This window comes from Microbacterium sp. SA39 (assembly GCF_000967865.1).
Classification (GTDB): Bacteria; Actinomycetota; Actinomycetes; order Actinomycetales; family Microbacteriaceae; genus Microbacterium.
The window spans coordinates 54490-110893 of sequence record NZ_JXRU01000027.1 but is presented as its reverse complement, the minus strand read 5'-3'; the positions used below and the strand labels follow the sequence as shown (position 1 = coordinate 110893).

Here is a 56404-nt window from a genome sequence, read left to right as displayed (position 1 = left end):
ACGAATTCGGTCGCCTTCCCGGCATCGGTCCGAAGTCCGCACAGCGCATCACGTTCCACATCCTGCAGACGCCGACCTTCGACGTCGCCCGGCTCGCCGAGCTGCTGTCGGAGATCCGCCTCCGGGTGCGGTTCTGCGAGGTGTGCGGCAACGTCGCCGAGCAGGAGCGCTGCGCCATCTGCCGCGACCCGCGCCGCAGCCAGGCCCTGATCTGTGTGGTCGAAGATGCGAAGGACGTCGCGGCCATCGAGCGCACGCGCGAGTTCCGCGGCCTGTACCACGTGCTCGGCGGCGTGATCAGTCCGATCGCCGGCGTCGGGCCCGATGATCTGCGCATCGCCCAGTTGATGACCCGCCTTGCTGACGGTTCCGTGCAGGAGGTCATCCTCGCGACCAACCCCAACCTCGAGGGCGAGGCGACGGCCAGCTATCTCAGCAGGCTCCTGACAACGATGCAGATCACGGTGTCGAGGCTGGCGTCGGGTCTGCCGGTCGGCGGCGACCTCGAGTACGCCGACGAGGTCACGCTCGGTCGCGCCTTCGAGGGCCGGCGCGTCCTGTGAACCCCGACGGGGGCTTCTCCCGTCGCGGCTGGCTGCTCTTCGGGGCTATGGCGCTGCTCTGGGGTGTGCCCTATCTCTTCATCAGCATCGCCGTCGAGTCGCTCTCGCCGCCCGCCATCGTGGCGGGGCGCACCCTCATCGCGGCGCTGCTGCTGCTGCCGTTCGCCTTCCGTGGTGGAGCGCTGCGCACCGCATGGAGGCACTGGCCCTGGGTGCTCGCCTTCGGCCTGGTCGAGATGGCGGGTCCCTTCGTGCTCCTGGGGCACGCCGAGATCACGCTCCCCTCGGGGATGACGGGCCTGCTCGTCGCCACGGTGCCGCTGTTCGCAGCCCTGATCGCACTCGGCGGAGGCGACCGCGGAGTGCTGAAGCCCGCCCGCGGCATCGGCCTGCTCGTCGGATTCATCGGTGTCGCGGTCGTCGTCGCCGGCCCTGGTCTCTTCGGCGGCGAGATCAGTCTGCTCGCTGCGGGCGAGGTGCTGCTGGTCGCCGTCCTGTATGCGATCGCTCCGTTCATCGTGATGCGCAAGCTCGCCGATGTGCCCTCTCTCGGCACGATCACGCTGTCGCTGCTGATGATCGGCATCCTCTACCTGCCGATCGGCATCCTCACCCAGCGCGAGGTCCCGACGTTGCCGTCGATCGGTGCGCTTCTCGCTCTCGCGGTGATCTGCACGGCGGTCGCCTTCCTGGCCTTCTTCGCGCTCATCCGCGAGGTGGGTCCGGTGCGCGCACCGCTCTTCACCTACGTCAATCCGGTGGTGGCGATCCTCCTCGGAGCGATCGTGCTCGCCGAGCCGCTGACGCCTGGCCTGCTCATCGGCTTCCCGCTGATCATCGCCGGATGCTGGTTCGCGGCGACCGGCGGGCGTCTGCGGCCCGCACGCGTCACGCCCGGGTCAACTCCCGAAGCCGCCGATCCGCCTGCGGCCGCGTCGCTTCCTCCCGCCCCGTGACCGCCTCCTGCCGCGACGACACATGCGCGGCAGGGTATACGGACGAATCGTAGAATGAGCGGTGGGCGGATCCGCCCGTCATCCCAGGGAGTGAACGTGGCCCTCATCGTGCAGAAGTACGGCGGCTCGTCGGTCGCCGACGCAGAGAGCATCAAGCGCGTCGCCAAGCGCGTCGTCGACACACGTCGTGCGGGCCACGACGTGGTCGTCGCCGTCAGTGCGATGGGCGACACGACCGACGAACTCCTCGACCTCGCGAACGAGGTCGCTCCGATCCCGGCGCCGCGCGAACTCGACATGCTGCTCTCCAGCGGTGAGCGCATCTCGATGGCGCTGCTGGCGATGGCCATCCACTCGATGGGATTCGAGGCGCGATCCTTCACGGGCAGCCAGGCCGGCATGATCACCGACTCCCAGCACGGTGCCGCACGCATCGTCGATGTGACGCCCGTGCGGCTCCGCGAAGCCCTCGACGAGGGCGCGATCGTCATCGTCGCCGGGTTCCAGGGCTTCAACCGCGACACCCGCGACATCACGACGCTCGGCCGCGGCGGGTCCGACACCACCGCCGTCGCGCTGGCGGCCGCGCTCGGCGCCGACGTGTGCGAGATCTACAGCGATGTCGACGGCATCTACACGGCCGATCCCCGCGTGATCCCGAAGGCGCAGAAGCTCGATCACGTCTCGACCGAAGAGATGCTGGAGCTCGCGGCCAACGGGGCCAAGGTGCTCTACATCCGCGCCGTCGAATATGCACGCCGTCACGGCGTTCTCATCCACTCCCGGTCGACATTCTCGTCCGCCGAGGGTACGTACGTTCTGGGCGAGGGGATGAAGAACCCGCGCGAAGCAGAGGGAGCAGTCATGGAAGAACCGATCGTCGCCGGTGTGGCCACCGATTTCAGCCATGCCAAGATCACCGTCGCCGGTGTGCCCGACGTCCCGGGCAAGGCGGCCGAGATCTTCAAGATCGTGGCCCGCTCCGGCGCCAACGTCGACATGATCGTGCAGAACGTCTCCGCCACCGGACGCACCGACATCTCGTTCACCGTCCCGAAGGCGGATGCCGCAGCGGCGCTGAAGTCGCTCGCCGCCGACCAGACCGAGGTCGGCTTCCAGAACCTCATCCACGACGATCAGATCGGCAAGCTCTCGGTCGTCGGCGCCGGCATGCGCACGCACTCGGGAGTCTCCGCGACCCTGTTCGAGGCGTTGTCCGCGGGTGGCATCAACATCGAGATGATCTCCACCTCGGAGATCCGCATCTCCGTGGTGCTCCGCGGCAGCGACCTCGCCGAGGCCGCCCGCACCGTGCACACCGCCTACGGTCTGGACGGCGACTCCGAAGCCACCGTCCACGCCGGAACCGGCCGCTGACGCGCATCGCCCTCGCCTGAGTGAGGGCGCGGTAGACTCGCCGCAACCCTGACACCGGCGCCAGGCGCGGCATCCGCATCCCGACGCTGCGCCCGGCGCATCGTACGCATCATCCGCACGACGCCAAGGAACATCATGACCCGCATCTCCGATTCAGGACTCTCCGTCGCCATCGTCGGCGCCACCGGCCAGGTGGGCACCGTCATGCGCGAGATTCTCGCCGAGCGGGCGTTCCCGATCCGCGAGCTGCGGCTCTTCTCGTCTTCTCGCTCCGCAGGCACGGCGATCGAGTTCGGGGGAGCGACGGTCATCGTCGAAGACGTCGAGACGGCGGATGCCGCGGGCATCGACATCGCCCTCTTCTCGGCCGGCGCGACCGCCAGCCGGGCGTACGCTCCGCGCTTCGCGGAGGCCGGTGCCGTGGTGGTCGACAACTCCAGCGCCTGGCGGATGGACCCCGAGGTTCCGCTCGTGGTCAGCGAGGTCAACCCGCACGCCATCGACGATCGCCCCAAGGGCATCATCGCGAATCCGAACTGCACCACCATGGCGGCGATGCCCGCGCTGAAGGCGCTGCACGCCGAGGCAGGCCTCGAGCGTCTGATCGTCTCGACCTACCAGGCCGTCTCGGGCTCGGGACTCGCGGGAGCCCAGGAGCTGCTCGGTCAGGTCGAGGGCGTCCTCGCGCAGGGCGACACGCTGCGCCTCGTGCACGACGGCTCCGCCATCGATTTCCCGCAGCCCGAGAAGTACGTCGCCCCGATCGCCTTCGACGTCATCCCCTTCGCGGGCAACCTGGTCGACGATGGACTGAACGAGACCGACGAGGAGAAGAAGCTCCGCAACGAGAGCCGCAAGATCCTCGAGCTGCCCGACCTCCGCGTCGCCGGTACTTGCGTGCGCGTGCCGGTCTTCACCGGGCATTCGCTGTCCATCCACGCGGAGTTCGCGAAGGACATCACCCCCGAACGTGCCACCGAGGTGCTCGCAGCAGCCCCGGGCGTCGTGCTCGAAGAGGTTCCGACGCCGCTGCAGGCCGCGGGCAAGGATCCGAGCTTCGTCGGGCGTATCCGCGCCGACCAGTCCGCCCCCGAGGGCAAGGGGCTCGTGCTGTTCATCAGCAACGACAACCTGCGCAAGGGCGCCGCGCTCAACGCCGTGCAGATCGCCGAGGTGCTCGCCGAGCGCCTGGCGGTCATAGCCTGACGGCATCACCGCGATGCGGATCCGGTCTCACGGGTCCGCCCCGCATGGTCGGTCGTCGCGTGCCCGCGAACTAGACTGTTCTGGTGACTGAAAACGTCGATGTCGTCCTGATCGGCGGTGGCATCATGAGCGCCACCCTGGGTACTCTGCTGCACGAGCTGCAGCCGGAGTGGAAGATCGTCGCGTTCGAGCGACTCTCGGATGTGGCCCAGGAGAGCTCGAATCCGTGGAACAACGCCGGCACCGGCCACGCAGCTCTGTGCGAGCTGAACTACATGCCGCAGCAGGGTGACGCGCCGCTCGATCCCGCCAAGGCGGTGTCGATCAACGAGCAGTTCCAGCAGAGCCGCCAGTTCTGGTCGTCGCTGGTCGAGAAGGGCGTGCTCGACGAGCCGTCGACCTTCATCAATGCGACCCCGCACATGACGTTCGTGCGCGGCGAGAAGGATGTCGCGTACCTCAAGGCGCGCTACGAGGTGCTCAAGGAGCAGCCGCTGTTCGCGGGCATCGAGTACAGCGAGGACTCGCGCGTCATCAACAAGTGGGCGCCGCTCCTCATGCAGCAGCGCCGCAAGGGCGAGCCGTTCGCCGCGACCCGCGTTCCTGCCGGGACCGACGTCGACTTCGGTGCGCTCACGCACCAGCTCTTCGATCACCTCACGCACTCGGGTGTCGTGCTGCGCACGAATCACGAGGTGCGCAGACTGAAGAAGCAGAAGGACGGCGACTGGCTGGTCAAGTACCGCACAACCATCGGCCGCACTCCGAACGAGATCAAGGCACGCTTCGTCTTCGTCGGCGCCGGCGGATGGGCGCTGAAGCTGCTGCAGAACTCCGGCATCCCCGAGATCAAGGGCTACGGCGTCTTCCCGATCGGTGGGCAGTTCCTCAAGACCATGAACCCGAAGGTCGTGGAGCAGCACAAGGCGAAGGTCTACTCGCAGGCCTCGGTCGGCGCCCCGCCCATGTCGGTGCCGCACCTCGACACCCGCGTGGTCGGCGGCGAGGCCTCGCTGATGTTCGGGCCGTTCGCGACGTTCAGCCCCAAATTCCTCAAGCACGGATCGATGCTCGACATCGTGTCGCAGGTGCGCCCGCACAATCTGCTCCCGATGCTTCAGGTCGCCGTCAAGAACCCCGACCTCATCACCTATCTCGTCGGGGAGCTGCTCAAGAATCACGCGAAGAAGGTCGACAGCCTCCGCACCTTCATGCCGACCGCGAAGGACGAGGACTGGACTCTCATCGATGCCGGTCAGCGCGCGCAGGTCATGAAGAAAGACCCGAAGAAGGGTGGCATCCTTCAATTCGGCACCGAGGTCGTCTCGTCCGCCGACGGTTCGATCGCGGGTCTGCTCGGAGCGTCGCCCGGTGCGTCGACCGCCGTCCCCATCATGCTGCAGCTGCTCGAGACCTGCTTCCCGGATCAGTACGCAGGCTGGAAGCCGGCGCTGCGCGAGCTGATCCCGACCTTCGGCGAGAAGCTGAACAAGGATGCCGTGCTCGCGGAGAAGTCCACTGCGGAGACCGCCACCACTCTCGGCATCAGCGTCTGAGCGAGCACCGTGGCGAAGCTCTACTTCCGCTACGGCGCGATGAACTCGGGGAAGTCGACCTCCCTGCTGCAGGCCGCGTACAACTACGAGGAGCGCGGACAGCACGTGCTGCTCGCCAAGCCCGCGATCGACACCAAGGGCGCGACCGAGATCGCCAGCCGACTCGGCGTGACGCGCGAGGTCGACTTCCTGATCGGCCCCGACGAGGATGCGCGCACGCTGTTCGCTGAGCATCGCGAGCGGCTCCAGCGGTCGGCCGAGGAGGAGCTGATCCCGAGCGGGCCGGTCGACGTGGCGTGTCTCCTCATCGATGAGGCGCAGTTCCTCACTCCGCCGCAGGTCGACGATCTCTTCCGCATCGCGATCGAGGATCGCATCCCGGTGATGGCCTACGGCATCCGCAACGACTTCCTGACGCATGCCTTCCCCGGCTCCGCCCGCCTGCTCGCGATCGCGCATTCGCTGGAGGAACTCAAGACGATCTGCCGTTGCGGGCGGAAGGCCGTCTTCAACGGTCGCGTCATCGACGGACGGTTCGTCTTCGACGGTGATCAGGTCGTGATCGACGAGGGTGCCGACGGCTCCGCCGCGCCCGAACTGACGACGTACGAGTCCCTCTGCGGCACGTGCTACCTCGAGGAGTCCGGCGGACGCCTGGGCTGACCCCTCACGCTCGCTCGCGCCTGCAGCTCGATCTCGTACGCGGCCGACCGGCCCCTCTTCGCGCGACGGCCCCCTGCGCCCGTCCTCAACGGGCCGGCCGCGCAGAAGGGGGCGACTTGATGCCTAGCCTCACGATTGCGTGGTCTGACCACACGCGCTAGTGTGGTCGGACCACATCTCGAGCGCGCGACCGAGGAGGACGGATGCCGGAACAGCAGCCCGCGCGCGCCTGGCGCCTGGTTCTCGAGCACATCGAGCGCGACCTCCTCGAGGGCCGCCTCGGCCCGGGTGACCGGCTGGCCTCGGAACGGGATCTCGCGACGGAACTCGGCGTCGGGCGCTCCAGCGTCCGCGAGGCGTTCCGCGTTCTCGAGGTCATGGGGTTGATCCGCACGGCCACCGGCTCCGGGCCCCGATCCGGTGCGATCGTGATCGCGACGCCGACCGGAGGCATGGCGGCACTGCTGCGCCTACAGGTCGCCGCACAGGGCTTCCCGCTCGTCGACGTCGTGCAGACACGCCTCGTGCTCGAAGACGCGGTCGTCGGCGCGATGGCGGCGTCGGGCGACGGCGACACCTCGAGAGCTCACGAGCTCCTCGCCGCCATGGATGCGGCCGAACTCACGCCGTCGGAGTTCCTCGCTCTCGACGCACAGCTGCACCTCTCGCTCGCGGAGGCCAGCGGCAACACTGTGATCGCGGCGATGATGGGCGGCCTGCGCTCGTCGATCGAGTCGTACGTGCAGGGCGGCGTCGACGCGATCCCCGACTGGGGGGTGATGGCCGCACGGCTCCGGGCAGAGCACCGCGCCCTCGTGGCCGCGATCGACGCCGGAGATGCCGACACCGCCCGTTCACTCGTGCGCTCCCACATCACCGGCTACTACACGCAGATCCTGACCCCCGGTTCCTGATCGCCGGACCCTGACCCCTGAATCACACCGAGAGGCACACCATGGTGCAGCGCCAGCTCCCCAATCCCGCAGAACTGCTCGAGCTGATGAAGTTCAAGAAGCCCGAGCTCGACGGCAGGAAGCGCCGCCTCGACGCCGCGCTCACGATCGACGATCTCCGCACGATCGCGAAGCGCCGCACCCCGAAGGCCGCGTTCGACTACACCGACGGCGCAGCGGAGGGCGAGCTCTCGCTCACGCGTGCGCGGCAGGCGTTCCAGGACGTGGAGTTCCACCCCGGCATCCTGCGCCCGGCGCCGAGCGTCGACACGAGCGTCGAGATCCTCGGCGGCCCGTCCGCCCTGCCGTTCGGCATCGCCCCCACCGGGTTCACGAGGCTCATGCAGACCGAGGGGGAGGTCGCCGGTGCGGGTGCTGCGGCAGCAGCCGGCATCCCCTTCACGCTCTCGACCCTCGGTACGACGTCGATCGAAGGCGTGAAAGCCGCCAATCCGGGCGGGCGGAACTGGTTCCAGCTGTACGTGATGCGCGACCGCGAGATCTCTTACGAGCTCACCCGTCGCGCCGCAGCGGCGGGATTCGACACCCTGCAGTTCACGGTCGACACTCCCGTCGCAGGTGCGCGTCTGCGCGACAAGCGCAATGGTTTCAGCATCCCGCCGCAGCTCACTCTCGGCACGATCATCAACGCGATCCCGCGGCCGTGGTGGTGGTACGACTTCCTGACCACACCGAAGCTCGAGTTCGCCTCGCTGAGCACCACCGGCGGCACGGTCGGCGAACTGCTGGACGCCGCGATGGATCCGACGATCAGCTACGACGACCTGGCAGTGATCCGCGACATCTGGCCCGGCAAGATCGTGATCAAGGGCGTGCAGAACGTCGAGGATTCTCTTCGTCTGCGCGACGAAGGGGTTGACGGCATCGTGCTCTCGAACCATGGCGGCCGCCAGCTCGACCGCGCACCGATCCCCTTCCACCTGCTCCCGACGGTTCGCAGAGCGGTCGGCGACGACTTCACCGTCATGATCGACACCGGCATCATGAACGGCGCCGACATCGTGGCAGCTGTGGCGCTGGGCGCCGACTTCACCCTGATCGGCCGCGCCTACCTCTACGGTCTGATGGCGGGAGGGCGGCAGGGAGTCGACCGGACGATCGCGATCCTCCGCAGCGAGATCGAGCGGACCATGCGGCTGCTCGGAGTCTCCTCACTCGCGGAACTCGAGCCCGGCCACGTCACGCAACTCACCCGTCTGGTGCCCGTGTCGCGCGCGGCGACGGAGGCCGTGGTCGGCTGATCGAGCGCCCATGACGTGATGCCAGGGCCGGGCAACCCGACGGGAGTGATTCAGAGCGTCGACAGGAGCGCGTCGAGCTTGTCGGCGGTGTCTTCCCAGCCTTCGACGGCCACGGAGGGCACGCCGATCGCGAGAACGGGGTAGTCGTTCCCGCCCTCGTCCAGACGGTCGCCGTAGAACAACATGGAGGCGAGAGGGATGCCGGTGTGCTCGGCGAGCTTCCGCATGCCGAACGCCTTGTCGATCCCCGCTTGCGTGATGTCGATCGAGGTGGAACCGCCGGAGCGCACCTCGAGGCCGGGAAGCCGAGCGCTGACCGCCGTGCGGAGCAGTTCGCGCTTCGAGCCGGTCGGATCCCAGTCGTGCTTCGCCTCACGCGGCGCCTGCTGGCCCAGGGCCGAGAACGTGATCTGGGAACCACGGTCCTCGAGGATGTCGCCCCACGGCTCCGGCTCCCAGAACCCGAGTCGCTCGGCCTCCTCGCGCAGCGCGGTCATCGCGACGGACTTCTCCGCGTCGCTCAGATCATGCGCGTAGACGGGGGCGAACTCCGCACCGTCGTGACGCAGGTACCGCGTGCCGCAGGTCGGCAGCAGGTGCAGACGCGCGAGGTCCGCGGCATTCGCGTCGCCGAGACGGGCGATCACCTGCGTGCGGAACTGCGCCTCGTTGCCGCCCGAGATGATGGCGACGTCCACAGAACGCAGCAGGGCGCGCAGCAGATCGGCGATGCGCTGGTCGATCAGGCCCTTCGACGGGGCGAGCGTGTCGTCGAGGTCGAAGGCGACGAGTGCAGGTGACGTCATGGTGCTTCCAGCCTAGGAGATGCCTGCGGAGCAGGGTGCGTCGCGAAGACCAGCGTGCACAGCACGGCGAATGCGACGCCGGCGGTGGCTCCCGAGGAGTTGGCGATCACGTCGGTCACGGTCGCCGCCCGATGCGGCAGGGCGAGGCGCTGTGCCGCCTCGATCGAGACGGAGACCAGCGGGCCGACGAGCAGCGACAGCAGCCACACCGGCCGAGGAAGCAGGAGGAAGGCCAGGACGCCGACGGGGATGAAGACCAGGATGTTCGCGAGGACCTCGAGACGCGTGAAATCGAGGGCGGTCCAGCCGAGGCGGTGGATGCCGGAGAGCACGAGGTCGAGCAGATTCGGCATCGAATCCTCCACCCGCGAGGGTGTGAGCGTCAGCACAGCGAGGCCAGCCAGGAAGGGGATGCCGAGCGCCAGAGCCCAGGCGCGCGTGAACCGTCGCGGCGGGGGGAGCGGAGAGCCCATGAGTCCCTTTCGTGCGCGTTCCCGGTACAGAGAAGGCCGCCCCTGAGGGCGGCCTTCCGGTGTCACTGGTCGGGGTGACAGGATTTGAACCTGCGACCTCTTCGTCCCGAACGAAGCGCGCTACCAAGCTGCGCCACACCCCGTTTGCAACCCTCCGAGTCTACAGGGAAATGCCCCCGGCGCCGAATCGAAGCGAGTGATCAGGCTCGTGCGGTCAGCGTGAGCAGGGTCGCCTCCGGACGGCACGCGAATCGCACCGGCGCATAGATGGAGTGACCGCAGCCGGCGCTGACGTTCAACGGCACCGCGCGGCCGTCGCGTGTCCAGGTGCTGAGTCCCTTCGCCTGCTTCAGCGGGATGTCGCAGTTCGCTACGAGGGCGCCGTAGCCGGGGAGGCAGACCTGGCCGCCGTGGGTGTGACCACCGAAGATCGCGTCGGCGCCCAGGCCGACGAAGCCGTTGAGGACGCGCTGGTACGGAGCGTGGGTCACGCCGAGGCGTGTGGTTCCGGCATCCGGTTCGCCGAGGGCGTCCAGCGCGGCGGGCAACACGTCCAGGCGGTCCCAGTCGCGGTGCGCGTCGTTGACTCCGAACAGCTCGATCGAATTTCCGGCGATGCTCAGTCGTGCGGCCGTGTTGTCGAGGCCCGTCCAGCCGAGCTCCTCCGTGAAGTACCGGTCCATCGCGTCGGTGTCGAGCGACTCGGGCTCGTGCTGCCTCTTCGACGGGCCGAGGAAGTAGCGCAGCGGGTTGCGCGGAGACGGGCCGACGACGTCGTTGGAGCCGTGCACGAAGACGCCGGGGATGCCGGCGAACGGATCGAAGGCGCGCCGGATGCCGTCGAGCCCGTCCCGATGCCCGAGGTTGTCGCCCGTGTTCACGATGAGATCGGGCTCCACCTGCGCGAGCGACGCCAGCCAGTCCTGCTTGCGGTGCTGCCACGGCGCCATGTGCGCGTCAGAGAGGTGCAGGACCCGGATCGTGGCCGAACCGGGCGCGAGAGCGGATGCCTCGGCCTCGCGCACCGTGAACAGGTAGCGCTCGATCGCGATGCCCCACACCGCCGCCCCGACGCCCGCGGCCCCCACCGCGCCGAGCGCGATGAGGGCCGGGTGAGCCGATCGTGGGCCGACTACCCGCATGTCGCTACGACGGGTGTCGCCTTGCTGGCTGCGGTCCCCGGCGCCGGATCGGAACTCGTGACCGCCGCGGTGGGCGGGTTGCACGAGTTGTCGATGGTGAAGTTCGTGAAGCCGGCGGCAGCCAGGGCAGCCGAAGCCTGCGCCCTCGACATCCCCACCAGGTTGGCTGGCACGGTCGTGCCCTGCGCGTTGCTGGTCGAAACCGTGATGGTCGCCCCGTTCGGGGCCTGACCGCTCGGGTCCTGGGCGGCGACGAGTCCGGCCGCCAGGTTGCTGTCGACCTCGCCTCCCTGGGCGAAGGTGAACCCGGCCCCTTCGATGGCGGCCCTGGCGGCATCCACCGTCATTCCCACGACGCTCGGGACAGCCGTGAGGACCACCTTGGTGAGGTTCTGGTCGGGCGGCGGGAACGCATCGCCGCCGTAGGCCGCGTTGGCGGCTGCCTGGGCCGTCCGCGCCAGCGGGTAGCGGATCTCGTTGAGGAGTCTGCCGTTGTACCGCTCGCGGTAGATGTTCTCCTGGCCCTGCGAACGGCCGACCCAGACGGCCGTCGCCACCCTGGTGCTGGACTCGATCATCATGGTTCCGTACTCGTTGTGCGTACCGGTCTTGCCGATCATCGGAGTGCCGTCGTTGGGGTTGGCGACACGGCCGGTGCCGCCCGACGCCATGACGCCCTGGAGCGCGTAGGCGGCCGTCGCAGCGACCTCCGGAGTGATGACGCCCGGAGTGCAGGACGCAGCCGGGAGTTCCCGGTCCTTGCCGTCCGCACCGATGACGCGGTCGATCGCGCGCGGCGTGCAGTACGTGCCGCCGCTCGCGACGGTGGCGTAGGCGTTCGCCATCGCCAGCGGGGAGATGTTCTTGGAACCGAGCACGTTGAAGGGGACGTTCTCTTCGTACGTCTTCTCGCCGGTGGCGAGCGTGACGCCCAAGCGGTCAGCGACCTTGTTGATGTCGCAGAGGTCGAGCTTCGACGCCATCGCCAAGAACCCGCTGTTCAGCGACTGGGCGGTGAAGTTCATCACCGTTCCCGTGTACCCGTTCTGGCTGTCGAAGTTGCCGATCTCCTTGGTGTTCGCGGTCATGGGGCCGCCGCCGCACGCCGCCGCGGTGAACTTCATGTTCGTCGAGAGGGCGCCGTTCACCCTCTCGTTCACGGAATGGCCCTTCTCGAGCCAGTCGATCAGGGTGAAGAGCTTGTACGTCGACCCGACGGGGAACCCGACCGAGTTGCCGTATTTCTTGTCGCCGGCGAAGACGAGCGACGTGTACGCCGGATCGTCGGTGACCGTCTCGCTGAACAGCGTGTTCTGCGTCATCGACAGGATGCGGCCGGTGCCGACCTCGATCGAAGTGCCGGCCGCACCGAAGTACGCGCCGAACTTCGTCGGAGCGATGTCGGCCATCGCCTGCGCGGCGGGTTCCTGGATGTTGAAGTCCAACGTCGTGTAGATCTTCAGACCGCCGCGGCGAAGCAGGTCACGACGCTCCTGAAGGGTTTCGCCGAAGGCCTCGTCGTTCTCGACGATCGACTTCACGTACTGGCAGAAGTAGGCGTTGCGGCCCGCGGCGGCGCAACCCTGCGTCGGCGGGTTGATCAGCGGCTCGATGGCGGAGGCATTCGCCTCGTCGAACTGCGCCTGCGTGATCTTGCCGTCATCGAGCATGCGGACGAGCACGTAGTTACGCCGATCCTTCGTCAGGGCGTAGCCGTCTGCAGCCGTGTTGGTCGCGACGCCCTCGGCGTTCGTGGCCGTGCCCTCCACTGGCTGGTCGATGCGGAACGTGTTCGGGTTCTGCACGATGCCCGCCAGCGTCGCCGCCTGCGCGACGGTGAGGGCCGCTGCCGTGGTGGAGAAGTAGTAGTTGGCGGCGGACTCGATGCCGTAGACCGTGCCGCCGAAGTTGGCGATGTTCAGGTAGCCGAGCAGGATGTCGTTCTTCGAGAAGTCCTTCTCGATCTGGATGGCGTACCGCATCTCCTGCAACTTGCGCTCGATGCCCTTGCTTCCGACGGCGTTCGTCGCGTCGAGCCAGCACTGCTGAAGTTCCTCGGAGTAGGTTTCCGAGCTCGTGTCGACCTCCTGCTCGCACTCCTGGATCAGCACGTTCTTGACGAACTGCTGGCTGATCGTCGACGCGCCACGGCTGGACGTGCCCTGCACGTTGTCGACCAGGGCCTTCACCGTGGCGCCGACGTTCACGCCGCCATGAGTGTAGAAGTTCTTGTCCTCGCTGGAGAGGATCGCGTCGTACAGCGCGGGGGCGACCTGCTCATAGGTCACCGGGACGCGGTTCTGCTCGTAGAACGAGGCGAGCTCGACCGGGGTGCCGTCAGGTGCATTCGCGTAGATGGTCGACTGCTCCATCGGGGTGCCGGGGTCGAGATTCTCGGGCAGCTGGTCGAACAGGGTCAACGCCTGCGTGCCGGCGACGCCGGTCATTGCGAGGACCGGCGTGACGCTGGCGGTCACCAGGAGACCGGCGACGGCGCTGAGGCCGACGAGTCCGACGAGACCGCCGAGCACACCTCTCACCGTGCGATTGTTCTTTTGGGGCATACGCTTGATCGTAGGGGAGTTCCCTGAATACCGCCTTTGACGAGCCCGCACCTCGGCCGACCGGGTCCTGAGCCCTCTACGCGCAGTGCGGCGCCCGAATCGACAGGAGTGCCATGACCACGTGGGAGTACCTCACCACCCCGCTGCTGATCCACAACACGGCCGCGATCCTCAACAACTGGGGCAAGCAGGGCTGGGAACTGGTCCAGGTCGTGCCGGGACCCGAGGGCGGTCTCGTCGCCTATCTCAAGCGGCCGGTGACATCCGACGCCTCCGCTAACGCGGGCCTCGCGGCTGCTGCTGAAGCCTCGCGCCAGTTCGACGGAGGGGCCGCATGAGCGTCTCCGCGCGCCTCGCCGAACTCGGCATCGAACTTCCTCCTGTCGCCGCCCCCGTGGCGGCCTACGTTCCCGCGGTCGTTCACGACGGGCTCGTCTATACGTCGGGCCAGCTGCCTTTCGTCGACGGGGCGCTTCCCACGACGGGCAAGCTCGGCGCCGAGGTCACGGCCGAGGACGCCAAGACCTACGCCCGCACCTGCGCCCTCAACGCGCTCGCGGCTGCGGCGGATGCCGCCGGGGGCGTCGACCGTATCGCCGGGGTGCTGCGTCTCGGCGGGTTCGTGGCATCCGTCCCCGAGTTCTCCGGCCAGCCGGGCGTGATCAACGGCGCCAGCGAGGTGCTGGGCGAGATCTTCGGCGATGCCGGACGTCACGCCCGTGCGGCCGTCGGGGTGCCCGTGCTCCCGCTCGACAGCCCGGTCGAGGTCGAGGTCACCTTCATCCTCGCCTGACCCTGCGACGCAGCATCCGAACGCAGAACGCCCCCTTCCGAATCGGCCATCCGGAAGGGGGCGTTCTGCTGCGCCCTTACCTGACCTGGGCCGAGATGATGCTCATGACCGCGGTGTCGGCCAACGTGGTGGTGTCGCCGACCTCGCGGCCTTCTGCGACATCGCGCAGCAGGCGGCGCATGATCTTGCCGGAGCGCGTCTTCGGCAGCTCGCCGACGATGTAGACGTCTCGCGGCCGCGCGATCGCGCCGATCTGCTCACCGACCCACAGGCGCAGCTGTTGGGCGAGGCCTGCCGGATCGTGCCCTGCGAGGTAGCTCTCCTTGATGATCACGAACGCGACGACAGCCTGACCGGTGGTCTCGTCGGAGGCGCCGACGACGGCAGCCTCGGCCGTGGCCTCGTGAGCGACGAGGGCGGACTCGATCTCGGCGGTCGACAGGCGGTGGCCCGACACGTTCATCACATCGTCGACGCGGCCGAGCAGCCACAGGTCGCCGTCCTCGTCGAGGCGTGCACCGTCGCCGGCGAAGTAATAGCCCTGCTTCTCGAACTTCTCCCAGTAGGTCTCGTGGAAACGTTCCGGGTCGCCCCAGATCCCGCGCAGCATGCTCGGCCAGGGCTCGGTCACGACGAGGAGTCCGCCGCTGCCGTTGCCGACCTCGGCACCCGTCTCGTCGACGACGTCGATCGAGATGCCCGGAAGCGGCACCTGTGCGGAACCCGGCTTCGTCTCGGTGACCCCGGGGAGGGCCGACACCATGATCGCGCCGGTCTCGGTCTGCCACCACGTGTCGACGATCGGCGCCTTGCTCGCGCCGATCACCTCGCGGTACCACATCCACGCCTCGGGGTTGATGGGCTCGCCCACCGATCCCAGCAGGCGAAGCGACGAGAGATCGAACTTGGCCGGGATGCTGCGTCCGATCTTCATGAAAGACCGGATGGCCGTCGGAGCCGTATAGAAGATCGAGACCTTGTACTTCTCGATGATCTCCCACCAGCGCCCGGGGTGCGGCGCATCCGGAGTTCCCTCGTAGAGCACCTGCGTGGCGCCGTTCGCGAGCGGACCATAGGCGACGTAGGAGTGGCCGGTGACCCAGCCGATGTCGGCCGTGCACCAGTACACGTCGGTCTCGGGGTGCAGGTCGAAGACGTACTTGTGCGAGTACGCGGCCTGGGTCAGGTAGCCGCCGGAAGTGTGCAGGATGCCCTTGGGCTTCCCGGTGGTGCCGGAGGTGTAGAGGATGTAGAGCGGGTTCTCCGCGGGGAACGCCTCGGCGGTGTGGTCGGCGGATGCCGCGGGCACGGCGTCATGCCACCAGACGTCGCGGCCTTCCACCCAATCGACGTCGTTGCCGCCGCGCTTCACGACCAGCACGTGCTCGACGGTCTGCTGCTCGCCTTCGCCGCGGTCGCCGAGAGCCTGATCGACCGCGGGCTTCAATGCGGAGACCTTGCCCTTTCGGTAGCCGCCGTCAGCCGTGATCACGACCTTCGCCCCGGCATCGTCGATGCGGGCACGGAGGCTGTCGGCGCTGAATCCGCCGAACACGACCGAATGGATCGCTCCGAGGCGGGCCACCGCGAGCATGGCGGCGATGGCCTCCGGGATCATCGGCAGATAGATGGCGACGCGGTCGCCCTGGCCGATGCCCAGGTCGGCGAGGACGTTGGCGGTGCGCTTGACCTCATCGGTGAGTTCCGCGTACGTGATGCTGCGCGAGTCGCCGGGCTCACCCTCCCAGTGCAGGGCGATCCGCTCGCCGTTCCCGGCCTCGACGTGCCGGTCCAGGCAGTTGTACGCGACGTTCAACTCACCGTCGTCGAACCACTTCGCGAACGGCGGGTTGGTCCAGTCGAGCACACGGGTGAAGGGGGTGTGCCAGTGCAGCAGCTCGCGCGACTGCTCGCCCCAGAACGCCTCGCGGTCGGCGGAAGCACGCTCATAGAGCTCGGGCGACGACACGGTATGGGCGACGAATTCCTCCGACGGCGCGAACTTCCGGGTCTCATCGAGAAGGTGGTCGATCTGGCTGCTCATCGGCAGACGCTCCTTTGCGGCATCACGGCTCATGCGGGCGCGGTCATGGCTCCGCCGCGACCGTGTCAGGGCGAATCTATCCCCGCCGTCCGACGACGCCTACCTCCGAAAGTCGGTAGCGGACCGGGTTTTGTCAGGACGGTTGCCTTGCGTACACTCGACGACAGCCGAATTCTGATTCGTGCCTTGGCGCGCCGGATTCCCCCGATGCCGCGCGCCCTGGGCGGCATCTCATTCCCCCCGTGAGATGCCGCCCTCTCCTTTGGGAGCGCTCTCGTTCTCTCCGCATGACGCGCGTTGCCGCTCTGCACGGGCGACGGATGCCAGGGCTTGTGCACAGCCGGTGGCGATCAGCGCCATCCGACAGCTGGCGGGCCGGTTGCCGGACGTAGCGTCGCCACATGACCGATGCCTTCGTCATCCAACCGCGCGGAACCGCGCGGACAACGCTTGCCGGGCCCGCAGGGCCCGAGCCCCTGCGCATGGACCCGGCGTTCGGACCGCTCGCAGAGCACTGCGAGGACGAGGCTGTCACCGACGTCTTCGTCAACGGCGCCGACGGCCTCTTCGTCGACCGAGGGAGCGGTACGGAGGCGGTGCCCGGCTGGAGGGCGTCGGAGCGTGAGGTGCGCGACCTCGCCGTGGCGCTCGTCGGGCTCGGGGGCCGGCACCTCGATGATCAGTCGCCCTGCGTCGACGTGCGCCTCGATTCCGGCATCCGCGTGCACGCCGTCCTCGCTCCGGTATCGACGACGGGAACGGCGCTCTCCATCCGCATTCCTCGGGTGCGCGCCGCCGACCTCGACGCGCTCGCCGCGCTCGGGTCGTTCGATACCCGGCAGCAGAGCTGGCTCGCAGGGCTGGTCGCCGAGCGAGCGAACATCCTCATCACCGGCGGCACGGGTACCGGCAAGACGACACTGCTCTCCGCCCTGCTGTCGGAGGTCTCGACCAGCGAGCGCATCGTGACGATCGAAGACGTCGCGGAACTCTGCCCGCTGCACGCGCACCACGTCGCCCTGGAGGCGCGGCAGGCCAACCTCGAGGGAGCGGGCGGTATCAGCCTCGCGCGACTGGTGCGAGAGTCGTTGCGCATGCGGCCCGACCGGCTCGTGGTCGGCGAGTGCCGCGGCGAGGAGGTGCGCGAACTGCTCAGCGCTCTCAACACAGGACACGACGGCGGCGCAGGCACGCTGCATGCGAGCGGCCTGCGCGATGTTCCGGCCCGTCTCGAGGCCCTCGGCGCCCTCGCCGGCATGGACGCCACAGCACTCGCACGGCAGGCCGTCAGCGCGTTCTCTATCGTGCTGCACCTCGAGCGAGCGCCCGACGGAGCCCGGCGCATCGCGCAGGCGGGCAAGTTCGTTCTTCGAGGAGATCGACTCGACATCGAGGAGGTCAGGCCGTGGTGATCCGCTTCCGGCGCTCGACCGAGGAACGGGGCGGGGGAGCGGATGCCGCGACATCGGTCCAGACTCTGGCGGTCCTCCTCCAAGCGGGCGCAGTGCCGCTCGTCGCGTGGCGGCACCTTGCCGAGACAGGGGACCCGCACGCCGCGGCAATCGTCGAGCGGGTCGCTTCGGGGACGCCCCTGCTCTCTGCGATCGAAGCCGAGGGCGGAGCCTGGGCCGATCTGGCGGCTGCCTGGGAGGTCGCGACGACCGTCGGAGCGCCTCTCGCGGAGGTGCTCCGCATGATCGCCGAGACGCTGCGTGATGCGGCATCTGCGGCCGACGATGTGCGCATCGCGCTCGCGGAGCCTGCCGGGACAGCGCGGCTGCTGCTCTGGATGCCGTTCGCCGGTCTGCTGCTCGGCTTCGCCCTCGGTTTCGACACATTGGGTGTCATCGTCGGCAACCCCCTCGGAGGGTGCTGCGTGGGCGCGGGTCTCCTCCTCGTGCTCGCGGCGCGTTTCTGGACCGGGCGTCTGCTGCGGCGCGCACGCCCCGCCCCCGGCCCCCCGGGGATGCAGGCGGAGCTGGTTGCCGTCGCCCTCGCCGGCGGTGCCTCGATCGAACGCGCGCTGAAGCTCGTCGCAGACAGCTCGGCGTCAGGTGCGGACGAGCAGGACCGCATCCGCACGGTGCTGGATCTCTCCCGTGCGGCCGGCGTGCCTGCTGGCGAGCTGCTCCGAGCATCGGCGGCGCAGGAGCGGCACTTCGCCCGGGTGCAGGGGCGCCTGCGAGCGGCCAAGCTCTCCACACGCCTCCTCATACCGCTCGGCGTCTGCACGCTGCCGGCGTTCCTCCTGCTCGGCGTGGCGCCTCTGCTGCTCAGCGTGCTCGCGTCCACCCCGCTCCCGCTCTGACCTCCCGATGCCACCCACCCATGCCACCCCTAGAGAAAGAGGAACACCATGAACACCTTCCCCATCCTGGATCGTCGTCGTGCGGCGGCCCTGTTCGCCGACGACACCGGGGCTGCGACCGCGGAGTATGCGATCACGACCATGGCCGCCGTCGCCTTCGCCGGACTCCTCGTGGTCATCATGCGGTCCGATGAAGTCCGCGGCATCCTCACCGACCTGGTCCGCCGGGCGTTGAGCATCTCGTGAGGTTCTGGCGCTCCTGCCGTGCCTTCCTCGGCGGGGATCGCGGTTCTGTCGCTGCCGAACTGGCGCTCGCGCTCCCGGCGGTCGTGCTCGCGCTCCTGCTCGGAGCGGGAGCGCTCGGCGCGGCATCCCGACAGGTCGCCCTGCAGGATGCCGCGGCCGACGCCGCACGTCTCCTCGGGCGCGGCGAGGGCGCCGATGCTGCGGCGCGCGTGGTCGGCCGCGCCGTCCTCGGAGCCACGGTCTCGTCGTCCGGCTCCGACGACCTGGTGTGCGTCACGGCATCCGTCGATGTCTCCCTCGGTGCTCTGATCCGCGTGCCGCTGCGGGCGTCGAGCTGTGCGCTGAACGGGGGACTCTGATGGCCGGGTCGGCTGTCGCAGCCGGTCTTCTGAGCGTCGCCGCGGCCCTGTCGCTGGGGCTCGCCGCGGTCGGCGGGGCGGCGGTCACCGCACAGCGTGCGGCCGGTGCGGCAGACGCGGCGGCCCTCGCGGCGGCGGATGCGGCCAGCGGCGCCGTGCCCTCCGCGGATGACCCGTGCGCGCTCGCCGCACGCGTGGCCGGAGCATCCGGTGCGACCCTCAGCAGCTGCTCGCTGCAGGGCTTCGTGGCGACCGTGGAGGTGCAGGCGGCGTACGCTGGTCTCGCTGCCGTCTCCCGCGCCCGTGCCGGGCCACCCGAGGGTCAATGACGGCGGCGCGACCTCACTCACTGTGAATGACCCCACACAGTGGTGTGTATGGTGTGCTTCGAAGAAAGGACGCCCCCTTGGCTGAAGGCAAGAAGCTCGTCATCGTCGAGTCCCCGACGAAGATGCGGTCTATTCAGGGATACCTCGGTGACGGTTACGAGGTGCTCAGCTCCGTCGGCCATATCCGCGACCTCGCTGACAAGAAGGACATCCCGGCCGCCGACAAGGAGGCCTACGGGAAGTACTCGATCGACATCGACAACGGGTTCGATCCCTACTACGTTGTCTCCGATCGCAAGACGAAGACCGTCGCCGAGCTCAAGCGCGCGCTCAAGACCGCCGACGAGCTCCTGCTCGCGACTGATGAGGACCGTGAAGGAGAGGCCATCGCCTGGCACCTCCTGGAGACCCTCAAGCCCAAGGTCCCGGTCAAGCGCATGGTGTTCCACGAAATCACCAAGGACGCAATCCAGGCCGCGGTGGGCAACACCCGCGAACTCGACCACGACCTCGTCGACGCCCAGGAGACCCGCCGCATCCTCGACCGCCTCTACGGCTGGGACGTCTCGCCGGTGCTCTGGTACAAGGTCAAGACCGGCATCTCCGCCGGCCGTGTGCAGTCGGCGGCGACGCGTCTGATCGTCGACCGCGAGCGCGAGCGCATGGCGTTCACCTCGGCGGAGTACTGGGATGTCGACGCGTCGGCCGCCGCTACCGGGACCGCCTTCAAGATCCGTCTCGTGCGGGTCGACGGCGGCCAGCTCGCGCGTGGCAGCGACTTCGATGACACCGGAAAGCTGAAGAAGGCCGTCGTCATCCTCGACGAGGCCACGGCGGCGTCTCTCGCGCAGGCGGTCGACGCCGTAGGCTCCGGCACCGTCACCAAGGTCGAGGCGAAGCCGGGAACCCGCAGCCCCTACGCGCCCTTCACGACGTCGACCATGCAGCAGGAGGCAGGCCGCAAGCTCTCCATGGGAGCCAAGCAGGCGATGGGTGTCGCGCAGCGCCTGTACGAAAAGGGTTACATCACCTATATGCGTACCGACTCCACGTCGCTGAGCACCCAGGCGGTGCAGGCGGCGCGGAGCCAGGCTGTGGCACTCTACGGCGACGCCGCGGTGCCGCTGAAGCCCCGTGTCTACAAGTCGAAGAGCAAGAACGCGCAGGAAGCCCATGAGGCCATCCGCCCGTCGGGCGACAACTTCCGCACGCCGGCGTCGCTCTCCAGCGAGCTCGACCGCGACGAGCAGCGCCTGTACGACCTCATCTGGAAGCGCACGGTCGCCAGCCAGATGGCCGACGCCAAGTACGAGACGACGACGGTCACGATCGCCGTCGACACGTCCGCGGAGCTCAAGGGCGAGGGCGCAGCGAAGCTCGCCGAGTTCACCGCCTCCGGCACGGTGTACACGTTCAAGGGCTTCCTCGAGGCTTACGAAGAGGGCCGTGACGAGAAGCGCGGCGATGCCGATGCGGCCGAGAACCAGTCGCTGCCGGCGGTCGCCGTCGGCGACGAGCTCGGCGTGTCGGATGCCGAGGCCAAGGGCCACCGCACCACGCCGAAGCCGCGGTACACCGAGGCCTCGCTCGTGAAGGTGCTCGAAGAGAAGGGCATCGGCCGCCCGTCGACCTTCGCCTCGATCCCGGAGACGATCCTCGACCGTGGCTACGCCGTCAAGCGCGGCCAGGCGCTGGTCCCCACCTGGCTCGCCTTCAGCGTCGTGCGGTTGCTCGAGGAGCACTTCGCCGACCTCGTCGACTACGACTTCACCGCAGCGCTCGAGGACGATCTCGACACCATCGCCCGCGGCGAGCAGAACCGCGTCGAGTGGCTCAAGTCGTTCTACTTCGGCTCCGACTCGCGCACGGGCCTTCGCCAGGTGGTCGACAACCTCGGCGAGATCGACGCCCGCGCGCTGAACTCCACGCGGATCACCGATACGGCCACTCTCCGCTTCGGGAAGTACGGCCCCTATCTCGAGGTCGTCGACCCGGAGAACCCCGACGAGAAGCCGCGCATCGTCAATGTGCCGGAAGACCTCGCGCCGGACGAGCTCACTCAGGCCAAGGCGCAGGAACTGATCGACGCTCCCGTGGCAGGCGACCGCGTTCTGGGGGAGAACCCCGAGAACGGCAAGATCATCGTCGTCAAGGACGGTCGGTTCGGCCCCTACGTGCAGGAGAACGATCCGGTGTCGGAGGATGCCGCGGTCGATGAGACCACCGGCGAGGTCGTCGAGGCGCCCAAGCCGACCCGCGGCAAGAGCGCGAAGAAGGACACGGCTCCGAAGCCTCGCACCGGCTCTCTGTTCCGGTCGATGTCGGTCGACTCGATCGATCTCGAGACCGCGCTCCAGCTGCTCAGCCTTCCGCGCGTCGTCGGCACCGATCCGGAATCGGGCGAGGAGATCACGGCGCAGAACGGCCGGTTCGGCCCGTACCTGAAGAAGGGCACGGACTCCCGGTCGCTCGAGAGCGAGTCGCAGATCTTCGACGTCACCCTCGAGCAGGCGCTCGAGATCTACAAGCAGCCGAAGTACGGCGCTCGCCGTGCCTCCAGCGCGCTGGCGGAGTTCGACGCCGACCCGGTCAGCGGCAAGCCGATCCGCATTCGCGACGGACGCTTCGGCGCCTACGTGACCGACAGCGAGACGAACGTCACGATCCCGCGCGGCCAGAAGGTCGAGGACATCACGTTCGAGATCGCGGTCGAGATGCTCGCCGATAAGCGTGCCAAGGGACCGGCTCCCAAGCGCGGTGCCCGTTCGACGGCAGCCAAGAAGGCCCCGGCGAAGAAGGCACCGGCGAAGAAAGCTCCCGCCAAGAAGGCTCCCGCGAAGAAGACGACAGCCACGAAGACTGCCGCCACGAAGACTCCCGCGAAGAAGACGGATGCCGCGACGTCGGCCGCCCGCTCCGCTGCGGCCAAGAAGGCTGCGGCGACGCGTGCCGCGAACGCGGCGGCGAAGGCGGACTCGTGACCTCAGGTCGCGGTGTGTGGATCACGCTCGAAGGCGGAGACGGTTCCGGCAAGACCACGCAGTCCGACCTGCTCGCCTCGCGGCTGACGGATGCCGGTCGCACCGTCGTCCGCACGAGGGAGCCGGGCGGATCCGCGGTCGGGCAGCTGATCCGCGATATCGTGCTGCACCATCGGGGCGACATCGCGCCGCGCGCCGAGGCCCTGCTGTACGCGGCGGATCGGGCGCACCACGTCGCGACGGTCGTCCGCCCCGCACTCGCACGCGGCGAGGTCGTGCTGCAGGACCGGTACCTCGATTCGTCGGTCGCCTATCAGGGTGCCGGCCGTGTGCTGGATGCGACGGAGATCCGTGACCTCTCTCTTTGGGCGGCCGAGGGGGCGCTGCCGGATCTGACGATCCTGCTCGACCTCGATCCTGCCGCCGCACGGGTGCGCCTCGACTCGGCGGACAAGCCCTTCGACCGCCTCGAGGCCGAGCAGGCGGAGTTCCACGGTCGTGTGCGCGACGGGTATCTGGCGCTCGCCGCAGCAGAACCCGAGCGGTTCCTGGTTCTCGACGCCGCGGCATCCGCCGACGAGATCGCCGACCGCATCCGCACGCGGGTCGACAGCCTCCTCGCCGCTTGCTGAGCCGATCTCGCCGCTGGGCTGCGCCATCTCGGGAGGCTCACGCGCATCGCGCGTCGGTGCTCCCGATTAGGCTGAGTGCATGCCCCAGACCGTCGCCGCTCCGTTTCCGTGGGCGGATGTGTGGGGGCAGGATGCCGCCGTCGAGACCCTTCGCGCCGCAGCATCCGATCCGTCCGCGCTGTCCCACGCCTACCTGATCACGGGGCCGCCCGGATCCGGGCGCTCGACCCTCGCGTACGCGTTCGCCGCCGCGCTGATCGCCGACCGCCCCGATGATGAGGCGACGATGCGGCAGGTGCTCGCCGGTACCCACCCCGACGTCACGGCGCTCCGCACCGACAAGGTCATCATCACGATCGCCGAGGCCCGCGCTCTCGTCGAGCGCTCTTACTTCGCTCCGTCTGCCGGACGGTATCGGGTCATCGTGGTCGAAGATGCCGACCGCATGGTCGAGCGCACATCGAACGTGCTGCTCAAGGCTCTCGAAGAGCCGCCGGAGCAGACGGTGTGGATCCTGTGCGCGCCGAGCGAGGCCGACCTTTTGCCCACCATCCGTTCGCGCGTGCGGTCGCTGCGGCTCCGTGAGCCCGATGTGGCGGACGTGGCGCGCCTCATCAGCCTCCGCACCGGAGTCGACCTGGAGATCGCCGAGCAGGCGGCCAGGCACGCGCAGCGCCACATCGGCATGGCGCAGCGGCTCGCGACAGACGAATCGGCTCGCCGCCGGCGCGACGAGACTCTGCGCTCGGTCCTCGGTGTGCGCGGCGTCGGCGACGCCGTCGAGGTCGCCGGGCGGATCATCCAGGCCGCCACCGAGGATGCGAAGGCGCTCACGGCGGAACGCGACGCGACGGAGCGTGCCTCCATGCTCCGCACCGTGGGCATCGCCGACGGGCAGGCCGTGCCCCCTGCGCTGCGCAATCAGCTCGCAGCCCTGGAAGACGATCAGAAGAAGCGCGCGACCCGGAGTCTCCGCGACGGGATCGACCGCGTCCTCACCGATCTGCAATCCCTGTTCCGAGACATCGTGATGCTGCAGTTCGGCAGAGGCGACGACCTGATCAACAGCGAGCTGCGCACCGAGCTGAGCGCGCTCGCGTCCGCCTGGCCGGAGACACGTACTCTTGTCGTACTTGACCACCTTGCCGAGACGAGGCAGTCGCTGGAGCGTAACGTCGCCCCGCTGCTCGCCCTGGAGAGCTTGCTCGTGACGATCACGAGCGGGAGGAAACCGTGAACAACCGATCGACTTCCCGCTTCCGTCGCGCCGCGGCGATCCTCGCAGGGCTCGCCGCAGCTTCCGTGGCCCTCACGGGCTGCCTGTACGCGATGATTCCCGAGCAGGCCGCTCCTCGTCCCTCCACGACGAACGCCCCCGACACCGAGGGCGTGGCGGAGGATCTCCTGCCGTTCTATTCTCAGACGCTGACCTGGACCGAGTGCGGCACCGGCTTCGACTGCACCGATGTGCGGGCGCCACTCGACTGGGAGAACCCGGGTGACGGCGAGATCACGCTTTCCGTGGTTCGCTACCGGGCTGAGGGCACGGCGATCGGATCCCTGCTGACCAACCCCGGCGGCCCTGGCGCGAGTGGCGTCGACCTCATCCAGGACAGTCTCGACTTCGCGGTGGGGGCAGATCTCATCGAGAACTTCGACGTGATCGGGTTCGACCCTCGCGGCGTCGGGGAATCCACCGCGGTCACGTGCTTCGACGCGGCGCAGATGGACGACTACCTGTACGGCATCCCCGAGGCGCCGCGCGGGACTCCCGAGTGGGAAGCCGAGCTGCTCGACTCGCACACGTCATTCGCGGAGGCGTGCGACGCGAACAGCGCCGGCATCCTGCCGCACATCACCACCATCAATTCCGCCCGCGACATGGATCTCATCCGGGCCGTGCTCGGCGACAAGGAGCTGAACTACCTCGGCTTCTCGTACGGCACGTTCCTCGGCGCGACCTACGCGAAGCTGTATCCCGAGAAGTCCGGCCGTCTCGTGCTCGACGGTGCGATCGATCCCGCCGTTCCCGGCCTCGAGGTCGGCGCCACCCAGGCGCTGGGCTTCGAATCGGCGCTGCGCGCGTACATGCAGAACTGCCTCGATTCGGGCAGCTGCCCGTTCAACGGCACGGTCGACGAGGCGATGGCCGATCTCGGTGCGCTGCTCGCGAGCGTGGACCGCACGCCGCTGGAGAACGGTGACGGGCGCCTGATGGGTGCCGATTCGCTGATGACCGGCATCATCGCCGCGCTCTACTCGCAGGACAACTGGAGCTACCTCACCCAGGCGCTCGAAGAGGCGCTCCAGGGCGACCCGACGACCGCCTTCCTGCTCGCCGACTTCTACAACGGTCGGGAGGACGGCAGCTACATCGACAACTCGTCCGAGGCGTTCCGCGCCTACAACTGCATGGACTACCCGGTCGAAGATGATCCCGACGCCGAGGCCGCGATCGAGAAGAAGATCGCGGAAGGGGCGCCGACCATCGCGCCGTACTGGACCGGCCCCGACTCGTGCGAGGTCTGGCCATACCCGCCCACCGGCACTCGCGGCGAGATCGCAGCCGAAGGCGCAGGGCCGATCGTGGTCGTCGGCACGACCAACGACCCGGCTACCCCGTACGAGTGGTCCGAGTCGCTGGCCGACCAGCTGCAGGAGGGCGTGCTCATCACCCGCGTCGGAGAAGGTCACACCGGCTACAACAAGGGCAACGCCTGCGTGGATGAGGCCGTCGAGGCCTTCCTCATCGACGACGTCGTGCCCGAGGACGGCCTGCGCTGCGAGTGACGCGGGCTCGATTCGCGAGCGCGAGCGAGACAGGGTAATATCGGTGATCGCGCCGCTCACGCGTCGCACGCCGCCTTAGCTCAGTCGGCAGAGCATCTCACTCGTAATGAGAAGGTCGTCAGTTCGATTCTGACAGGCGGCTCCGAAGGCCCCGTGATGCGAAGAACATCACGGGGCCTTTCCCGTTCCCACGGCGTACGCTCGGATCATGAGCAGAGCGCTTCTCATCGTCGATGTCCAGAACGACTTCACCGAGGGCGGCACCCTCGCGGTCACCGGAGGGGATGCGGTGGCATCCGCGATCTCCGCGTTCCTGTCCGAGCATGCCACCGACTACGCGGTGATCATCGCGTCACGAGATTGGCACCACGCCGAGGGCGACAACGGAGGGCACTTCCACGAGGATCCCGACTTCGTCGACACGTGGCCCGTGCACTGCGTCGCCGGAACGGAGGGGGCCGAGTACGACCCCCTTCTGCAGACGGATGCCGTGACGCATCACGTGCAGAAGGGGCACGGCAAGCCCGCCTACTCGATGTTCGAGGGAGAGACGGAAGCGGGGGAGACGGTGGGCGCCGTGCTCAGCGCCTCGGGGGTGCTCAGCGCGGACGTGGTCGGTATCGCGACCGACCACTGCGTGCGGGCATCCGCGCTCGACGCGATCGCACACGGAGTGCAGGTGCGTATCCTCACGGATCTCGTGGCCGGCGTCGGCCCGGAGTCGAGCGAGGCGGCGCTGGCGGAGCTCGCCCACGCGGGTGCGGAGCTGGTCGAGAGCGCAGGCGCGTGACCCGCAGCGTGCTGCTGCTGCGCGCGGTGAATGTCAGCGGCCGGAACAGCGTGCCGATGGCGCGGCTGCGCGAGATGCTGGCGACCGAGACCGACCTGGCCGAGGTCTCGACGTACATCGCCAGCGGCAACATCCTGTGCGCGACGCCGACGAATCCTGCAGCCTCGTGCGCCGCGGTGCACGAGGCGATCGAGGCCGAGTTCGGGGTGAAGACTCCGGTGATCCACCGCGACCACGCGCAGCTCGTCGCGTCGGAGAAGGCGCAGCCGTTTCCCGACGGCGAGGAGAAGTACGTGCACGCCATGTTCCTCGAGGCGGCGTGCAGGGCGGATGCCGTCGAGGTGCTGGAGGATCGGCTCCAGCCCGGCGAGAGCCTCGCGCTCGTCGACGACGATCTCTGGATCGACTACGGCAGCGGTGGTGTGCACTCGACCAAGCTCACCAAGGCGGTGCTGGATCGTGCGCTCGGAGTCGCCGGGACCGCCCGGAACCTGCGCACGGTCCGTAAGCTCATCGACCTGACGGCGTGAGCGGATCGACCTCCGCGCTCGGGCTCAGGGCGATCATCAACCTCGGCGCGTCACTGCATCTGGTCACCCGCGGGATGAGCCGGCTGGGTCGCTGTCAGGCGCCTCCGTGCGTCAACGTCGTCACAGACGTGACACGCAACGGCAGCCAGCGCTTCTGCTCGGTGCGCTGTGCGAACCGCGCGGCCGTCCGTCGGCATCGCACACGAGGCGCCTGACAGCGTCGCTCACGCGGTCTGGCCGGCGTGCGTGCCCTCTCCGATCTCCTCGACGACTTTCGCGTTGAAGGCGGGGAGGTCGTCCGGGGTGCGACTGGAGACCAGGCCCTCATCCACCACGACCTCTTCATCGACCCAGGTCGCTCCGGCATTGCGGAGATCGGTCTGCAGGCTCGGGTAGCTCGTGAGGGTGCGTCCGTCGACGACGCCGGCCTCGATGAGGATCCAGGCGCCGTGGCAGATCACGCCCACCGGCTTGTGCTGGTCGAAGAACGCCCTGGCGAGGCCGATCGACGGCTTGTCGAGGCGCAGGTGATCGGCGTTGACGACGCCTCCGGGAAGCACCAGGGCGTCGAACTGCTCGGCCGTCGCATCGGCAGAGGTGAGATCCACGGACTGCTCGTGCCCGTTCTTGCCGGTGATCTTCCCGCCGTCCGGGGCGATCAGCGTGGCGCTCGCGCCCTCCGCGGTCACGGCGTCCCACGGGCTGGTCAGCTCGCTGTCCTCGAATCCGTCGGTCGCCAGGAATGCCACACGGCTGCCGCTGAGAGTCATCGTTCGTCCTTTCGGGGGAGTGTCATCCTCGGGTTCTCGAGGACATATCGACTCTCCCGCGCAGACCGGAACCGGTGAAGGGGGTGGCCGAAGGCCAGCGCCGGTGATACAGGCGCGAACCGTCAGACGTCCATCTCGCCGCTGCTCATGACGAGTGAGCGCCAGTTCGCGCCCATCCGTTCGTATGTAGCGATCGCCTGGCAATTGCGACACCGCACGTCGCACTTCGCCACCTCGTCGGTGACGTGCGCGATGCTGAAGCCGTTCCGCACGAGTCGCATGACGTCGTCGCGCTTGCCGGACCCTGGGCGGTGGTCGAAGTCGAGCACGCGTAGATCGCTTTCGCTGCAATCCACGCACGGATGACGCAGGAGGAAGTCGCGGATGAAGGCGATGCTCGCCTGCTTCTGAGCGTTCGGGCGCTCACGGATCACGGCGATGTGGTGCTCGCGATTGCGTGCGTAATAGTCGCGTGACGACAAGCGATTGCACTCCCGACAGACCTCCTGCCGGCCATCGGGACGGGAGGTCTTCCGGTTGAAGTCGGAGAGAGGCTTCACGCAACGACAGCTGCCGCATTGCTTGGATGCCGCGGGATGCGCGAGGGACGGATCTGCCTCGTCCATCGCCGCCTCCCGTCTCGCGCTGTAGCGCACGATACCGAGGGCTTCAGACACGCATGCTCGTCGAGCCGGTCGATCGAAAGGGTGGGCCCTGTGGGGATCGAACCCACAACCCGCGGATTAACTTGCCACTTCGGCTTTCGCCGCCGCCGTCTCCGGCGTTCGTGGTCTGGACTGTCCCTTCACCGTGGCTTTCGCCGTAGGTGCCACCCGTCCAGTCTCTACACCTTCCGAACCAGTGATCCGGCTTGGCTCGGGATTGCCAACTGGTCTCCCAGGAAGGGTTCCCCGACTTTGAGTGGTGTCATCCCCGAGGTTTCCCCCGAGGCGCTCCTATTTTGTTGAAGTCCGCTGCTCTGCCAATTGAGCTAAAGGCCCGTGCGACAAGTCTAGTGCGCACAGAACGGGCCGCCGGTGAACACCGGCGGCCCGTTCTCCTTCTCTCGTTCCTCCCCCGAGACGGGAGAAGGTCGCTCGCCGGGAAGATCCCCACCCGGCAGGCTTGATCCCTGATTACATCGGGGGCATCAGAACCGTGTCGATGAGGTACACGGTCGCGTTGGCGGTCTGGACGCCACCGCAGATGACGGCAGAGGTGCCGTTGACCATGAGCTCGTCGCCGCTGCCGGTGACCTCGAGGTCAGCGCCCTGCACGGTGGTGTGCATGCCGGCGATGTCATCCGGAGCGATCTGACCGGGCACCACGTGGTACGTCAGGATCGAGCTCAGCAGTGCGGAGTCGGTCTTGAGCGTCTCGATGGTGGCGGGGTCGATCTTCGCGAAGGCGTCGTCCACCGGGGCGAAGACGGTGAACTCGTCTCCGTTGAGTGTGTCGACGAGGTCGACCTCCGGGTTGAGCTGACCGCTCACCGCGGCGACGAGAGTCGTCAGGATCGGGTTGTTGGAGGCGGCCACGGCGACCGGGTCCTTGGACATGCCCTCGACGGAGCCTGCGCCGTCCGGCACAGCCTCGGCGTATGCGGCGCAACCGGAACCGACGAGGTTCGCGGCCGGGTCCATCGCCTCGGTCGTGGGCTCAGCCGACTCCGACGTCGTCGGCTCCGACGACTCCTCGGCCGGGGCTGTGGTGCCCGTCGAACAAGCGGAGAGCAGGAATGCGCCCGCCAGCGTCAGGGTGAGTGCTGCGGTGACCTTCTTCTTGGTGCTGAACATCTCGAGCTCCTTCAGAACTTCAGCCACGGCCTCTCCGTGGCGTTGACAGCTGTTCGGAGCCCCGTCGGGATCGGATGGGAGAAATCTGGGATTCCTCGAATCGGGTCTTTTTTCGCTCACGATCGGGTGGCGCCTGCACAGGAAGGGGGAGGGTATGCGGCATGCTTGAGAGGATGGTCATCGACGGAATGGACGTGCCCGAAGACGGGACGGCGAGCGATGCGGTCGGAACGCTCCTCGTGCGCGTGGCCGCGGGTGACCAGCGTGCGTTCGCCGAGCTGTATGACAGCCTCTCCTCACGCGTGTTCGGCCTCATCCTGCGCGTGCTCGTGAACCGCTCGCAGAGCGAGGAAGTGCTGCAGGAGGTTTTTCTCGAGATCTGGCAATCCGCTTCGCGCTTCGCTCCGAACAGAGGTCAAGGACGAGCATGGGTGATGACCATCGCACATCGCCGGGCCGTGGACAGGGTGCGTGCATCCCAGTCCAGTGCGGACCGTGATGTGCGAGCGGGACTGAGGGACATCGGTGTGGCTCACGACAGTGTGGCCGAACAGGTGGAACTCGGGATCGACGGCGAGAAGGTCGTCGAGGCGCTCACGGGGCTGCCGGAAGTGCAGCGAGAAGCGCTCGTGCTCGCATATTACGGCGGTTACAGTCAGAACGAGATATCGGCGCTCGTGGGAGCGCCGCTGGGGACGATCAAGACAAGGATGCGGGACGGGCTCACCCGTCTGCGCTCCGCTATGGGGGTGACAGCATGAATGAGCAGGAGTTCGCAGAACTCGCGGCAGGCGCCGCCCTGAACGCGCTGTCGCCCGACGACCGGCGTCGTTTCGACGACGCCCTCCTCGCGCACCCCGAGTGGCACGCCATCGCTGAAGCGGATGCCGAGACGGCAGCCACCCTGGCGGAATCGGCTGCTCCTCAGTCACCGCCGACGGCGCTGCGCGCCGCTCTCCTCGCTCAGATCACGGAGACTCCGCAGCTCGCCGAGACACCCGGGATCGCCGAGACGATGAAGTCCGCAGCTACCCCTGATGATCCTGCTCGCGTGCCGGCTCCGAAGCGCCGCTGGTCGCGCGCCGTGTTCGCGCTCGCCGCGTGCCTTGCGGTCCTCGTCGGCGTCGGGGTCGGCGCTGTCGCCCTGAACCAGCAGTTGAACCGTCCGGCATCCGTCGTCGCTCTCGAGCAGATCCAGTCCGCCGAAGATGCCGAACAGGCGACAGTCGAGCTGCCCGACGGCGGCTCAGCGACCGCGCACTGGTCGGCTTCAGCGGGTGCCGCCGTGCTCGTCACGGATGGCATCCCTGCTCCCGCTGACGGCAAGACGTACGAGCTCTGGTTCGTCCGCGGCGAGGATGCGATCCCGGCCGGTGTCTTCGACGTCGACGACGGTCGCGCCACGGCCGCGCTCGAGGGCGACATGCGCGCTGGAGACGTCATCGCGGTCACCGTCGAGCAGGCCGGGGGATCCCCCGACGGCACGCCGACGACCGATCCGGTCATCGTCATCCCCACGGCCTGACCTGCCGCGAACGCGGGTAGCCTGGTGCGATGCCCGAGCAGCATCGTCGTCCCATCCGTCGTCCGTCCAGCGCCTTCGACAACATCGTCGGCGCGCACGACCCCGCCGAGGAGACGCGCGTCGCGCATGCGACGGCATCCGCTCTGCTGACACGGGTACGCGCCGACGAGAGCGGGGCCAGCGCGGAGCGTCTGGTGGCGTTCACAGCCGAGCACGGCATCGACGACATCGCGGAACTCTGGTCCAAGGCACCGTCCCGCACGCTCCCCGGAGCACTGTGGCGGCTCTACCTGCTGCAGCTGGCGATCCACGGCGATCCGCACACCGCAGCCCTGCTCTACGAGCGAGGCCGCGTCGAGCTGCACTCGGCCGATGCCGCTATCGCGGGGGCGCCGGTGCCGGCCGACCCCGACGAGCTCGTCGCCCTGATCGACACGATCCTGCGCGGCGCGTTCCGCGGTGACTTCGCCGTCGCTCTGGACCGCGCGGCCGCGTTCTGTCGCGTGCAGGCGTCAGGCGCCACGCACACGGCCGACGACTACGAGCCGACGGAGCCCGAGCGGGCGAGCGAACTCACGACGAGGGCTCTGCGGCTCAACGGCTACGGGCAGGATCTCTCCGCGGCGGCCGTGCTCTGGCGGCAGGACTCGCTGATCTGAGGCGGGTACAGAAAGACCGGGCCGCAAAAACGCCTCACGGCGGAAGGCCGCTCACAGCGGCAAAAAATGGAGCCCGGGGTTATGCGGCCCGGCCATTCGATTATAACGCGAGAGCGCCGAGGCTATTCCTGACCGTAGGCTCAGAACATGAATCGGCGCTTCGCATTGATGATTGACCCGCTCGCGGAGGGCGTGGACCGCTCCGACTACGGCGACACCCTGACAGCCGTGGATGCCGCGGCCCCCGCACTGAGCGTGGGAGAGCTCAGCACGCAGCGCGGTGACGGCGTGTTCGAGTCGATCGGCGTGATCGACGGCCACGCGCAGGAGGTGGTTCCTCACCTCGAGCGGCTCGCGCACTCGGCGCAGCTGTGCGACCTGCCGGCGCCGAACCTCGCGCAGTGGCGTCAGGCGATCGATCAGGCTGCCTCCCGATGCGCTGACGGAGAGGCCGTGATCAAGCTCATCCTCAGCCGCGGCGTCGAGCACGGGCCGACCCCGACCGCCTGGGTCACTGCGGCTCCGGCATCCGACTTCTCGCGGATGCGGGCCGAGGGAGTGCGGGTGGTCACCCTGGATCGCGGATACGACCTGGGAGCGGCGGAGCGGGCGCCGTGGCTGCTGCTCGGCGCGAAGACGCTCTCCTACGCCGTGAACATGGCAGCGCTCCGCGAGGCCCACCGCAGGGGCGCGGACGACGCGATCTTCCTGTCCAGCGACGGCTTCGTGCTCGAGGCCCCGACCGCGTCGCTCATCCTGCGGTTCGGAGACCGGTTCGTGACGCCGGCCCCGACCGGCGGCATCCTGCACGGCACTACGCAGCTCAGCGTCTACGAGCACCTCTCGGCGCGCGGCTTCGTAGTGGGGTACGAGCGCATCCCGGCATCCGATCTTCCCCGAGCGGATGCCGCGTGGCTCGTGTCGAGCGTGCGCCTCGCCGCAGCGATCACCGCGATCGACGGCGCTTCCCTACCCGTGGATCAAGTGCTGACGGACGAGCTCAACGCGTACCTCCTGTCACCGCGCGACTGACGCGAAGCGACTGATGCGAAGCGACTGACGCCAAAGAGAAGGGTCCGGATGCCAGAGCATCCGGACCCCTCTTCGCTGAGCGGTCAGCTCATCCGAAGCGACCGGAGACGTAGTCCTCGGTGGCCTGCACGGACGGGGTGGTGAAGATCGACGTGGTGTCGTCGTACTCGATGAGCTTGCCGGGCTTTCCCGTGCCGGCGATGTTGAAGAACGCCGTCTTGTCCGAGACCCGCGACGCCTGCTGCATGTTGTGGGTGACGATGACGATCGTGAACTCGTTCTTCAGCTCGCCGATCAGCTCTTCGATGGCGTAGGTCGAGATCGGGTCGAGGGCCGAGCAGGGCTCGTCCATCAGCAGAACCTCGGGGGAGACGGCGATCGCCCGCGCGATGCAGAGACGCTGCTGCTGGCCGCCGGAGAGGCCGGAGCCCGGGCGGTCGAGACGGTCCTTGACCTCGTTCCACAGGTTCGCGCCGGTGAGCGACTGCTCGACGAGGGCGTCCTGATCGCTCTTCGACATGCGGCTGTTGTTGAGCTTCACGCCCGCGAGCACGTTCTCCTTGATGGACATCGTGGGGAACGGGTTCGGCCGCTGGAAGACCATGCCGACCTGACGACGCACCAGCACCGGGTCGACGCCGGGGCCGTACAGGTCCTTGCCGTCGAGCAGGACCTCGCCCTCGACGCGGGCGCCGGGGATGACCTCGTGCATGCGGTTGAGCGTGCGGAGGAAGGTGGACTTGCCGCAGCCCGAGGGGCCGATGAACGCGGTCACACTGCGCGGCTGGATGTCGAGCGACACCCCTTCGACCGCGAGGAAGCTGCTGTAGTAGACGTTGAGGTCGTTGACTTCGATGCTCTTGGACACGTGGGTTCCTGTTCTGAGTGGTCGGGCGCTCAGCGGCCGGACATCTTCGGGGCGAACAGCTTCGCGATGAGACGCGCGAGCAGATTCAGCACCATGACGATGAGGATGAGGGTGAGGGCGGCGGCCCAGGCGCGCGCGACCGACGCGTCCGGGTTCGTGCCCTGGTTCATGTACTGGTTGTAGGCGAACACCGGCAGGGTCATCATCTGACCGTCGAAGATGTTCGTGTTCAGGCTCTGGGTGAAGCCGGCAGTGAGCAGCAGCGGGGCAGTCTCGCCGATCACGCGGGAGATCGCGAGCATGATCGAGGTCGTGATGCCGGCGATCGACGTCGGCAGCACCACCTTGAGGATCGTGAGCCACTTCGGCACGCCCAGTGCGTACGACGCCTCGCGCAGCTCGTTCGGGACGATCTTCAGCAGTTCCTCGCTGCCTCGCACGACGACCGGGGTCATCAGCACCGCGAGAGCGAGCGCACCCATGAATCCCATCGAGATGCCCGGGCCGATCACCACCGCGAAGACAGCGTAGATGAAGAGGCCGGCCACGATCGAGGGGATGCCGGTCATCACGTCGACGAAGAACGTGATCCCCTTGGCGAGCGTCCCGCGACCGTACTCGACCAGGTAGATCGAGGTCATCAGCCCGATCGGCACCGAGATGATCGTCGCCGTGAGCGTGATCAGCACCGTTCCCCAGATCGCGTGCACGATGCCGCCGCCGTCACCGATCACGTTGCGCATCGAGTTGCTGAAGAACTCGGCGTCGAAGCGCCCGATCCCGTTGACGACCACAGTCCACAGCAGCGAGATCAGGGGGAGCAGGGCGATCAGGAAGGCGGTGGCGACCAGCGCGGTCATGAGGCGATCGACGGCCTTGCGCCGGCTCTCGACGATCGACGAGATCACCGTGATGATCACCATGTAGAGCAGGATGCCGACGATCGCGGCACCCGCGATGTTGAAGTCGGCCAGGTCCGCGCCGGCAGCGGCGACCGCGAACACGGCGGCCGAGATGGCGAAGGATCCGCCGAGGAGTGCCCAGGGAGCCCACTTCGGCAGCTTGCCGGAGGTGAGGACGGCCGTGTGCGGCGTGACGGGAGCTGCGGTGAGGGTGGTCATGTCAGTTCGCTCCCGAGAACTCGGCGCGGCGGGCGACGATCCATCGCGCCAGCGCATTGACCGCGAAGGTCACGATGAAGAGGATGAGACCGGTCGCGATGAGGGTGTTGACCCCGACGCCGTTCGCCTCGGGGAAGGCGAGCGCGATGTTTGCGGGGATGGGCGTCGGGTTGGTCGAGGTGAGCACCAGGAAGCTGACGACCGCGGAGGGCGAGAGCACCATCGTCACAGCCATGGTCTCGCCGAGCGCGCGTCCGAGAGCCAGCATCGCCGCCGAGACCATGCCGCCCCGCGCGAAGGGGAGAACGGCCATGCGCACCATCTCCCAGCGCGTGGAGCCCAGCGCGAGCGCGGCCTCCTCATGGAGCTTCGGAGTCTGCAGGAACACCTCGCGGCAGATGGCCGTCATGATCGGGATGCACATCACGGCGAGTACGAGGGCCGCGGTGAGGATGGTCTTACCCGTGGAGGAGACCTGGCCCTGGAAGAACGGCACCCAGGACGCGTTGGTGTTCAGCCAGGCGTAGATCGGCTGCAGGAGAGGTGCGAGGACCAGGCCGCCCCAGAGGCCGAAGACCACCGAGGGGACCGCGGCGAGCAGGTCGATGATGTACCCGAGGAAGGACGCGAGCCGGCGGTGGGCGTAGTGCGAGATGAAGAGGGCGATGCCGATCGCGATCGGGGCGGCGATCAGCAGTGCGATGAAGGACGCCCAGAGCGTGCCGAAGATGAGCGGCCCCACGTAGGTCCAGAAGGACTCGCCGCGGAGGATGTGGTTGTCGGTCGTGTCGAGCTGGAAGGCCGGGAGGCTCTGGATCACGAGGAAGGCCGCGACCAGCACCAGGACGACGAGGATGACCACCCCCGCCCCGAGCGCGGTGCCCGAGAAGACCCGGTCGCCGAGTCGCTGCTTCGCCTTGATCGGCGCGGGCGGCGCCGTGGGGGGTGCCGGTGTCGGTGTCGGCGCCTGCGCGGTCGTGCTCATGATCTCCCTGTTTCGGGCCGGGTCGAGATGGAGCGGGTGCTGACCCGGCGGAGCCCCCGCGTCCGTTCGGACGCAGGGGCACCGCTGTCAGCGAGTGGGCGGGGTCAGCCGACCTGGATCAGGTCGATCGCGGCGACCACCTGCTCGCGCAGGCTCTCCGAGATCGGGGCGCTGCCGGCGTTGTCGGCGGCGGCGGTCTGGCCCTCTTCGCTCGCGATGTAGGAGAAGTACTCCTTCACGAGCGCGGCGACGTTCTCGTCCTCGTACTGCTCGCAGCCGATCAGGTAGCTGACCAGGGCGATCGGGTAGGCGCCGTCGGCAGCGGATGCCGGGTCGACGTCGAAGACGAGGTCGGCTTCGCCGCGGCCCTCGACCAGCGGCGAAGCCTCGACGAGCTTCGAGGCGGCCTCGGCGGAGTACGGGACGAACTCCTCGCCGACGCCGACGTGGACCTGACCGAGGTCGCCGACCTGCGAGGCGTCCGCGAAGCCGATCGCACCGTTGCCGGCACTGATGGCCTGGACGACACCCGAGGTGCCCTGGGCGGCTTCGCCGCCCTGGATCGGCCAGACGTCGGCCGGCTCGTAGGTCCAGACGTCGCCCGCGGTGGCGCTGAGGTACTTGGTGAACGTCTCCTGCGTGCCCGAGGGGTCGGAGCGGTGCACCGGCGAGATCGCCAGGTCGGGAAGCTCGACGCCGTCGTTCAGAGCGGCGATGGCCGGGTCGTTCCAGTTGCTGATCGTGCCGGCGAAGATGCCCGCGATCGTGGCGGCATCGAGGTTCAGCATGTCGACGCCCTCGAGGTTGAACGCCACGGCGACCGGGGAGATGTACAGCGGGACCTCGACGATGTCGTCGCTCGCGCAGGCGCCGAAGCCGCCTGCGGCGACCTCTTCGTCGTCGAACGCACGGTCGGAGCCGATGAAGTTGCTGCCGCCCTCGAGGAAGTTCTCGCGGCCGGTGCCGGAGCCGGTGGGCTCGTAGTTGACGGTCACATCGGGGTTGGCCGTCTGGAATGCGGCGACCCAGGCCTCCTGGGCTGCTGCCTGCGAGGACGCGCCGGTCGCGTCGATGGTGCCGGAGAGGGTGGACTCAGAGGGCTCTTCGCTGGAGCCGCCGGTGCCGCCTTCGTTCGCGGCACAGCCGGCGAGTGCGAGAGCGGCCACGGCGCCGATGGCGCCGATACGTGCGATTCGGGAGATCTTCACTGTGGATCCTTCGATCTTGGAGGGTGGGGCCCGGTGCAGGGCACACAGTGACGCTAAGCGCGGCGGTTTACGAGACTCTCCCGCGCAGGTGAACGGGAGGTGAACGACGGACGACTCTCTGGGGTGGACCCAGGCGGCTGCTGGGGACGCGCGGGCGTCACACCTTGGGAATATGCGTCTCGATGGATATGAGGCCGGAACCGGGGTTGGTGGCCGAGAGGTGCACGACGGAGAACGCACCGGGCTCGAGGTCGGCGGCGCTGCTGAGGTACGAACCTTGGATCGTGCTCGTCGCGAGCGCGATCTCCGACAGCAGGCCGGGGAGGACAGGTCCGTGGCTGCAGAGGACCGCCGGCTTCCCGGATCGGACTCGACGGCCGACCACCGAGCGGAGGTCCGAGGTGCCGTACTCCCAGGCGTCCTGGCTGATCTTCTCCGTCGTCACGAACTTGCGGTCGAGGGCGCGGGCGAGCGGGCGGACCGTCTCGACGCATCGCACCGCGTCACTGGTCACGAGCTTGCGGGGGCCGAAGGCGCGCAGCGGACCGACGATCGACGCCGCCTGCTTCTTCCCGCGCTCGGCGAGCGGGCGTGCGGCATCCGCACCGTCCCATTCCGAACGGGAGAGCGCCTTCGCGTGGCGCAGCACGATCAGCGGGAACGTGCGCAGCACTCCGTCGTCGACGAGGTTCGTGAAGAAGTCGAGGATCTCGAGGTCGACGGGGTAGCTGAGGCGCTCCCGTGCCTTCTTCGCGCTCACCCATTCCACAGCCGCGATCTCGCGGTTGGGGACGAATGTCGACTCGCGGATGGCCGCGTCGGTCGCCTCGGCTGCCCAGTAGTGCACGACCTTCTGCTTCTGCGACGCCAGGTGGTAGCGGCTCACGCCGACGGGAACGCCCAGCGAGACCCGGATGCCGGTCTCCTCGAGGACTTCGCGCACGGCCGTCTCGGCGAGCATCTCGCCCGGGTCGACCTTGCCCTTGGGCAGCGTGACGTCGCGGTACTTCGTGCGGTGGATCAGCAGGATGCGGAGCTTGCCGTCGATCACGCGCCAGACGACGGCTCCGGCGGCGTACACCGCCTTGTCGGTCCACTTCGAGGCCGGCGGGGGCGTCCTCGCGGCGCGGCCGTGCTGCTCCTGCCCGACTGTCATCGGGAGGCCCGTGCGCGACGGCGCCGCTGGATCAACCCCATGGTCTTATCCTGCAGGTCGATGAACGGCTTGCCATCGGCGTCCTCGGCGTGGCGCGTCCACACGCCGTCGGCGCCGAGGTGCCACGAGGTGGTCCCGGCATCCATCGCCAGGTCGAAGAACGACAGCAGCTCCTTCAGGTGCGCGGGGTCGGAGACCCGCACCAGCGCCTCGACGCGGCGGTCGAGGTTGCGGTGCATCATGTCGGCGCTGCCGATGTACACCTGCGGGTCGCCGTCGTTCTCGAACGCGAAGATCCGCGAGTGCTCGAGGTAGCGGCCGAGGATGCTGCGCACCGTGATGTTGTCGCTGATCCCGTCGAGGTCCGTGCGCAGGCTGCAGATGCCGCGCACCCAGACCTCGACCTTCACGCCCGCGGCGCTCGCGCGGTAGAGCGCGTCGATGATCTCCTCGTCGACCATGGAGTTCACCTTGATGCGGATGTGCGCGGGCTTGCCGGCCTCGGCGTTCTTGCGCTCCGCGTCGATCTGGCGCACCAGGCCCTTGCGCAGGTGGAGGGGGGCGACGAGCAGCCGCTTGAACTTCTTCTCGATCGCGTATCCGCTGAGCTCGTTGAACAGTCGTGTGAGGTCCTTGCCGACCTGCGCATCAGCGGTGAACAGGCCGAAGTCCTCGTAGATGCGACTGGTCTTCGGGTTGTAGTTGCCGGTGCCGACGTGCGAGTAGTGCTGAAGCTTGCCGTCTTCCTCGCGGATCACGAGGGCGAGCTTGCAGTGGGTCTTCAGGCCCACCAGGCCGTAGACGACGTGGACACCGGCCTTCTCGAGCTTGCGCGCCCAGACGATGTTGTTCGCCTCGTCGAAACGGGCCTTCACCTCGACCAGCGCGAGCACCTGCTTGCCCGATTCGGCCGCGTCGATGAGCGCCTGCACGATCGGGCTGTCGCCGGAGGTTCGATAGAGCGTCTGCTTGATCGCGAGCACGTGCGGGTCGCGAGCGGCCTGCTCGAGGAAGGCCTGCACGCTCGTCGTGAACGACTCGTACGGGTGGTGCACGAGCACGTCGGACTTGCGGATCGCCTTGAAGATGTCGGCACGCGAGTTCGACCCCGTCGGCTGGAAGGCGACGGCCGTGGTCGGCAGGTGCGGCGGGTAGCGCAGATCGGGCCGGTCGATGCGGGAAAGGTCGAAGAGTCCCCGCAGATCAAGGATCCCCGGGAGGCGGTAGATCTCGAGATCGGTGATGTCGAGCTCGCGGACCAGCAGGTCCATCGTGACCTCGTCCATGTCGTCGGTGATCTCGAGGCGGATCGGCGGGCCGAAGCGGCGGCGTAGGAGCTCGGCCTCGAGCGCCTGGATGAGGTTCTCGCTCTCGTCCTCCTCGATCTCCACGTCTTCGTTGCGGGTGAGCCGGAAGGCGTGGTGGTCGAGCACCTCCATGCCGGGGAAGAGGTCGCCCAGGTGGTTGGCGATGAGCTCCTCGAGGCGCAGGAACCGCTTGATCTCGCCGTGACCGGGCACCTCGACGAATCGAGGGAGCATCGGCGGCACCTTGAGGCGCGCGAACTCCTGGCGGCCCGTGCGGGCATTGCGGATGCGGATCGCGAGGTTCAGCGAGAGGCCGGAGATGTACGGAAACGGGTGGGCCGGGTCGACGGCCAGGGGCATCAGCACGGGGAACACCTGCGCGCCGAAGTATTCGGAGAGCTTGGAGCGCTCGCCCTCGGTGAGCTCGGACCAGTCGGTGATCTCGATGCCGGCGTCGGCGAGGGCGGGGCGGACGAGGTCGGTCCAGGCCGCCGCGTGGCGGAGCTGCAGTGCGTGCGCCTCTCGCGAGATGTCGGCGAGCGCGTCGACGGGAGAGCGGCCGATGTTGGTGGGAACGGCGAGACCGGTCATGATGCGGCGCTTCAGCCCCGCGACACGGACCATGAAGAACTCGTCGAGGTTGCTCGCGAAGATCGCCAGGAAGTTCGCCCGTTCCAGCTCGGGCAGCGACGGATCCTCGGCGAGCTCCAGCACGCGCTGGTTGAAAGCCAGCCAGCTCAGCTCGCGGTCCAGGTACCGGTGGTCGGGAAGAAGGGCGTCCGGCGACTCGACAGCGTCGAAGTCGTCGTCTTCAGCGTCACCGAGACCTGCGTCGGTGAGAGCGGGATCGATCATGGGGTACATCTAAGCACCGCGAGGTGACGCGCGTGTGAACGGAGCGAGCCGTCAGAGGCTGGCAGCCGCCACGGTCTCGTCCTCGTAGACGTTGAACCGGTAGCCGACGTTGCGCACCGTGCCGATGATCTGTTCCTGGTCTCCGAGCTTCGCGCGGAGGCGCCGCACGTGCACGTCGACGGTGCGGGTACCGCCGAAGTAGTCGTATCCCCAGACTTCGCTGAGCAGCTGCTCACGGGTGAAGACGCGAGACGGGTGGGTCGCGAGGAAGTGCAGCAGCTGAAACTCCTTGTAGGTGAGGTCCAGCGGCTTGCCCCGCAGCTTGGCGGAGTACGACTGCTCGTCGATCGTGACGCCGGATGCTTGCACCCGAGAGGGTTCCGCAACCTCATCCCGGCGGGCGAGCCCGAGTCGGACGCGCGCGTCGATCTCGGCGGGGCCTGCGGTGGAGAGCAGGACGTCGTCGATGCCCCAGTCGCCGGACAGCGCGCTCATGCCGCCCTCCGTGACGACCAGGAGGAGCGGGGCATCCTGGCCGGTGGCACGCAGCAGCCGGCAGAGAGACTTCGCTCCGACGAGGTCGTGCCGGCCGTCGACGACCACGACGTCGTAGTCCGGCGCGCTCACGAGCTGCGCCGGTTCCGCCGGGATCTGGCGGACGCGGTGACTGAGCAGTTCGAGGGCGGGCAGGACCTGCTCCGTCAGCGGAGCGTTGGTCAGAACCAGCACCAGGGCCACGCGCACTCCTCACCGGCGCGGGGGTCGACGCCGTGCCGCCATGATACCGGCAGGGATGCGCAACAATGGAGTCATGTCCGAACCAGCCCTCGCACCGCGTAATGCTCTCGTCGGCGTGGTCGTCGTCTGGGCGACCGCCTTCGTCGCGACGGTGGCCGTCGGCATCTTCGTGGCTGAGGAATGGCGGGTGCCCTGGATGCTGGTCGTCTTCGGCGGCATCGTGCTCCTCTCGTTCGCCGTGCAGCTCTGGTACGGGCACACGCAGGGGTTCATCTTCCGCGTCGCGAGCAGCGTGACAGGCGCGCTGCTGCTCATGGGGCTCATCTCGATCGGCTTCGGCATCGCCGCTCTGCTGCCCTCCTGAGGGTCGCGGCCGAGCCGGGTGGCCGCCCTGCGCGGTATGGTGGAGGCATGGATCTCATGGCGCTCGAAATCTTCTACATCGGCCTGCTGGGCCTCGCGAGCCTCGCTATCGTCTTCGTCTCGGCAGTGGTGCTGCGCAACCTCTTCCGCGGCCAGCGCTGACGCATCGTGATCGAACTCCCCACCGACCTCCCCGCCGACCTCGCCCCGCTCGCGTGGCTGATCGGCGTGTGGGAGGGATCCGGCGTCATCGACTATCCCGTCGGCGACGAGCGCCTGCAGGGTGAGTTCGCCCAGCGGATCAGCTTCAGTCATGACGGCGGGCCGTTCCTCAATTACTCGTCGACCGCGACCTTCACCGGGGAAGATCAGGCGGTGTCCATCCCGCTGACCGCCGAGACCGGTTTCTGGCGTCTCGCTCGCCCGGCGACGGCGGCCGACGCCGGACCCGCATTGCTGCCGCCGCAAGCGTCGACCGTCACCCGTACAGCCGATGACGTCGAGGCACTCCGCGGCGAGAACGGCGGATTCCCCATCGAAGTCTCCCTCGCGCACTCCGACGGGATGCTGGAGTTCTACGTCGGCCAGATCGACGGCCCCCGCGTCGACATCTCGTCGGACGCCGTCGTCCGCTCCGCCGGCACGAAGGAGTACGGCGCGGCCTCGCGCATGTACGGCCTCGTCGACGCGCACCTTCTCTGGGCGTGGGACATCGCGGCCCTGGGTACTCCGCTGCGGGCGCACGCCTCCGCGCGACTGGCCAAGGTCTGAGACGGGCGGCATCCGGCATGAGTCTGTTCGAAAGTCTTCCCGGAGCCGTGGCAGGTGAGCACGGAGTCGCGCACCTCGGCGATCCGGTCCGTGAACAGCGCCGTCTCGCCGCGGGTGACGCCGTCGTCGAGCTCGCTGACCGCACGGTCATCGAGGTCGCGGGTCCAGAGCGACTCGGCTGGCTCGACTCGATCACCTCGCAGTCGGTCGGGCGCCTCACCGCGGGCGACAGCACCGAACTGCTGGTCCTCGACCCGCAGGGCCGCGTCGAACACGCCGCCGGCGTCGTGGACGACGGCACCTCGACCTGGCTGATCGCGGACGCGGCGGATGCCGATGCTCTCGCGACCTGGTTGACGCGGATGAAGTTCCGCACGCACGCGACCGTCGACGTGCGGCCCGACCTCGTGCTGATCGGCTTCGTCGACGGCGGCTCGGCCGCTCGCGCGGTGCACACGGCCGCGGCGGCACAGGAACGCTTCCCACTCGTGTGGGAAGACCCCTGGCAGCAGGTTGCACTCGGCGGTCACCAGTACGCCGAGGTCGTCGACCACCCGGGTACCGCTCTCGCCTGGCGCGTGGCGATCCTCTCGCCGGATGCCGCGGCAGAACTGTCGGCCGCGCTCGATCCCGACTCCGTCGCAGGTCTCCTCGCGGCCGAAGCGCTCAGGATCGCGGCCTGGCGTCCGCGGTGGGCCGCCGAGGTGGACGACAGGTCGCTCCCGCATGAGTCCGACTGGATCCGCACGGCCGTGCACCTGAGCAAGGGGTGCTACCGCGGCCAGGAGACCGTCGCCAAGGTGCACAACCTCGGTCACCCGCCGCGCCGCCTCGCCGCCCTGCAGCTCGACGGCAGCGATGCCGTGCTGCCGGAACCGGGTTCCCCCGTGTTCGCGGGCGACGATGAGATCGGTCACGTGACGTCGGTCGCCCGCCATCACGAAGACGGTCCCATCGCCCTCGCGATCCTCGCCCGTCGCGCGCCGACCGGCGATCTGACCGTGCGCGCCGACGGGATCGACATCGCCGCCGCGCAGCAGGTGATCGTCCCCGCGGATGCCGGGGCCACCGCCGACATCCCGCGTCTCACCCGACTGTCGCGACGACCGTCCGCTCCGGATCCCCGCGACGCATAGACGTCTCGTCTCGCTTCGCTCGCTCGACGACCGGGGGGGGCCGCGCCGATCAGCTTTCGGCGGGAGCGACCGCGCCCCAGGGCAGAGTCAGCTCGCCCAGTCGCCATCGCGTGCGCCCGCCGATCACCGGCCAGCCCTGGTCCCGCAGCGCCGTGACCGCCGCGAGGAAGCGCTGCGTGGCGCCGAACGTCATGAGCGGCGCCGCCCGCGCCCATTCGCGGTCGAGGTCGACCAGCAACTCGTGGACCCGTTCGCCAGGGACGTTGCGATGGATGAGCGCCTTCGGCAACCGCTCCGCCACGATGTGCGGGTGTTCTAGCTCGGCGAGGCGCAGCGAGATCGTGAAGCGCACCGGTGCGCCGTCGCGCTGCACGTCGACCCAGCTCGCCACGCGTCCGTTCTCGTCGCAGGTGCCCTCCACGAGGAGACCGTCGGGAGCCAGTCGCGCGGCCATCGTCCGCCAGGCTGCGGGCACGTCCTCCTCGTCGTACTGGCGGAGCACGTTCATCGCCCGGATCACGGCCGGCCGTCGGCCGTCGGGCAGGGGCACCTCGAACCCGCCCCGCGCGAACGAGACCCGGAGATCGGCGGGAAAAGGGGTGCGACCCGCGCGCACCTCCGCGAGCTGTGCGTCGGCGGTCGCGACGCGCACCGGATCGATCTCGAGGCCTCGCACCTCGGCATCCGGCCGGGTGCGTCGCAGGCGCGCGCTCAGCTCGAGAGCGGTGACTCCGCTCGCGCCGTAGCCGAGATCGACCACGAGCGGATCGACGGCGCGTCGGAACACCGGGCTCGCCGCGATCCATCGGTCGTTGCGACGCAAGCGGTTCGTCCCGGTCGTGCCGCGCGTCGGCCGACCGAGGGGAGATGACGCCATGCGTCCATCCTCTCGCTCTGAGGCGCCCGCAGACCAATCCGAAGCGGCGGTCACGGATAAACTGACGGCATGACTGCGACGCGCACACTGATCCTGCTCCGCCACGGCCGGAGCGAGTGGAACGAACTGAACCTGTTCACCGGGTGGGTGGACGTCCGCCTGAACGAGCAGGGCGTCAAGGAAGCCCGTCGGGGCGGCGAGCTGCTCGCCGAGGCCGGCATCCTCCCCGACGTGCTGCACACCTCGCTGCTGAGCCGCGCGATCCAGACTGCGAACATCGCGCTGGACGCCGCTGACCGCCTCTGGATCCCGGTCACCCGTTCCTGGCGTCTCAACGAGCGCCACTACGGTGCGCTTCAGGGCAAGGACAAGGCACAGACCCTGGAGGAGTTCGGCCCCGAGCAGTTCCAGCTGTGGCGCCGCTCGTTCGACGTGCCGCCGCCCGTGCTCGACGACGACAGCGAGTTCAGCCAGGTGAACGACGCGCGGTATGCCGGCATCGACGGCGAGGTGCCCCGCACCGAGTCGCTGAAGCTCGTGATCGACCGCCTGCTGCCGTACTGGGACAGCGCGATCGTTCCCGACCTCGAAGCGGGCAAGACCGTGCTCGTGACCGCGCACGGCAACTCGCTGCGCGGCCTCGTGAAGCACCTGGAGGGCATCAGCGACGACGACATCGCCGAACTCAACATCCCGACCGGCATCCCCCTGGTGTACGAGCTGGACGAGAACAACGTTCCGACCGGCCCCGGACGCTACCTCGACCCGGAGGCCGCTGCCGCAGGCGCCGCCGCCGTGGCCGCGCAGGGCAAGAAGTAGGTCCTCGGACACAGAGAAGGGGCGGATGCCGACAGCATCCGCCCCTTCGTCGTTCTCGGTCGGTCAGGCGTGACCGAGCTCCTGCTGCTGTTCGACCGCGAGGGCGATCTCGGCCTCGGACACCTGCCAGTCGCCCGTGGCGAGGTAGACCATCTTCTTGGCGACCGCGACCGCGTGGTCGGCGAAGCGCTCATGGTACCGGCTGGCCAGCGTGGCGTCGACGGTGGCCGTGGCCTCGCCCTTCCAGTTGTCGCTGAGCACCTTCTCGAAGACGCTCGCGTGCAGCTCGTCGACGTCGTCGTCCGCGTTGCGGATGGCGTCGGCGAGACGGAGGTCGCCGGTGCGGAGCAGCTCGGACAGGGTGCGCGCGACCTCGACATCGAGCTCGCCCATCTTCACGAACGTGCCCTTGAGGCCCTTCGGGATGGCGCGTTCGGGGAAGCGGAGACGGGCCAGCTGGGCGATGTGCTCGGCCATGTCGCCCATCCGCTCGATGGAAGCGCTCGCCCGCAGGGCGATCACGACGATGCGCAGATCGCGGGCGACGGGCTGCTGGCGAGCGAGGATCTCGATGGCCTGCTCGTCGAGGGTGGCGGCCAGAGCGTCGATCTTGGCGTCGTCGGCGATGACTTCTTCCGCCAACGCCACATCGCTGGTCGCGAAGGCGCGCGTCGCCTTGTCGATCGCGACGGTGACGAGGTCCGCGATCTCGACGAGGCGGCTCTGCAGGTCCTCGAGGGACTGGTGGAAGACTTCGCGCATGGTGGGGCGCACCTTTCATTCGGATCTCGGCTGTGAAGACGGCGCGAGACGGCGGTTCGTCCGCACGGAGCAGGTCTGCGCTCCCGCACAGGCCCGAGAAGATTGTGTGCTCCGAAGGTTAACGAACGGTGCCCAGCATGTGAATAGTACTTCTCGCGTTACCGTCAGGCCGCAGAAACTCGCCGAAACAGCGGTGAACGCACTCTACGCTGGTGTCATGACCCTGCCGCAGCTCGCGCTGTCTTCACTCGCCATCGGGCTGGTGATCGGCATCGGCCTCTCCCTCCTCGTGGTGTGGGCCTACCGGGCCCGCGCGCGTGCCGAGGAGGAGACCTCGCTCGAGATCCCGGCCGGCATCAACGACGTGCTCGGCAGCATGGACGACGCGGCATGCGTCGTCGATTCGTCTGGTCTCGTCCTCGCGACCTCGCACGCCGCGACGCGCTTCGGCATCGAGGTCGGCTCGGCGCTCGACAACCCCGAGCTGCGCCAGCTCGTCCGCGGTGTCAAGACCGCGGGCGGCTCCAAGACCGAATCCTTCCGGATCACGCGGGGAGGGCTCAGCCTCGATCCCCGGCTCGTCTCGGCTCGCGCGAGCGTGATCGGCGCACGCCTCGTGCTGCTGATCATCCGCGACGTGACCGAGCAGGAGCGTCTGGATCAGATGCGCCGCGACTTCGTCGCGAACACGAGCCACGAGCTGAAGACCCCGGTCGGCGCGGTCAGCCTCCTCGCCGAGGCCATCGAGTCGGCGGCCGACGACCCCGCGCAGGTGCGGATCTTCGCCGCGCGCATCTCCGCCGAGGCGGGCCGCCTCGGTCAGCTCACCGGCCGCATCATGAGTCTGTCGCGGCTGCAGGCCGAGGACGGCCTGACGGAGGTCGGCCCGGTGTCGATCGACGAGGTCGTCGCCTCCTCCATCGAGGCGCACGTCGTTCAGGCGGACTCCGCCGGTGTGGAACTCGCCCGGGGCGGCGACCGCGGGGTCTGGGTGCGCGGTGATTCGCAGATCCTGGTCGAGGCGGTCGGCAACCTGATCGCCAATGCGATCGTGTATTCGCCTCGCGGGTCGCGCGTGGGTGTGGGCGTGAAGGCGGACGGCGACGTGGTCGAGATCGCTGTCTCCGATCAGGGGATCGGCATCGCCGAAGCCGATCGCGAGCGCATCTTCGAACGCTTCTACCGCGCCGATGAAGCCCGCTCGCGGCGTACCGGCGGCACCGGTCTCGGACTGTCGATCGTCAAGCACGCGATCCAGCGCCATGGCGGCGAGGTGCGCCTGTGGTCCCGACCCGGGCGCGGATCGACCTTCACGATCCGGCTTCCCCGGATCGACACCCCCGGGCACGCCGACCCGGACAAGAAGAGCAAGAAGAAGCGCGCGCGCAAGGCGGCCAAAGCCGCTGCATCCGCCCGCGTTCGAAACGGAGAGAGAGCATGACCCGCATCCTTCTGGTCGAAGACGAGCCCGACCTCGCCGACCCGCTCGCCTACCTGCTGCGCCGCGAAGGATACGAGGTGGAGATCGCCGAAGACGGACCGGGCGCACTCACCGCCTTCCGCGAGCGGGGCGCCGACATCGTGCTCCTCGATCTGATGCTGCCGGGGATGCCGGGCACGGAGGTCTGCCGGCAGATCCGCTCCACCTCCGCCGTGCCGATCATCATGCTCACGGCCAAGGACTCCGAGGTGGACATCGTGGTGGGCCTCGAGCTGGGTGCCGACGACTACATCACCAAGCCCTACTCCTCGCGCGAGCTGCTCGCCCGCATGCGGGCCGTACTCCGACGGGTCGTTCAGGCCGACAGCGAGATCGATGAGCGGGTGCTCGACGGCGGCCGTGTCTCGCTGGACATCGATCGCCACACCGTCTCGGTCGCCGGGGCCCAGATCAACATGCCGCTCAAGGAGTTCGAGCTGCTCGAGGTGCTCATGCGCAATTCTGGCCGCGTGCTCACCCGCGGCCAGCTCATCGACCGGGTGTGGGGGAGCGACTACTTCGGCGACACGAAGACCCTCGACGTGCACATCAAGCGCATCCGGTCCCGCATCGAGGAGAACCCGAGCGAGCCCGTGATGCTCGTGACGGTGCGGGGCCTCGGATACCGTTTCGAGGGCTGAGCGCAGACAGATGAGAAGAGGCCGGCCCCCGTCGTGGGGTGCCGGCCTCTCTCGTCGCGTCTGTGACGGATCAGTCTTCGGGGGCAGGTGCCGCGGTGTCCGTCGGCGTCGGCGTGGGCGTCGGCTGCGGCGCGCGCTCGCTCACGTCGGGCACCAGGTCGGCGTAGTAGGGGAGGGTGCCGTCGAGGACGGGCACCTCGGTCTTGACGCCCGTGGAGTCGCCCGACTGGAAGTGGATCTCGACGGTCGCGCCGGGCTTGGTGTCGAGATCGACGATGCGCAAGGGCTCCTCGCCGTCTTCGGCGCCGAGACTCTTCGTGCTCTCGGCGGGGACGGTGATCGTGAGCGGGTCGATTCCTGCGAGGGCGATCGTCAGCGTGGCCTTCTCGTCGGTCGGATTCACGATGGCGCCGACGAAATTGCCGACCGAGCCGTCTTCGGTGGCGACGATGAAGGCGTTGCGGACGTCGAGGGGGCCGTCAGCGTCCGACACGTTCACGCCGTCGGACGCGGAGTACTCGATCGTCGTGGCCTGGGGTGAGATGAAGGTGCACCCCGTCGCGCCGAGCAGAACGAGGGCGCTGATGGCGGCAGACGCGGCAAGGCGCGATTTCACGGGTCCTCCTGAGGTCCGGCGGGATATCCGCAACCATTCTACGGGTATGCGGCCGGAGCCTTCGGGACGCCGAGGCGCGAACCTTAGCGCATATTCGCTGTGGTATCCTTGAGGTTGCCGAAAGGACACGTTTTTATGCTTTTTGAGGTTGGCGAGACAGTCGTCTATCCGCACCATGGCGCCGCGACCATCATCGAGGTCAAGGAACGCATCATCAAGGGTGAGGCGAAGAAATATCTGAAGCTCAACGTCACGCAGGGAGACCTCATCATCGAGGTTCCCGCTGAGAATGTCGACCTGGTCGGCGTTCGCGACGTGATCGGCAAGGAGGGCCTCGACCATGTGTTCGAGGTGCTGCGTGCGCCGTTCACGGAAGAGCCGACCAACTGGTCGCGTCGTTACAAGGCGAACCTCGAGAAGCTCGCCTCCGGCGATGTCATCAAGGTGAGCGAGGTCGTGCGCGATCTGTGGCGTCGTGACCAGGACCGCGGGCTCTCCGCGGGTGAGAAGCGGATGCTGGCGAAGGCTCGCCAGATCCTCATCTCCGAGCTCGCGCTGGCCGAGAAGACCGACGAGGACAAGGCGGGCGCTCTGCTCGACGAGGTCCTCGCTTCCTGAGCGTGCTGCAGATCTGAGAATCGATCGAAGGGGCGGATGCTGCGGCATCCGCCCCTTCGTCGTCCCCGGCCACGCGGTAGCGTGAGACGGTGACTCTGCTCCCCGTTCCTCACACCGCGATCATCGTCGTCGCCGCAGGTTCCGGCACCCGCCTCGACGCCGGAGCGCCGAAGGCGCTGGTCGGCATCGATGCGCACTCGATCCTGCGCCATGCGCTCGACGGCGTCTTCGCTGCTGCGCCCGCCCAGGTGATCGTCGTGGCGCCCGCGGGACACGAGGGCGATGCCGAGGCCGAACTGGACGCTGCTGCGGGGGACAGGCGCGACCTCGGTCGCGTCGTCGCCGGCGGCGCCACGCGTCAGCAGTCCGTCGCCGCGGGACTCGCTGCCCTCTGGGGCGACGTGACGACGGTGCTCGTGCACGACGCCGCACGAGCGCTCATGCCGTCGGCCCAGATCGACGCGGTCGCGGCGGCGGTGACGGCCGACACGGGGGTCATCCCCGCGCTCCCCGTGGTCGACACGCTCAAGAGGGTGGACGCCGACGACACGGTCGTCGGGCCGGTCGACCGGTCGGAACTGGCCGCCGCGCAGACCCCGCAGGGCTTCCCGCGGGTGCTCCTGGAGGAGGCATACGCCGCCGCGCTCGCTTCCGGGGTCGAATACACCGACGATGCGGCGCTGTTCGCGGCATCCGGCCATCGGGTCATCCGTGTCGACGGCTCAGCCCGAGCGTTCAAGATCACCACTCCCGACGATCTCGAGCGCGCGCGGCATCTTCTCGGCGCGTCCGGGACCTCCTCCGCCACCTCGGCGCCGACCGGCATCCGCCCCGTGACGCCGATCCGGATGCCGCGTATCGGCATCGGAACCGACGTGCACGCGTTCGGCGGCGAGGGTGACCTCTGGCTCGCCGGCCTCGAATGGCCGGGGGAGCAGGCGCTGTCCGGACACTCCGACGGCGACGCGGTCGCGCATGCGATCGTGGACGCCCTCCTCGGCGCCGCCGGCCTCGGTGACATCGGCGAGCACTTCGGCACCGCGCATCCGGAGTATGCCGGAGCGCACGCCGAGGTCTTCCTCGGGCGTACCCGTGAACTGCTGGCGGAAGCCGGATTCTCGATCGGAAACGTCTCGGTGCAGTTCCAGGGGAACCGCCCGCGCTTCAGCGCACGCCGGGGCGAGGCGGAAGCAGTGCTGTCTGGGGCTCTCGACGGGGCGCCTGTGTCGGTCACGGCTACGACGACCGACGGCCTCGGGTTCCCGGGTCGGGGTGAGGGCATCGCGGTGACTGCGGTCGCCTTGGTCGTACCTGACGATTCGCGGACCGTATGACGTTTCGCGGAGTAGTCCGCGCGATCCGTCCGCGATTCGTCACATGATCCGCGATTCGTCGGAGCCCGACGGCCGTTCAGCCGCGCCCGAGTAGGCTTGAGCGGTGACACTCCGCCTCTACGACACCCGCGCACAGCAGCTGCGCGACTTCGTGCCTCTCGATCCCGAGAACGTCACGATGTACGTCTGCGGACCCACGGTGCAGTCCGGCCCCCACATCGGCCACGTTCGTGCGGCGCTCAGCTTCGATCTGCTGCGGCGCTGGCTCGCACACCGGTACGGCCGGGTCACCTTCGTGCGGAATGTCACCGACATCGACGACAAGGTTCTGGCCAACGCGACGGATGCCGAGCCGTGGTGGGCGCTCGCCTACCGGATGGAGCAGGAATTCACGGCCGCATATGCCGGTGTCGGCATTCAGTCTCCGACGTACGAGCCGCGGGCGACGGCATCCGTGCCGCAGATGCAGGAGATGATCACCACGCTCATCGAGAGTGGTCACGCCTACCCTGCTCCCGACGGCTCCGGCGACGTGTACTTCGACGTCCGCTCCTGGCCGACCTACGGCGAGCTCACCAACCAGTCGATCGACGCGATGGAGGCCGCGGAGGACGCGGACCCCCGGGGCAAACGCAACCCTCAGGACTTCGCGCTCTGGAAGGGCACGAAGCCCGAAGAGCCGGCCGACGCGACCTGGACCTCGCCCTGGGGCCTCGGGCGCCCCGGTTGGCACATCGAGTGCTCTGCGATGTCGAAGCGCTACCTCGGCGCCGAGTTCGACATCCATGGCGGTGGTCTCGATCTGCGCTTCCCCCACCACGAGAACGAACTCGCCCAGTCGACCGCGGCCGGCGACGCGTTCGCCCGTTACTGGGTGCACAACGGCCTGGTGACCGTCGACGGGCAGAAGATGTCGAAGTCGCTCGGCAACTTCACCCTCGCCGCCGACGTCCTCGCGCAGTACGAGCCGCTCGTCGTGCGCTACGCGCTCGCCTCCGCGCACTACCGCTCGAGCCTCGACCTCACCGAATCGTCGTGGAGTGAAGCGGATGCTGCGCTCGGACGCATCGCCACCTTCATCGCCCGGGTCCGTCGGTCGCTCCCCGGCGCTCCGGAGGAGTCGCAGTTCGGCGGGGTCCCCGAGGCCTTCGCGGCCGCGATGGACGACGACCTCGGCGTTCCTCAGGCGCTCGCCGTGCTGCACGAGTCCGTGCGACGCGGCAACACGGCGATCGACGCAGACGATCACGAGGAAGCATGGCGCGCATTCGTCCAGGTCGACGCGATGGTGCGTCTGCTCGGATTCGACGAACTCATGGGCAGCGGCGGAGACCTCGCCGAGCACCGGACGCTGGACGCCCTCGTCCAGACGATGATCACCCAGCGCGCCCAGGCGCGCGCAGACAAGGACTGGGCGGCCGCGGATCGCATCCGTGACGCGATCGCCGCCGCAGGAATCACGCTGGAGGACACTCCGGCCGGAACTCATTGGAGTATCGATGGTTAAGCCACAGCGCCCCGGCGCGAACAAGGGAAACAAGAAGGGCCCGACCAAGGGCACCGGCGGACTCGGACGCAAGGCGCTCGAGGGCCGCGGGCCGACCCCGAAGGCCGAGGATCGCGCCTGGCACCCGGCGGGCAAGCGCAAGGCTGCTGCCGAGCGCTATGCAGCGTCCGGCGGCAAGGGCAAGCCCAACCAGCGGCAGGCCGCAGGCGGCAACCCGAACCGGTCCGCGCGGGCCAAGGACAACACCTCCGAGGCCGAGACGGTCACCGGGCGCAACTCGGTGCTCGAGGCGCTCCGCGCCAAGATCCCGGCGACCGCGTTCCACATCGCGCAGCGCGTCGAGATGGACGACCGCGTCAAGGAGATGCTGTCGATCGCGACGAACCGCGGCATCCCGGTGATGGAGGTAACGCGCCAGGAGCTCGACCGCATGGCCGGCTTCGACGGCGTGCACCAGGGCGTCGCCATCAAGGTGCCGCCGTACGAGTACGCGCACCCTCAGGATCTGCTGGAGCAGGCGATCGATCGTGGCCAGGTGCCGCTGTTCGTCGCCCTCGACGGCATCACGGATCCGCGGAACCTCGGAGCGGTCATCCGCTCGGCGGCGGCCTTCGGCGCCCACGGCGTGATCCTGCCGCAGCGTCGCTCGGCGGGCGTCAACTCGGCCGTCTGGAAGACCAGTGCGGGCGCGGTCGCCCGGACCCCCGTCGCACTGGCGACGAACCTGACCACGCAGCTCAAGGAATTCAAGAAGCAGGGCGTCTTCATCCTCGGGCTCGCCGGCGACGGAGATGTGTCGCTCCCGGACCTGCAGCTCGCCGATCGCCCCGTCGTGATCGTCGCGGGTTCCGAGGGCAAGGGCCTCTCGCGTCTGGTGCGCGAGACCTGCGATCAGATCGTCTCGATCCCGATCTCCGCGTCCACCGAGTCGCTGAACGCCGGAATCGCGACCTCCGTCGCGCTGTACCAAGTGGCCACCGTCCGCGGTACGAAGAAGAAGTCCTAGGAGAAGCGCATGGCTCGCATCGTCGTCCTCGGCGGCACCGGCTACGCCGGCCGGCACATCGTCGCGGAGGCGGTGAGCCGGGGTCACGCCGTGATCGCTGTCTCGCGCTCGGAACCCTCCGACCCGGTGGCGGGCGCCGCGTACGTGCAGCGCTCGGCTCTCGATCTCGATGAGATCGCCGAGACCTTCGAGGGCGCGGATGCCGTCGTCTGGGCGCTCTCCGCGCGCGGCGACATGGAGGACAAGGCTCTCGATGCGCTGCAGAAGGTCGCCGCGAGGATCACCGGCACCGACACCCGGCTCGGTGTGATCGGCGGCGCGGGCGGCAGTCTCGTGGCCCCGGGCGGTCCCCGTCTGTTCGATCAGGGCTTTCCGGAGGAGTACGAGGCGGAAGCGCAGGTCGGCATCGACTCGCTCGCCTTCCTCTCGAGCACGGATGCCGGACTCGACTGGTTCTTCGTGCACCCGGCCGAGCAGTTCGGGCCCTGGGCCGAGGGCGAGCGCACCGGCCACTACCGCGACGGCGGCGACGTGATCGTGCGCGACGCCGACGGGAAGTCGTCCATCTCCGGCGCGGACTTCGCCGTCGCCATGCTCGACGAGATCGAGCAGGGGAACCACCACCACGAGCGATTCACCGTCGGCTACTGAGCGGGCGTCAGACCAGGTCGCGCCAGTCGACCTCGTCCTCGTCGGCGGCCAGCGACAGGTTCCCGGTGATCACGGGCAGGCTCATGGTCTCGGTCGGCGGTCCCATGATGGTGGCCTCGTCGCGCCGATGACGCAGCACCTCATTGATGTAGCTCGTCAGCACCTCGGCGAGGGGCACGGAGCGTCCCTGCGCCTGTGACAGGTACCAGCGGTGCTCGAGCACCTGGTGGAACACCTCGGCGGGCTCGAGCTTGGTGCGCAGCTCGTAGGGGATGGCACGCACCACCGGCTCGAACACACGCGTCAGCCACTCGTGCGCGTACATCTCCTCGTCTGCCCACTGCTTGGTCGACCGGGCGCGGAACTCGTCGAGGTCGTTCAGCAGGCGTCGAGCCTGATTCTCCTCCACGTCGAGCCCGGTGAGGCGGATCAGTCGGCGCTGGTGGTGCCCCGCGTCCACGACCTTCGGCTGGATCTCCACCACCGTGCCGTCACCCGTCGTCGACATCGACATCTCGTCGATGTCGAAGCCGAGGGCGTTGAGACGCTCCACGCGTTCGGTGATGCGCCATGTCTCGGATGCCGAGAACGACTCCTGCGCGGTCAGCTCGGCCCACAGCGACCGGTAGGACGACACGATGCCGTCGGCGATCGCGACCGCATCCACCCCGTGCTCGAGCCGCCCGCCGGCAGCCAGATCCATGATCTCGCCGGCGATGTTCGTGCGAGCGAGGTCGAGATCATAGACGCGCTGACCGTCGGTCAGTCCCTCCTCGTGCAACTCGCCGGTCTCGGCATCGACCAGGTAGGCGGCGAAAGCACCGGCGTCGCGGCGGAAGAGCGTGTTCGAGAGCGAGACATCGCCCCAGTAGAAGCCCACGTTGTGCAGGCGCACGAGCAGCAGCGCGAGGGCGTCGACGAGGCGAGTGGCCGTGTCAGGTCGCAGCACCCTCGTGAACAGGGCGCGATACGGCATCGAGAACCGCAGATGCGCGGTGACGAGTGCGGCCGGCAGCGGCTCGCCCGCGGCATCCGTCCGCCCCGCGATCACGGCCACGCGATCGACGCACGGCACGTCGAGGCGTGCGAGGTTGCCGAGCATGTCGTACTCCCGCTGTGCCATCTCCGCCGTCGTCTCCTTGACGGCGATGACGCGACCCGACAGGTCGGCGAAGCGCACGAGGTGGCGGGAGAGGCCCTTGGGCAGCGACACGATGTGCTCGGACGGCCACTTCGCGAGAGTCGTCGACCAGGGCAGCGCGAGCAGCCCCGGGTCGACCTTGCTCGCGGTGATCCGCAGCGAGTCCTGCATCGCGCTCCTGGGAGGGAAGTGAGGGAAAAGCAGACGCGGCGCGGGCGACCCGGAGGTCGGCCGCGCCGCGTATGGTGGGATCAGGCCGAGACGACCGGCTTGTCGTTCAGGCGCTCGCCCGACTCGATGTCGAACGCGTGGACGTGGCCGGCGGATGCTGCGAGCGTGACCGTCTCGCCCGCGTTCGGGTGGCTGCGGCCGTCGACGCGTGCGACCAGGTCGGCGCGCTTGCCGTTGATCTCAGTGTGGCCGTACAGGTAGCCGTCAGCGCCGAGCTCCTCGACCAGGTCGACCGTGACCTTGAGACCGCGTCCGTCGGCCGGGCCGACGACGATGTCCTCGGGGCGGACGCCGACCGTGACCTGCGAGCCGTGTGCACGGCCCACGGTGTCGCGGTCCAGCGGAACGACCTCGTCGCCGAAGCGGATGCCGCCCTCGGCGAGGTCGGCCGAGAACAGGTTCATCGCGGGCGAGCCGATGAAGCCGGCGACGAACACGTTGTTCGGCTTCTCGTAGAGGTCGCGAGGTGTTCCGACCTGCTGGAGCAGGCCGTCCTTGAGGACCGCGATGCGGTCGCCCATGGTGAGGGCCTCGGTCTGGTCGTGCGTGACGTAGACCGTCGTGACGCCGAGGCGACGCTGCAGCGACGCGATCTGCGTACGGGTCTGCACGCGGAGCTTGGCGTCGAGGTTCGACAGCGGCTCGTCCATGAGGAACACCTGCGGCTGACGGACGATCGCGCGGCCCATCGCGACACGCTGACGCTGACCACCCGAGAGGGCCTTCGGCTTGCGGGTCAGGTAGTCCTCCAGGTCGAGGAGCTTGGCGGCCTCGAGAACGCGGGTCGCGCGCTCCTCCTTGTTGACGCCGGCGATCTTGAGCGCGAAGCCCATGTTCTCGGCGACCGTCATGTGCGGGTACAGCGCGTAGTTCTGGAAGACCATCGCGATGTCGCGGTCCTTCGGAGGGACGTCGGTGACGTCACGGTCGCCGATGAGGATGCGGCCGGCGTTGACCTCTTCGAGACCGGCGAGCATGCGGAGCGAGGTGGACTTACCGCAACCGGAGGGGCCGACCAGGACGAGGAACTCGCCGTCTCCGACCTCGAGGTTGAGCTTGTCGACTGCAGGACGCGTGCCACCGGGGTACAGGCGGGTCGCGTCGTCGA

At 68.5% G+C, this 56404-nt stretch carries 56 protein-coding genes, 2 tRNA genes and 1 pseudogene (2 of these 59 running past the window's edge); 38 read left to right on the top strand and 21 right to left on the bottom strand.

All coding sequences use genetic code 11. The features are described 5' to 3' along the window. From recR to RS85_RS04400, 8 genes are all read left to right on the top strand, one after another. Positions 1-563, top strand: the 3' portion of a protein-coding gene (gene recR, locus RS85_RS04435) for a recombination mediator RecR (RefSeq protein WP_046012208.1). Its footprint begins 31 nt before the window's first position; the window shows 563 of its 594 coding nt (coding positions 32-594); the start codon falls outside the window, past its left edge; it ends in the stop codon at positions 561-563. Continuing rightward, entirely contained in the window at positions 560-1519 is a 960-nt protein-coding gene (locus tag RS85_RS04430) for a DMT family transporter (RefSeq protein WP_052703387.1), read from the top strand. Before recR ends, RS85_RS04430 begins: the two co-directional genes overlap by 4 nt. A gap of 96 nt (positions 1520-1615) precedes the next feature. Next, the gene (locus tag RS85_RS04425; protein WP_046012239.1) at positions 1616-2896 is read left to right on the top strand and encodes an aspartate kinase; all 1281 of its coding nucleotides are present in this window, start codon (positions 1616-1618) and stop codon (positions 2894-2896) included. Between the two features lie 135 nt (positions 2897-3031). Then, positions 3032-4102 (top strand): aspartate-semialdehyde dehydrogenase, encoded by a 1071-nt coding sequence (locus RS85_RS04420; RefSeq protein WP_046012207.1) that lies wholly within the window; start codon positions 3032-3034, stop codon positions 4100-4102. 83 nt (positions 4103-4185) lie between these two features. Then, on the top strand, positions 4186-5658 hold the full coding sequence (locus RS85_RS04415; RefSeq protein ID WP_046012206.1) for a malate:quinone oxidoreductase: 1473 nt from the start codon (positions 4186-4188) through the stop codon (positions 5656-5658). Between the two features lie 9 nt (positions 5659-5667). Beyond that, the gene (locus tag RS85_RS04410) at positions 5668-6321 is read left to right on the top strand and encodes a thymidine kinase (protein WP_046012205.1); all 654 of its coding nucleotides are present in this window, start codon (positions 5668-5670) and stop codon (positions 6319-6321) included. Between the two features lie 203 nt (positions 6322-6524). Then, positions 6525-7235, top strand: a complete 711-nt coding sequence (locus tag RS85_RS04405) for a FadR/GntR family transcriptional regulator (RefSeq protein WP_046012204.1) — start codon at positions 6525-6527, stop codon at positions 7233-7235. 41 nt (positions 7236-7276) lie between these two features. Continuing rightward, entirely contained in the window at positions 7277-8536 is a 1260-nt protein-coding gene (locus tag RS85_RS04400) for an alpha-hydroxy acid oxidase (protein WP_046012203.1), read from the top strand. Between the two features lie 50 nt (positions 8537-8586). Here RS85_RS04400 and RS85_RS04395 read toward each other — a convergent pair whose 3' ends face one another. The 5 genes from RS85_RS04395 to RS85_RS04375 form a co-directional block, all read right to left on the bottom strand. After that, positions 8587-9342, bottom strand: coding sequence for an HAD-IIB family hydrolase (locus RS85_RS04395; protein WP_046012202.1), 756 nt, complete (start codon positions 9340-9342; stop codon positions 8587-8589). Next, entirely contained in the window at positions 9339-9815 is a 477-nt protein-coding gene (locus tag RS85_RS18915) for a VanZ family protein (protein WP_052703385.1), read from the bottom strand. The genes RS85_RS04395 and RS85_RS18915 overlap by 4 nt, the downstream gene beginning before the upstream one ends. Before the next feature lie 66 nt (positions 9816-9881). Then, positions 9882-9958: transfer RNA gene (locus tag RS85_RS04385), tRNA-Pro, on the bottom strand. Between the two features lie 57 nt (positions 9959-10015). Beyond that, positions 10016-10957 carry a metallophosphoesterase gene (locus RS85_RS04380; RefSeq protein ID WP_046012201.1) on the bottom strand — a complete coding sequence of 314 codons (942 nt, stop codon included), beginning with the start codon at positions 10955-10957 and terminating at the stop codon, positions 10016-10018. Then, complete coding sequence (locus RS85_RS04375; protein ID WP_046012200.1) at positions 10948-13521, bottom strand: transglycosylase domain-containing protein; 2574 nt, start codon at positions 13519-13521, stop codon at positions 10948-10950. The genes RS85_RS04380 and RS85_RS04375 overlap by 10 nt, the downstream gene beginning before the upstream one ends. A 113-nt stretch (positions 13522-13634) precedes the next feature. Here RS85_RS04375 and RS85_RS04370 point away from each other — a divergent pair, with 113 nt between their 5' ends. Together RS85_RS04370 and RS85_RS04365 are read left to right on the top strand one after the other, a co-directional pair. Then, positions 13635-13859, top strand: a complete 225-nt coding sequence (locus tag RS85_RS04370; RefSeq protein ID WP_046012199.1) for a hypothetical protein — start codon at positions 13635-13637, stop codon at positions 13857-13859. Continuing rightward, positions 13856-14314 (top strand): RidA family protein, encoded by a 459-nt coding sequence (locus RS85_RS04365; protein WP_046012198.1) that lies wholly within the window; start codon positions 13856-13858, stop codon positions 14312-14314. Before RS85_RS04370 ends, RS85_RS04365 begins: the two co-directional genes overlap by 4 nt. Positions 14315-14390: 76 nt before the next feature. Here RS85_RS04365 and acs read toward each other — a convergent pair whose 3' ends face one another. After that, positions 14391-16358 (bottom strand): acetate--CoA ligase, encoded by a 1968-nt coding sequence (gene acs, locus RS85_RS04360; RefSeq protein WP_046012197.1) that lies wholly within the window; start codon positions 16356-16358, stop codon positions 14391-14393. Positions 16359-16759: 401 nt separating this feature from the next. Between acs and RS85_RS04355 the strand changes: the two genes are divergently transcribed. From RS85_RS04355 to RS85_RS04295, 13 genes and pseudogenes are all read left to right on the top strand, one after another. Then, complete coding sequence (locus tag RS85_RS04355) at positions 16760-17770, top strand: TadA family conjugal transfer-associated ATPase (RefSeq protein WP_082087489.1); 1011 nt, start codon at positions 16760-16762, stop codon at positions 17768-17770. After that, entirely contained in the window at positions 17764-18666 is a 903-nt protein-coding gene (locus tag RS85_RS04350) for a type II secretion system F family protein (protein ID WP_052703380.1), read from the top strand. Before RS85_RS04355 ends, RS85_RS04350 begins: the two co-directional genes overlap by 7 nt. 48 nt (positions 18667-18714) lie before the next feature. Continuing rightward, positions 18715-18912 (top strand): DUF4244 domain-containing protein, encoded by a 198-nt coding sequence (locus RS85_RS04345; RefSeq protein ID WP_046012195.1) that lies wholly within the window; start codon positions 18715-18717, stop codon positions 18910-18912. Continuing rightward, positions 18909-19271: a TadE family type IV pilus minor pilin gene (locus RS85_RS04340; RefSeq protein ID WP_046012194.1), complete on the top strand. Its 363-nt coding sequence runs from the start codon at positions 18909-18911 to the stop codon at positions 19269-19271. Before RS85_RS04345 ends, RS85_RS04340 begins: the two co-directional genes overlap by 4 nt. Beyond that, the gene (locus RS85_RS04335; RefSeq protein WP_046012193.1) at positions 19271-19600 is read left to right on the top strand and encodes a hypothetical protein; all 330 of its coding nucleotides are present in this window, start codon (positions 19271-19273) and stop codon (positions 19598-19600) included. The genes RS85_RS04340 and RS85_RS04335 overlap by 1 nt, the downstream gene beginning before the upstream one ends. 77 nt (positions 19601-19677) lie before the next feature. Then, positions 19678-22581: a type I DNA topoisomerase gene (topA, locus tag RS85_RS04330; RefSeq protein WP_046012192.1), complete on the top strand. Its 2904-nt coding sequence runs from the start codon at positions 19678-19680 to the stop codon at positions 22579-22581. After that, positions 22578-23213 carry a dTMP kinase gene (gene tmk, locus RS85_RS04325; RefSeq protein ID WP_046012191.1) on the top strand — a complete coding sequence of 212 codons (636 nt, stop codon included), beginning with the start codon at positions 22578-22580 and terminating at the stop codon, positions 23211-23213. The genes topA and tmk overlap by 4 nt, the downstream gene beginning before the upstream one ends. Positions 23214-23292: 79 nt before the next feature. Continuing rightward, complete coding sequence (locus tag RS85_RS04320; RefSeq protein WP_046012190.1) at positions 23293-24450, top strand: DNA polymerase III subunit delta'; 1158 nt, start codon at positions 23293-23295, stop codon at positions 24448-24450. After that, positions 24447-26003 (top strand): alpha/beta hydrolase, encoded by a 1557-nt coding sequence (locus tag RS85_RS04315; protein ID WP_046012189.1) that lies wholly within the window; start codon positions 24447-24449, stop codon positions 26001-26003. Before RS85_RS04320 ends, RS85_RS04315 begins: the two co-directional genes overlap by 4 nt. 69 nt (positions 26004-26072) lie before the next feature. After that, positions 26073-26145: transfer RNA gene (locus RS85_RS04310), tRNA-Thr, on the top strand. Between the two features lie 66 nt (positions 26146-26211). Further along, a complete protein-coding gene (locus tag RS85_RS04305) occupies positions 26212-26793 on the top strand; it encodes an isochorismatase family protein (protein ID WP_046012188.1) in 582 nt (193 codons plus the stop codon). Beyond that, positions 26790-27323 (top strand): DUF1697 domain-containing protein, encoded by a 534-nt coding sequence (locus RS85_RS04300; RefSeq protein WP_046012187.1) that lies wholly within the window; start codon positions 26790-26792, stop codon positions 27321-27323. Before RS85_RS04305 ends, RS85_RS04300 begins: the two co-directional genes overlap by 4 nt. Before the next feature lie 23 nt (positions 27324-27346). After that, positions 27347-27538 (top strand): annotated as a pseudogene (locus tag RS85_RS04295) (CGNR zinc finger domain-containing protein); the annotation flags it as partial. Between the two features lie 9 nt (positions 27539-27547). On the opposite strand, the gene RS85_RS04290 reads toward RS85_RS04295, so the two are convergent. The 3 genes from RS85_RS04290 to RS85_RS04280 all read right to left on the bottom strand — a co-directional run bounded on the left by RS85_RS04290 (position 27548) and on the right by RS85_RS04280 (position 29889). Further along, complete coding sequence (locus tag RS85_RS04290; protein ID WP_046012186.1) at positions 27548-28093, bottom strand: type 1 glutamine amidotransferase domain-containing protein; 546 nt, start codon at positions 28091-28093, stop codon at positions 27548-27550. A 122-nt stretch (positions 28094-28215) separates the two neighbouring features. Next, positions 28216-28749, bottom strand: coding sequence for a hypothetical protein (locus RS85_RS04285; protein WP_152642327.1), 534 nt, complete (start codon positions 28747-28749; stop codon positions 28216-28218). 480 nt (positions 28750-29229) lie between these two features. Continuing rightward, positions 29230-29889, bottom strand: a complete 660-nt coding sequence (locus tag RS85_RS04280) for a fasciclin domain-containing protein (protein WP_046012235.1) — start codon at positions 29887-29889, stop codon at positions 29230-29232. A 161-nt stretch (positions 29890-30050) separates the two neighbouring features. Between RS85_RS04280 and sigK the strand changes: the two genes are divergently transcribed. From sigK to RS85_RS04260, 4 genes are all read left to right on the top strand, one after another. Next, on the top strand, positions 30051-30650 hold the full coding sequence (sigK, locus tag RS85_RS04275; protein WP_200894788.1) for an ECF RNA polymerase sigma factor SigK: 600 nt from the start codon (positions 30051-30053) through the stop codon (positions 30648-30650). Then, a complete protein-coding gene (locus tag RS85_RS04270; protein ID WP_046012183.1) occupies positions 30647-31414 on the top strand; it encodes an anti-sigma factor in 768 nt (255 codons plus the stop codon). The genes sigK and RS85_RS04270 overlap by 4 nt, the downstream gene beginning before the upstream one ends. Positions 31415-31443: 29 nt before the next feature. Beyond that, the gene (locus RS85_RS04265) at positions 31444-32073 is read left to right on the top strand and encodes a hypothetical protein (protein ID WP_046012182.1); all 630 of its coding nucleotides are present in this window, start codon (positions 31444-31446) and stop codon (positions 32071-32073) included. Positions 32074-32220: 147 nt separating this feature from the next. Continuing rightward, positions 32221-33105 carry an aminodeoxychorismate lyase gene (locus tag RS85_RS04260; RefSeq protein ID WP_046012181.1) on the top strand — a complete coding sequence of 295 codons (885 nt, stop codon included), beginning with the start codon at positions 32221-32223 and terminating at the stop codon, positions 33103-33105. Positions 33106-33193: 88 nt separating this feature from the next. On the opposite strand, the gene pstB is transcribed toward RS85_RS04260, so the two are convergent. The 7 genes from pstB to RS85_RS04225 form a co-directional block, all read right to left on the bottom strand. Further along, positions 33194-33973: a phosphate ABC transporter ATP-binding protein PstB gene (gene pstB, locus RS85_RS04255; protein WP_046012180.1), complete on the bottom strand. Its 780-nt coding sequence runs from the start codon at positions 33971-33973 to the stop codon at positions 33194-33196. Between the two features lie 29 nt (positions 33974-34002). Further along, positions 34003-35094 carry a phosphate ABC transporter permease PstA gene (pstA, locus tag RS85_RS04250; protein WP_046012179.1) on the bottom strand — a complete coding sequence of 364 codons (1092 nt, stop codon included), beginning with the start codon at positions 35092-35094 and terminating at the stop codon, positions 34003-34005. 1 nt (position 35095) lies between these two features. Then, positions 35096-36079 (bottom strand): phosphate ABC transporter permease subunit PstC, encoded by a 984-nt coding sequence (pstC, locus tag RS85_RS04245; protein WP_082087488.1) that lies wholly within the window; start codon positions 36077-36079, stop codon positions 35096-35098. Positions 36080-36183: 104 nt separating this feature from the next. Further along, on the bottom strand, positions 36184-37287 hold the full coding sequence (locus RS85_RS04240) for a phosphate ABC transporter substrate-binding protein PstS (RefSeq protein WP_046012178.1): 1104 nt from the start codon (positions 37285-37287) through the stop codon (positions 36184-36186). A gap of 157 nt (positions 37288-37444) precedes the next feature. Further along, positions 37445-38443 carry an NUDIX hydrolase gene (locus RS85_RS04235; RefSeq protein WP_082087487.1) on the bottom strand — a complete coding sequence of 333 codons (999 nt, stop codon included), beginning with the start codon at positions 38441-38443 and terminating at the stop codon, positions 37445-37447. Continuing rightward, complete coding sequence (locus RS85_RS04230; protein ID WP_046012177.1) at positions 38440-40605, bottom strand: RNA degradosome polyphosphate kinase; 2166 nt, start codon at positions 40603-40605, stop codon at positions 38440-38442. The genes RS85_RS04235 and RS85_RS04230 overlap by 4 nt, the downstream gene beginning before the upstream one ends. Positions 40606-40656: 51 nt before the next feature. After that, positions 40657-41343: a winged helix-turn-helix transcriptional regulator gene (locus RS85_RS04225; protein WP_046012176.1), complete on the bottom strand. Its 687-nt coding sequence runs from the start codon at positions 41341-41343 to the stop codon at positions 40657-40659. A gap of 73 nt (positions 41344-41416) precedes the next feature. Here RS85_RS04225 and RS85_RS04220 point away from each other — a divergent pair, with 73 nt between their 5' ends. The 3 genes from RS85_RS04220 to ygfZ all read left to right on the top strand — a co-directional run bounded on the left by RS85_RS04220 (position 41417) and on the right by ygfZ (position 43613). After that, positions 41417-41707 (top strand): hypothetical protein, encoded by a 291-nt coding sequence (locus RS85_RS04220; protein ID WP_046012232.1) that lies wholly within the window; start codon positions 41417-41419, stop codon positions 41705-41707. 167 nt (positions 41708-41874) lie between these two features. After that, complete coding sequence (locus RS85_RS04210) at positions 41875-42477, top strand: FABP family protein (protein ID WP_046012174.1); 603 nt, start codon at positions 41875-41877, stop codon at positions 42475-42477. A 17-nt stretch (positions 42478-42494) separates the two neighbouring features. Beyond that, on the top strand, positions 42495-43613 hold the full coding sequence (gene ygfZ, locus RS85_RS04205) for a CAF17-like 4Fe-4S cluster assembly/insertion protein YgfZ (protein WP_046012173.1): 1119 nt from the start codon (positions 42495-42497) through the stop codon (positions 43611-43613). Positions 43614-43662: 49 nt separating this feature from the next. Here ygfZ and RS85_RS04200 read toward each other — a convergent pair whose 3' ends face one another. Further along, positions 43663-44490 (bottom strand): class I SAM-dependent methyltransferase, encoded by an 828-nt coding sequence (locus tag RS85_RS04200; RefSeq protein WP_046012172.1) that lies wholly within the window; start codon positions 44488-44490, stop codon positions 43663-43665. A gap of 69 nt (positions 44491-44559) precedes the next feature. Here RS85_RS04200 and RS85_RS04195 point away from each other — a divergent pair, with 69 nt between their 5' ends. Beyond that, the gene (locus RS85_RS04195; protein WP_046012171.1) at positions 44560-45309 is read left to right on the top strand and encodes a phosphoglyceromutase; all 750 of its coding nucleotides are present in this window, start codon (positions 44560-44562) and stop codon (positions 45307-45309) included. A 63-nt stretch (positions 45310-45372) separates the two neighbouring features. On the opposite strand, the gene phoU is transcribed toward RS85_RS04195, so the two are convergent. Continuing rightward, the gene (gene phoU, locus RS85_RS04190; RefSeq protein WP_046012170.1) at positions 45373-46071 is read right to left on the bottom strand and encodes a phosphate signaling complex protein PhoU; all 699 of its coding nucleotides are present in this window, start codon (positions 46069-46071) and stop codon (positions 45373-45375) included. A 217-nt stretch (positions 46072-46288) separates the two neighbouring features. On the opposite strand from phoU, the gene RS85_RS04185 reads away from it, so the two are divergent. Further along, positions 46289-47512 (top strand): sensor histidine kinase, encoded by a 1224-nt coding sequence (locus RS85_RS04185; protein ID WP_046012231.1) that lies wholly within the window; start codon positions 46289-46291, stop codon positions 47510-47512. Continuing rightward, positions 47509-48192 (top strand): response regulator transcription factor, encoded by a 684-nt coding sequence (locus tag RS85_RS04180; protein ID WP_046012169.1) that lies wholly within the window; start codon positions 47509-47511, stop codon positions 48190-48192. Before RS85_RS04185 ends, RS85_RS04180 begins: the two co-directional genes overlap by 4 nt. Before the next feature lie 70 nt (positions 48193-48262). Here RS85_RS04180 and RS85_RS04175 read toward each other — a convergent pair whose 3' ends face one another. Next, positions 48263-48808, bottom strand: a complete 546-nt coding sequence (locus RS85_RS04175; RefSeq protein WP_046012168.1) for a restriction endonuclease subunit M — start codon at positions 48806-48808, stop codon at positions 48263-48265. Between the two features lie 135 nt (positions 48809-48943). Here RS85_RS04175 and RS85_RS04170 point away from each other — a divergent pair, with 135 nt between their 5' ends. From RS85_RS04170 to RS85_RS04150, 5 genes are all read left to right on the top strand, one after another. Beyond that, positions 48944-49426 carry a CarD family transcriptional regulator gene (locus RS85_RS04170; RefSeq protein WP_017201416.1) on the top strand — a complete coding sequence of 161 codons (483 nt, stop codon included), beginning with the start codon at positions 48944-48946 and terminating at the stop codon, positions 49424-49426. An 89-nt stretch (positions 49427-49515) separates the two neighbouring features. Continuing rightward, positions 49516-50760, top strand: coding sequence for a 2-C-methyl-D-erythritol 4-phosphate cytidylyltransferase (gene ispD, locus RS85_RS04165; RefSeq protein ID WP_046012167.1), 1245 nt, complete (start codon positions 49516-49518; stop codon positions 50758-50760). Positions 50761-50863: 103 nt separating this feature from the next. Next, positions 50864-52267, top strand: a complete 1404-nt coding sequence (gene cysS, locus RS85_RS04160; RefSeq protein WP_046012166.1) for a cysteine--tRNA ligase — start codon at positions 50864-50866, stop codon at positions 52265-52267. Further along, positions 52260-53273 carry a 23S rRNA (guanosine(2251)-2'-O)-methyltransferase RlmB gene (gene rlmB / locus RS85_RS04155; RefSeq protein WP_046012165.1) on the top strand — a complete coding sequence of 338 codons (1014 nt, stop codon included), beginning with the start codon at positions 52260-52262 and terminating at the stop codon, positions 53271-53273. The genes cysS and rlmB overlap by 8 nt, the downstream gene beginning before the upstream one ends. A 9-nt stretch (positions 53274-53282) precedes the next feature. Further along, positions 53283-53924, top strand: a complete 642-nt coding sequence (locus RS85_RS04150; protein WP_046012164.1) for an NAD(P)-dependent oxidoreductase — start codon at positions 53283-53285, stop codon at positions 53922-53924. 7 nt (positions 53925-53931) lie between these two features. Here RS85_RS04150 and RS85_RS04145 read toward each other — a convergent pair whose 3' ends face one another. Both RS85_RS04145 and RS85_RS04140 read right to left on the bottom strand, forming a co-directional pair. Then, positions 53932-55236 (bottom strand): DUF4032 domain-containing protein, encoded by a 1305-nt coding sequence (locus RS85_RS04145; protein WP_046012163.1) that lies wholly within the window; start codon positions 55234-55236, stop codon positions 53932-53934. Positions 55237-55316: 80 nt separating this feature from the next. After that, positions 55317-56404: the 3' portion of an ABC transporter ATP-binding protein gene (locus tag RS85_RS04140; protein WP_046012162.1), read on the bottom strand. It continues 16 nt past the right edge of the window; the window shows 1088 of its 1104 coding nt (coding positions 17-1104); its start codon lies beyond the right edge, outside the window — the gene reads right to left on this strand; the stop codon is at positions 55317-55319.

Coding starts and splice junctions, on each gene's coding strand:
- RS85_RS04405 (WP_046012204.1), top strand. CDS start 6,525: ATGCCGGAACAGCAGCCCGCGCGCGCCTGGCGCCTGGTTCTCGAGCAC.
- RS85_RS04265 (WP_046012182.1), top strand. CDS start 31,444: ATGCCCGAGCAGCATCGTCGTCCCATCCGTCGTCCGTCCAGCGCCTTC.
- RS85_RS04170 (WP_017201416.1), top strand. CDS start 48,944: ATGCTTTTTGAGGTTGGCGAGACAGTCGTCTATCCGCACCATGGCGCC.
- RS85_RS04220 (WP_046012232.1), top strand. CDS start 41,417: ATGTCCGAACCAGCCCTCGCACCGCGTAATGCTCTCGTCGGCGTGGTC.
- RS85_RS04230 (WP_046012177.1), bottom strand. CDS start 40,605: ATGATCGATCCCGCTCTCACCGACGCAGGTCTCGGTGACGCTGAAGAC.
- rlmB (WP_046012165.1), top strand. CDS start 52,260: ATGGTTAAGCCACAGCGCCCCGGCGCGAACAAGGGAAACAAGAAGGGC.
- RS85_RS04195 (WP_046012171.1), top strand. CDS start 44,560: ATGACTGCGACGCGCACACTGATCCTGCTCCGCCACGGCCGGAGCGAG.
- sigK (WP_200894788.1), top strand. CDS start 30,051: ATGCTTGAGAGGATGGTCATCGACGGAATGGACGTGCCCGAAGACGGG.
- RS85_RS04185 (WP_046012231.1), top strand. CDS start 46,289: ATGACCCTGCCGCAGCTCGCGCTGTCTTCACTCGCCATCGGGCTGGTG.
- pstC (WP_082087488.1), bottom strand. CDS start 36,079: ATGAGCACGACCGCGCAGGCGCCGACACCGACACCGGCACCCCCCACG.
- RS85_RS04370 (WP_046012199.1), top strand. CDS start 13,635: ATGACCACGTGGGAGTACCTCACCACCCCGCTGCTGATCCACAACACG.
- RS85_RS04305 (WP_046012188.1), top strand. CDS start 26,212: ATGAGCAGAGCGCTTCTCATCGTCGATGTCCAGAACGACTTCACCGAG.
- RS85_RS04355 (WP_082087489.1), top strand. CDS start 16,760: ATGACCGATGCCTTCGTCATCCAACCGCGCGGAACCGCGCGGACAACG.
- RS85_RS04180 (WP_046012169.1), top strand. CDS start 47,509: ATGACCCGCATCCTTCTGGTCGAAGACGAGCCCGACCTCGCCGACCCG.
- ygfZ (WP_046012173.1), top strand. CDS start 42,495: ATGAGTCTGTTCGAAAGTCTTCCCGGAGCCGTGGCAGGTGAGCACGGA.
- RS85_RS04365 (WP_046012198.1), top strand. CDS start 13,856: ATGAGCGTCTCCGCGCGCCTCGCCGAACTCGGCATCGAACTTCCTCCT.
- acs (WP_046012197.1), bottom strand. CDS start 16,358: ATGAGCAGCCAGATCGACCACCTTCTCGATGAGACCCGGAAGTTCGCG.
- RS85_RS04335 (WP_046012193.1), top strand. CDS start 19,271: ATGGCCGGGTCGGCTGTCGCAGCCGGTCTTCTGAGCGTCGCCGCGGCC.
- RS85_RS04280 (WP_046012235.1), bottom strand. CDS start 29,889: ATGTTCAGCACCAAGAAGAAGGTCACCGCAGCACTCACCCTGACGCTG.
- RS85_RS04200 (WP_046012172.1), bottom strand. CDS start 44,490: ATGGCGTCATCTCCCCTCGGTCGGCCGACGCGCGGCACGACCGGGACG.
- RS85_RS04260 (WP_046012181.1), top strand. CDS start 32,221: ATGAATCGGCGCTTCGCATTGATGATTGACCCGCTCGCGGAGGGCGTG.
- RS85_RS04375 (WP_046012200.1), bottom strand. CDS start 13,521: ATGCCCCAAAAGAACAATCGCACGGTGAGAGGTGTGCTCGGCGGTCTC.
- RS85_RS04320 (WP_046012190.1), top strand. CDS start 23,293: ATGCCCCAGACCGTCGCCGCTCCGTTTCCGTGGGCGGATGTGTGGGGG.
- RS85_RS04395 (WP_046012202.1), bottom strand. CDS start 9,342: ATGACGTCACCTGCACTCGTCGCCTTCGACCTCGACGACACGCTCGCC.
- RS85_RS04400 (WP_046012203.1), top strand. CDS start 7,277: ATGGTGCAGCGCCAGCTCCCCAATCCCGCAGAACTGCTCGAGCTGATG.
- RS85_RS04145 (WP_046012163.1), bottom strand. CDS start 55,236: ATGCAGGACTCGCTGCGGATCACCGCGAGCAAGGTCGACCCGGGGCTG.
- RS85_RS04235 (WP_082087487.1), bottom strand. CDS start 38,443: ATGACAGTCGGGCAGGAGCAGCACGGCCGCGCCGCGAGGACGCCCCCG.
- RS85_RS04380 (WP_046012201.1), bottom strand. CDS start 10,957: ATGCGGGTAGTCGGCCCACGATCGGCTCACCCGGCCCTCATCGCGCTC.
- RS85_RS04345 (WP_046012195.1), top strand. CDS start 18,715: ATGAACACCTTCCCCATCCTGGATCGTCGTCGTGCGGCGGCCCTGTTC.
- RS85_RS04420 (WP_046012207.1), top strand. CDS start 3,032: ATGACCCGCATCTCCGATTCAGGACTCTCCGTCGCCATCGTCGGCGCC.
- RS85_RS04150 (WP_046012164.1), top strand. CDS start 53,283: ATGGCTCGCATCGTCGTCCTCGGCGGCACCGGCTACGCCGGCCGGCAC.
- phoU (WP_046012170.1), bottom strand. CDS start 46,071: ATGCGCGAAGTCTTCCACCAGTCCCTCGAGGACCTGCAGAGCCGCCTC.
- RS85_RS04270 (WP_046012183.1), top strand. CDS start 30,647: ATGAATGAGCAGGAGTTCGCAGAACTCGCGGCAGGCGCCGCCCTGAAC.
- RS85_RS18915 (WP_052703385.1), bottom strand. CDS start 9,815: ATGGGCTCTCCGCTCCCCCCGCCGCGACGGTTCACGCGCGCCTGGGCT.
- pstA (WP_046012179.1), bottom strand. CDS start 35,094: ATGACCACCCTCACCGCAGCTCCCGTCACGCCGCACACGGCCGTCCTC.
- RS85_RS04290 (WP_046012186.1), bottom strand. CDS start 28,093: ATGACTCTCAGCGGCAGCCGTGTGGCATTCCTGGCGACCGACGGATTC.